This is a genomic window from Mycobacterium sp. GA-1841 (genome assembly GCF_001954135.1).
In the GTDB taxonomy this organism is placed as follows: Bacteria; Actinomycetota; Actinomycetes; order Mycobacteriales; family Mycobacteriaceae; genus Mycobacterium.
Map to the genome: position 1 here is coordinate 114,645 of NZ_MBEQ01000056.1, position 54,958 is coordinate 169,602.

50 protein-coding genes (1 of these 50 running past the window's edge) are annotated in these 54,958 nt (G+C 67.4%); 37 read left to right on the forward strand and 13 right to left on the reverse strand.

The features are described 5' to 3' along the window. Positions 1–1,128, forward strand: partial view of a MinD/ParA family protein gene (locus A5740_RS13080; RefSeq protein WP_076194622.1) — the 3' portion only. It extends 126 nt beyond the left edge of the window; the window shows 1,128 of its 1,254 coding nt (coding positions 127–1,254); its start codon lies off the left edge, out of view; it ends in the stop codon at positions 1,126–1,128. Here the strand turns inward: A5740_RS13080 and A5740_RS13085 are convergent. Next, positions 1,121–1,594 (reverse strand): polyketide cyclase, encoded by a 474-nt coding sequence (locus A5740_RS13085; RefSeq protein WP_076194624.1) that lies wholly within the window; start codon positions 1,592–1,594, stop codon positions 1,121–1,123. The two genes, A5740_RS13080 and A5740_RS13085, sit on opposite strands and share 8 nt — an antisense overlap. 55 nt (positions 1,595–1,649) lie before the next feature. Beyond that, the gene (locus A5740_RS13090; protein ID WP_076194626.1) at positions 1,650–2,357 is read right to left on the reverse strand and encodes a DUF427 domain-containing protein; all 708 of its coding nucleotides are present in this window, start codon (positions 2,355–2,357) and stop codon (positions 1,650–1,652) included. Between the two features lie 208 nt (positions 2,358–2,565). Between A5740_RS13090 and A5740_RS13095 the strand changes: the two genes are divergently transcribed. Both A5740_RS13095 and A5740_RS13100 read left to right on the forward strand, forming a co-directional pair. Next, positions 2,566–3,189: a hypothetical protein gene (locus tag A5740_RS13095; RefSeq protein WP_139335099.1), complete on the forward strand. Its 624-nt coding sequence runs from the start codon at positions 2,566–2,568 to the stop codon at positions 3,187–3,189. Next, on the forward strand, positions 3,183–4,055 hold the full coding sequence (locus A5740_RS13100; RefSeq protein WP_076194628.1) for an acyl-CoA thioesterase II: 873 nt from the start codon (positions 3,183–3,185) through the stop codon (positions 4,053–4,055). Before A5740_RS13095 ends, A5740_RS13100 begins: the two co-directional genes overlap by 7 nt. Positions 4,056–4,075: 20 nt before the next feature. Here the strand turns inward: A5740_RS13100 and A5740_RS13105 are convergent, their stop codons facing one another. Both A5740_RS13105 and A5740_RS13110 read right to left on the reverse strand, forming a co-directional pair. Further along, positions 4,076–4,330: a DUF2631 domain-containing protein gene (locus tag A5740_RS13105; protein WP_076194629.1), complete on the reverse strand. Its 255-nt coding sequence runs from the start codon at positions 4,328–4,330 to the stop codon at positions 4,076–4,078. Positions 4,331–4,417: 87 nt separating this feature from the next. Then, positions 4,418–5,740 (reverse strand): deoxyribodipyrimidine photo-lyase, encoded by a 1,323-nt coding sequence (locus A5740_RS13110; protein ID WP_076194631.1) that lies wholly within the window; start codon positions 5,738–5,740, stop codon positions 4,418–4,420. 61 nt (positions 5,741–5,801) lie between these two features. Here A5740_RS13110 and A5740_RS13115 point away from each other — a divergent pair, with 61 nt between their 5' ends. Together A5740_RS13115 and A5740_RS13120 are read left to right on the forward strand one after the other, a co-directional pair. Next, complete coding sequence (locus A5740_RS13115) at positions 5,802–6,671, forward strand: TIGR03619 family F420-dependent LLM class oxidoreductase (RefSeq protein WP_076194633.1); 870 nt, start codon at positions 5,802–5,804, stop codon at positions 6,669–6,671. 58 nt (positions 6,672–6,729) lie between these two features. After that, complete coding sequence (locus tag A5740_RS13120) at positions 6,730–8,220, forward strand: hypothetical protein (protein ID WP_175616233.1); 1,491 nt, start codon at positions 6,730–6,732, stop codon at positions 8,218–8,220. A 4-nt stretch (positions 8,221–8,224) separates the two neighbouring features. On the opposite strand, the gene A5740_RS13125 is transcribed toward A5740_RS13120, so the two are convergent. Next, positions 8,225–9,139 (reverse strand): hypothetical protein, encoded by a 915-nt coding sequence (locus tag A5740_RS13125; RefSeq protein ID WP_175616238.1) that lies wholly within the window; start codon positions 9,137–9,139, stop codon positions 8,225–8,227. 305 nt (positions 9,140–9,444) lie between these two features. On the opposite strand from A5740_RS13125, the gene dxr reads away from it, so the two are divergent. The 6 genes from dxr (at position 9,445) to A5740_RS13155 (ending at position 16,549) form a co-directional block, all read left to right on the forward strand. Next, positions 9,445–10,629 carry a 1-deoxy-D-xylulose-5-phosphate reductoisomerase gene (gene dxr / locus A5740_RS13130; protein ID WP_076194637.1) on the forward strand — a complete coding sequence of 395 codons (1,185 nt, stop codon included), beginning with the start codon at positions 9,445–9,447 and terminating at the stop codon, positions 10,627–10,629. After that, on the forward strand, positions 10,626–11,846 hold the full coding sequence (locus A5740_RS13135) for an RIP metalloprotease (RefSeq protein ID WP_076194639.1): 1,221 nt from the start codon (positions 10,626–10,628) through the stop codon (positions 11,844–11,846). The genes dxr and A5740_RS13135 overlap by 4 nt, the downstream gene beginning before the upstream one ends. Before the next feature lie 29 nt (positions 11,847–11,875). Further along, positions 11,876–13,009, forward strand: a complete 1,134-nt coding sequence (gene ispG / locus A5740_RS13140; protein WP_076194640.1) for a flavodoxin-dependent (E)-4-hydroxy-3-methylbut-2-enyl-diphosphate synthase — start codon at positions 11,876–11,878, stop codon at positions 13,007–13,009. A 55-nt stretch (positions 13,010–13,064) separates the two neighbouring features. Further along, entirely contained in the window at positions 13,065–13,919 is an 855-nt protein-coding gene (locus A5740_RS13145; RefSeq protein ID WP_076194642.1) for a GNAT family N-acetyltransferase, read from the forward strand. 187 nt (positions 13,920–14,106) lie between these two features. Beyond that, the gene (locus A5740_RS13150; protein ID WP_076194644.1) at positions 14,107–15,930 is read left to right on the forward strand and encodes a penicillin-binding transpeptidase domain-containing protein; all 1,824 of its coding nucleotides are present in this window, start codon (positions 14,107–14,109) and stop codon (positions 15,928–15,930) included. A 22-nt stretch (positions 15,931–15,952) separates the two neighbouring features. Beyond that, the gene (locus A5740_RS13155; RefSeq protein WP_076194646.1) at positions 15,953–16,549 is read left to right on the forward strand and encodes a DUF1707 domain-containing protein; all 597 of its coding nucleotides are present in this window, start codon (positions 15,953–15,955) and stop codon (positions 16,547–16,549) included. 3 nt (positions 16,550–16,552) lie between these two features. On the opposite strand, the gene A5740_RS13160 is transcribed toward A5740_RS13155, so the two are convergent. Then, complete coding sequence (locus A5740_RS13160; protein ID WP_076194715.1) at positions 16,553–16,942, reverse strand: PaaI family thioesterase; 390 nt, start codon at positions 16,940–16,942, stop codon at positions 16,553–16,555. A gap of 85 nt (positions 16,943–17,027) precedes the next feature. On the opposite strand from A5740_RS13160, the gene map reads away from it, so the two are divergent. From map to A5740_RS13180, 4 genes are all read left to right on the forward strand, one after another. Then, the gene (map, locus tag A5740_RS13165; protein ID WP_076194648.1) at positions 17,028–17,885 is read left to right on the forward strand and encodes a type I methionyl aminopeptidase; all 858 of its coding nucleotides are present in this window, start codon (positions 17,028–17,030) and stop codon (positions 17,883–17,885) included. A 79-nt stretch (positions 17,886–17,964) separates the two neighbouring features. Further along, entirely contained in the window at positions 17,965–19,464 is a 1,500-nt protein-coding gene (locus A5740_RS13170) for a cobyric acid synthase (protein WP_076194649.1), read from the forward strand. A gap of 9 nt (positions 19,465–19,473) precedes the next feature. Continuing rightward, positions 19,474–20,157, forward strand: a complete 684-nt coding sequence (locus A5740_RS13175) for a hypothetical protein (RefSeq protein ID WP_076194651.1) — start codon at positions 19,474–19,476, stop codon at positions 20,155–20,157. Between the two features lie 63 nt (positions 20,158–20,220). Next, positions 20,221–20,784 carry an alpha/beta fold hydrolase gene (locus tag A5740_RS13180; protein WP_076194652.1) on the forward strand — a complete coding sequence of 188 codons (564 nt, stop codon included), beginning with the start codon at positions 20,221–20,223 and terminating at the stop codon, positions 20,782–20,784. 113 nt (positions 20,785–20,897) lie between these two features. Here the strand turns inward: A5740_RS13180 and ngg are convergent, their stop codons facing one another. Beyond that, on the reverse strand, positions 20,898–22,685 hold the full coding sequence (gene ngg / locus A5740_RS13185; RefSeq protein ID WP_076194654.1) for an N-acetylglutaminylglutamine synthetase: 1,788 nt from the start codon (positions 22,683–22,685) through the stop codon (positions 20,898–20,900). Continuing rightward, positions 22,682–24,487: an N-acetylglutaminylglutamine amidotransferase gene (locus tag A5740_RS13190; RefSeq protein ID WP_076194655.1), complete on the reverse strand. Its 1,806-nt coding sequence runs from the start codon at positions 24,485–24,487 to the stop codon at positions 22,682–22,684. Before A5740_RS13190 ends, ngg begins: the two co-directional genes overlap by 4 nt. A gap of 107 nt (positions 24,488–24,594) precedes the next feature. On the opposite strand from A5740_RS13190, the gene A5740_RS13195 reads away from it, so the two are divergent. Next, positions 24,595–27,921: a DEAD/DEAH box helicase gene (locus A5740_RS13195; protein ID WP_076194657.1), complete on the forward strand. Its 3,327-nt coding sequence runs from the start codon at positions 24,595–24,597 to the stop codon at positions 27,919–27,921. On the opposite strand, the gene A5740_RS13200 is transcribed toward A5740_RS13195, so the two are convergent. Next, the gene (locus tag A5740_RS13200; RefSeq protein ID WP_076194659.1) at positions 27,922–29,487 is read right to left on the reverse strand and encodes an amino acid permease; all 1,566 of its coding nucleotides are present in this window, start codon (positions 29,485–29,487) and stop codon (positions 27,922–27,924) included. A 202-nt stretch (positions 29,488–29,689) separates the two neighbouring features. Between A5740_RS13200 and A5740_RS13205 the strand changes: the two genes are divergently transcribed. Genes A5740_RS13205 through A5740_RS13235 form a run of 7 tightly spaced genes read left to right on the forward strand, consistent with a single transcriptional unit; the run spans position 29,690 to position 36,236 of the window. Then, positions 29,690–31,057: a glutamine synthetase family protein gene (locus A5740_RS13205; RefSeq protein ID WP_076194661.1), complete on the forward strand. Its 1,368-nt coding sequence runs from the start codon at positions 29,690–29,692 to the stop codon at positions 31,055–31,057. Between the two features lie 46 nt (positions 31,058–31,103). Next, positions 31,104–31,811, forward strand: a complete 708-nt coding sequence (locus A5740_RS13210) for a gamma-glutamyl-gamma-aminobutyrate hydrolase family protein (RefSeq protein ID WP_076194717.1) — start codon at positions 31,104–31,106, stop codon at positions 31,809–31,811. Then, a complete protein-coding gene (locus tag A5740_RS13215) occupies positions 31,808–33,172 on the forward strand; it encodes an aldehyde dehydrogenase (RefSeq protein WP_076194662.1) in 1,365 nt (454 codons plus the stop codon). Before A5740_RS13210 ends, A5740_RS13215 begins: the two co-directional genes overlap by 4 nt. After that, entirely contained in the window at positions 33,173–33,946 is a 774-nt protein-coding gene (locus tag A5740_RS13220; RefSeq protein WP_076194664.1) for a 3-oxoacyl-ACP reductase, read from the forward strand. It begins immediately after the preceding gene. 6 nt (positions 33,947–33,952) lie between these two features. After that, positions 33,953–34,732 (forward strand): FadR/GntR family transcriptional regulator, encoded by a 780-nt coding sequence (locus tag A5740_RS13225; RefSeq protein ID WP_254849175.1) that lies wholly within the window; start codon positions 33,953–33,955, stop codon positions 34,730–34,732. A gap of 9 nt (positions 34,733–34,741) precedes the next feature. After that, positions 34,742–35,071 (forward strand): helix-turn-helix transcriptional regulator, encoded by a 330-nt coding sequence (locus A5740_RS13230; RefSeq protein ID WP_175616234.1) that lies wholly within the window; start codon positions 34,742–34,744, stop codon positions 35,069–35,071. A gap of 58 nt (positions 35,072–35,129) precedes the next feature. Further along, positions 35,130–36,236 carry a HoxN/HupN/NixA family nickel/cobalt transporter gene (locus tag A5740_RS13235; RefSeq protein ID WP_076194667.1) on the forward strand — a complete coding sequence of 369 codons (1,107 nt, stop codon included), beginning with the start codon at positions 35,130–35,132 and terminating at the stop codon, positions 36,234–36,236. 3 nt (positions 36,237–36,239) lie between these two features. Here A5740_RS13235 and mtr read toward each other — a convergent pair whose 3' ends face one another. After that, a complete protein-coding gene (gene mtr, locus A5740_RS13240; RefSeq protein ID WP_076194669.1) occupies positions 36,240–37,625 on the reverse strand; it encodes a mycothione reductase in 1,386 nt (461 codons plus the stop codon). Positions 37,626–37,633: 8 nt separating this feature from the next. Further along, positions 37,634–38,710, reverse strand: a complete 1,077-nt coding sequence (locus tag A5740_RS13245) for an alpha/beta hydrolase (protein ID WP_076194670.1) — start codon at positions 38,708–38,710, stop codon at positions 37,634–37,636. A 211-nt stretch (positions 38,711–38,921) separates the two neighbouring features. Here A5740_RS13245 and mqo point away from each other — a divergent pair, with 211 nt between their 5' ends. The 10 genes from mqo (at position 38,922) to A5740_RS13295 (ending at position 51,185) form a co-directional block, all read left to right on the forward strand. Beyond that, positions 38,922–40,361 carry a malate dehydrogenase (quinone) gene (mqo, locus tag A5740_RS13250; RefSeq protein WP_371454750.1) on the forward strand — a complete coding sequence of 480 codons (1,440 nt, stop codon included), beginning with the start codon at positions 38,922–38,924 and terminating at the stop codon, positions 40,359–40,361. A 13-nt stretch (positions 40,362–40,374) separates the two neighbouring features. Continuing rightward, positions 40,375–40,860, forward strand: a complete 486-nt coding sequence (locus A5740_RS13255) for a GNAT family N-acetyltransferase (protein WP_076194674.1) — start codon at positions 40,375–40,377, stop codon at positions 40,858–40,860. Then, positions 40,857–42,722, forward strand: coding sequence for a magnesium chelatase subunit D family protein (locus tag A5740_RS13260; protein ID WP_076194675.1), 1,866 nt, complete (start codon positions 40,857–40,859; stop codon positions 42,720–42,722). Before A5740_RS13255 ends, A5740_RS13260 begins: the two co-directional genes overlap by 4 nt. Before the next feature lie 26 nt (positions 42,723–42,748). Then, a complete protein-coding gene (gene cobO / locus A5740_RS13265; protein WP_076194677.1) occupies positions 42,749–43,363 on the forward strand; it encodes a cob(I)yrinic acid a,c-diamide adenosyltransferase in 615 nt (204 codons plus the stop codon). A 37-nt stretch (positions 43,364–43,400) separates the two neighbouring features. Beyond that, positions 43,401–44,768, forward strand: coding sequence for a cobyrinate a,c-diamide synthase (locus A5740_RS13270; protein WP_076194679.1), 1,368 nt, complete (start codon positions 43,401–43,403; stop codon positions 44,766–44,768). Then, positions 44,765–45,982: a uroporphyrinogen-III C-methyltransferase gene (gene cobA, locus A5740_RS13275; RefSeq protein ID WP_076194681.1), complete on the forward strand. Its 1,218-nt coding sequence runs from the start codon at positions 44,765–44,767 to the stop codon at positions 45,980–45,982. The genes A5740_RS13270 and cobA overlap by 4 nt, the downstream gene beginning before the upstream one ends. Before the next feature lie 33 nt (positions 45,983–46,015). Beyond that, positions 46,016–47,536, forward strand: a complete 1,521-nt coding sequence (locus A5740_RS13280) for an MFS transporter (RefSeq protein ID WP_076194682.1) — start codon at positions 46,016–46,018, stop codon at positions 47,534–47,536. 148 nt (positions 47,537–47,684) lie between these two features. Continuing rightward, on the forward strand, positions 47,685–48,713 hold the full coding sequence (locus A5740_RS13285; protein ID WP_217696695.1) for an L-dopachrome tautomerase-related protein: 1,029 nt from the start codon (positions 47,685–47,687) through the stop codon (positions 48,711–48,713). Positions 48,714–48,741: 28 nt separating this feature from the next. Next, positions 48,742–49,413 carry a VOC family protein gene (locus A5740_RS13290; RefSeq protein ID WP_076194686.1) on the forward strand — a complete coding sequence of 224 codons (672 nt, stop codon included), beginning with the start codon at positions 48,742–48,744 and terminating at the stop codon, positions 49,411–49,413. Positions 49,414–49,424: 11 nt separating this feature from the next. Further along, positions 49,425–51,185, forward strand: a complete 1,761-nt coding sequence (locus A5740_RS13295; protein WP_076194687.1) for a proline--tRNA ligase — start codon at positions 49,425–49,427, stop codon at positions 51,183–51,185. A 143-nt stretch (positions 51,186–51,328) separates the two neighbouring features. Here A5740_RS13295 and A5740_RS13300 read toward each other — a convergent pair whose 3' ends face one another. Together A5740_RS13300 and A5740_RS13305 are read right to left on the reverse strand one after the other, a co-directional pair. Further along, complete coding sequence (locus tag A5740_RS13300; RefSeq protein ID WP_076194689.1) at positions 51,329–51,808, reverse strand: ferritin-like domain-containing protein; 480 nt, start codon at positions 51,806–51,808, stop codon at positions 51,329–51,331. Further along, positions 51,805–52,305, reverse strand: a complete 501-nt coding sequence (locus tag A5740_RS13305; RefSeq protein WP_076194690.1) for a hypothetical protein — start codon at positions 52,303–52,305, stop codon at positions 51,805–51,807. Before A5740_RS13305 ends, A5740_RS13300 begins: the two co-directional genes overlap by 4 nt. A 175-nt stretch (positions 52,306–52,480) precedes the next feature. Between A5740_RS13305 and rimP the strand changes: the two genes are divergently transcribed. The 4 genes from rimP to A5740_RS13325 all read left to right on the forward strand — a co-directional run. Then, the gene (gene rimP, locus A5740_RS13310) at positions 52,481–53,026 is read left to right on the forward strand and encodes a ribosome maturation factor RimP (RefSeq protein WP_076194720.1); all 546 of its coding nucleotides are present in this window, start codon (positions 52,481–52,483) and stop codon (positions 53,024–53,026) included. After that, positions 53,023–54,051, forward strand: a complete 1,029-nt coding sequence (gene nusA, locus A5740_RS13315) for a transcription termination factor NusA (RefSeq protein ID WP_076194692.1) — start codon at positions 53,023–53,025, stop codon at positions 54,049–54,051. Before rimP ends, nusA begins: the two co-directional genes overlap by 4 nt. Before the next feature lie 177 nt (positions 54,052–54,228). After that, positions 54,229–54,453 (forward strand): YlxR family protein, encoded by a 225-nt coding sequence (locus A5740_RS29100; RefSeq protein ID WP_254849178.1) that lies wholly within the window; start codon positions 54,229–54,231, stop codon positions 54,451–54,453. Positions 54,454–54,555: 102 nt separating this feature from the next. Next, positions 54,556–54,958: translation initiation factor IF-2 N-terminal domain-containing protein (locus A5740_RS13325; protein WP_175616235.1), on the forward strand; the 403-nt coding region annotated here is incomplete at its 3' end.

The following is a 54,958-nucleotide window of genomic DNA, read 5'->3' on the forward strand; positions in this document are numbered from 1 at the left end:
CGGCCCGACGACGCCCGGGTCTCGACCCCGCCGATCGTTCTCACCTCGAATTTCGCCGTCCCCGGTGAATCCGAGATCACCGCCAAGCTGCCGCCGGTGAGCCCGCGTCGTCCCATCGCCCCGCCGGCCAACGCCTCGCCGACTGCCGGTAACTGGATTCTGGAGCAGCCGGTCCCCGCGGCCGCGGCCGACGAGCTGCGCGCGATCGACAACCTGGCCCGCGTCGGCGTGCGTTCGGCCGTCAAGATGCAACCCCGTCGCGGCTGGCGCCGCGCGGTCTACGTCACCACGCGTCTCAACCTCGGGCTCTCCCGCGACGAACTCTACGAGCTCGATCTGTACGCCCGGGTGCGTCGCACGGCGCGAGAGTCCTACCAGATCGGCGTCTTCGGGTTGAAGGGCGGCGTGGGAAAGACCGCGGTCACCGTGGCCCTCGGATCGGTGCTCAGCGCGGTGCGCGGCGATCGCATCCTGGCGTTGGACGCCGACCCGGCCAGCGGCAATCTCGCTGATCGGGTCGGGCGGCAGTCCGCGGCGACCGTGAGCGACCTGCTGGCGGCCAAGGACCTGTCGCGCTACAACGATGTCCGCGCCTACACCAGCATGAACGAGTCCAAGCTGGAAGTGCTGGCCGGTGACGAATACAGCCGGGCCGGCCGGGCATTCAACGATGCGGACTGGAACTCTGCCACCGCCGCGGTCTCCAAGCACTACAACCTGGTTCTCGCCGACTGCGCCGCCGACATGTTCGCCCCGGCGGCCCGCGGCGTGCTGGCGACGGTGTCCGGTGCGGTGATCGTGGCCAGCGCCTCCATCGACGGAGCCCGCCAAGCGGCGGTGACCATGGACTGGCTGCGGCAGAACGGCCATCAGAATCTGCTGAACCGCTCCTGCATCGTCATCAATCACGTGGGGCCGCGCAAACCCAACGTGAACACCGGTGACCTGGTGCACCAATTCCAGAAGCACGTGGCCCCGGGCCGGGTGGTGGTGCTGCCGTGGGACAAGCACATCGCCGCAGGCACCGACATCCAGTTCGACCTGCTGCGACCGGCCTTCCGGCGCCGCATCCTGGAGCTGGCCGCCGCCCTTTCCGACGATTTCGAGGGCGGCGTTCCACTCATCTGAGCGCGAGTTCTCGCGCCACCGCGGCGTGATACTTGTCGATGTTCGCCGGGTTGACCACCCGGAACAGCGCATCCGGCAGCGGACTGTCCTTGTATGCCTCGATGGTCATCGTGCGGCTGAAGAGCGTGACATCGTTGCCCGGCCGGGTGAACTGGTACTGCACGGTGATCCGGCCGTCCATGCCGCCCTTGCCATCCCGGTCATGCCCCAGCCGGCCCACCGAGTTGAACACCCACAGGCGTGGCCGCATCGCCATCGCCAGGTGCCACGTGTAGATCTGGCCTCCGTCGGGACCGGCCTCGGTCCAGGTGTCACCGACCTGCAGCGGCAATCGTTCGGGCAGGCCGCCGATGTGGGCGCTGCCCGGATAGGTCTTGACCCAGTTCGCCGGGTTGGTGACGAAATCGTAGATCTCCTCGGCGGATTGGGTGAACGCCGTCTCGGAGCTGGTGGTCACGATTCCCAATGGTGTTCGCTCTCTTCGGTATTGGAGGTTGTGGGGGTATTGCAGATTGTGCCGTTCACAGGTCGCATCCGCACGCCGCCGCGTTCCCCGGGGCGGGAAGCTCGGCGAGCACGTCCACCCGTGCGGCATCGAAGCTGAAGAATCCCTGGATCGGCAAGGATTCCGGCGGGGTGTCGGGGTAACTCCATGCCACGTCGGCGATGACGGAGTCGCCGATCACCGCCGACCAGTAGCTGGCCGTGCCCTTGTAGTTGCAGTACGACGTGGTCCGGCTGGGCTGCAGCAGGTCGGTGCGGACGCGGGCCGGGTCGACGTAGAGACGGGGCTCCAACGCGGTCTCGAAGACGATCACCGTGTCGTCGGTGTCGACCAGGATCGTGTCGTTGGCGGTCACCCGCAGGCTGCGCCGCGTCGGTCGGCAATCGATCCGGTGATACGGGTTGGGCGGATAGTGCACGAGCTTCCGGCCTTCTTCGAACCAGGCGTCGACGGCGTTCCAGGGCACCGACACGTATCCCGGAGCCTCGGGTACCGGCTCGTGCGGGAGATCGCCGACCTCGTCGCCGGGGAACGCATAGCTGAGCGGATGGCCGGCCCGGTGCACCATCAGGGCGTGCTCGGTGTCGAGTTCGACAGTCTCGGCGCGGAAGGCTTGGATACGGCGTGGGTGGGGCTCGATGTACACGGAGGCCTCGGCCAGCGGGGGAGTGAACCAACCGGCCGGTTGGGCACTCAAGGGCCCGCGTCCGGCAACGAGACTCATTGCGGCACCTCCACTTTGGTCGATCCGCTGGACGCGGGCGTGCGGGCGGGGACGCCCTGACCACCTCCGGTTCGGTAATCGGCGCGTCAAGATAGAAGCTTTACAGATTATCTTGAGAATGTCACGCTGTTAGGTGAGGCGGACGACACCGCAACAACCCTCGAGACGTAACGGCCGATCAGGCCTCTGGACCCGGAATGGATGCCTTATGTCCCCACAGCCAGAAATGTCCGTGCCGTTGTCCGAGGCGCCCGCGGCCGGCAAGCCAGCCCCCGTCGGTTCGCTCATCGTGCCGATCACGCGGCGGCGGGTATGGCCGGAGCGGGCCGTGCGCTACGAGCTCACCGTGGTGGCCGCAGAGTTGGCCCCGATGGTGAGCGGCATCGGTGGATGGTTGTTCGACCGGGCCATGGCAGGATGGCGGGTCGGCGTGGCGACCGGGCCCGGTGACGGCGCGGATGCCGAAGATGCCGCCGGCCGGCGGGCGCTGGGCATCCTCGGTGTGAAAGCGATTGATCCCGAGTCGCTCTCACGATCGGCAGCGGGCGACGACGAGGCGGTCGCGATGACCGCGATCAGCGTCGACCGCCTCGAATCCGATGACCTGGTGCGCGACCTCGCCGACGCGGTGATCTTCGGGTGCCGGGCCCCTGATGGCCTCACCGGGCAGCTGCACCAGGTGCACTATCGGCCGAGCGCTGCCGCGTTGGCGTTCAAGGCGCACGCCGCCGCGGTGCTCGGATACCCCCGGCCGATCGGCACGGTCGAGACCATGTTTCGGTACGGACGCCCCGCGGGCCTACTGGATTCCGATCTGGTCCCGGTGTGTTGACGACCGGGCAGGCGTCGGTCGCCGGTCTGCTCGACGTCTTCGACGTGAACCCGGCCGGGCCCGATCGATTCGTCGGCATCACCGGACCCGCAGGCGCCGACGGCAGGCAGGTGGCCAAAGGGGCACAAGCGCTGGGGCAGGCAATCGTGGCCACTGCAAAGCGGTTCCCGGACAAGGTGATTCGTTCGGCACACGCGGTCTTCACCAGGCCGGTGGTGATCGACTCCACCGTCGAACTGTCGGTCGACGTCGTGCACGAGGGCCGCTCGACCGCCACCGCCGTGGTCGCCGTGTGCCAGGATTCGCGGCGGTGCGCCACGGTGACGGTGTTGGCTGATGTACCCGGCGGTGAGGTGATCAACCACCACGCGATACGGCCCGATGTCGAGACCCCCGCCGACGCCTATCCGGGCGTTCCGGCCATGGACGGCCAAGAGTTGCGCCTCGTCGACATCGTCGACGTCAACAGCCCCGACGAAGTCGGGCCGCCCGAACTCCATGCCTGGCTGCGCTACGACCCGATCCCGCAGCGCGACGATCTCGCCAAGGCGCTGTTGGCGCATTTCACCGGGCAACTCGGCATCTCGACCACGATGCGGCCGCATTACGGGGTGGGTACCGCCCAGGCGCATGCGACGCTGTCGACGGCGCTGATGTCTGCAACGGTCACCTTCCACGACAGGGTGACGTGGGACGATTGGTTGCTCTACAGCCACGAGAGCACTGCGGCCGGCCAGGGCATGTCGTATGTCCGCGGACAGGTGCACACCGAGGACGGTGACCTGTTGGCCTCATTCACGCAGGAAGGGTTGATCCGCCCGATGCGCCCAGCCGATACGGCCATCGACGGCTCGGCCCGGTTGTAGGGCCGAGGGACGGGATGGGGCTAGCGAATCCAGCCGCGGCGGCGCAGCCACCAGTCGCGGCCGACGGCCACGACGATGAGGACTGCGAACGAGATGAGGAACCAGTCCTCGACATGCCCGACGTGGTTTCCACGCAGCATCACCAGCAGGAAGGCTGCCGACAGCAGGCCGCCGATGTGGATCACCCTGATGTTCAGGTGGGACCAGCCCCATGCTGCGGACGGCACGTCCTCGACGTCGACGCCGTTGTGTCGCTCCACCTCGGTGCTGGCCACGGGTTGCTCCTCAGGATCGAACTGGCTTCAGGCTGGCTTGCCGCCATTCTGGCATACGACGCTGTGTCGTATGCCGACCCCTGGCGCTCAGTTCAGACTGCGGTACCTCCGCAACGCCTCCAGGCGCTCCTCGGCGTGATCGACGATCGGCTCCGGATAGTCGGCCGGACGATCACGAGCGAGCTTGTGCACATTGGCCGTCGTGGCCAGTTCGGGTATCCAGCGCCGGACATACTCCCCGTCGGGATCGAACTTCTCGCCCTGCACAGTCGGATTGAACACCCGGAAGTACGGTGCGGCGTCCGTGCCACAGCCCGCTGCCCACTGCCAACCATGCTGGTTGCTGGCCAGATCTCCGTCCACCAGCTGATCGAGGAACCAGCGCGCCCCCCACTGCCACGGCAGGTGCAGGTCTTTGACCAGAAACGAGGCCACGATCATGCGCAGCCGGTTGTGCATGAACCCGGTCGTGGCGAGTTGGCGCATCCCGGCATCGACGATGGGAAAACCGGTCCGGCCGGTTTTCCAGGCCTCGAATACCTCTCGCGCCGAGACGTCGTCATCCACTTCGATGGCATCGAAGTCGCGGTTCCAGTTCTGCCATGCGCTCTCGGGCCAGTGGTAGAGCACCGCGGCATAGAAATCACGGAACGCCAGCTCCCGGAGATAGGCGTCATCACCGGAGCCGAGCTGCACAGCCATCGTCCGAGGATGGATGGTGCCGAATTTGAGGTGTGCCGACATACCGCTGGTGGCGTCGAGGTCGGGACGGTTACGGCCGGCGGGGTAGTCGGCCAGGCCGTCCGCCACGAACTGCGACCACTGCGACCGGGCCGCCTGCTCACCCGCACCGAACGGCAGATCGTCTCCGGCAGAAGGAATTTCAACGCAACCGAACAGCCCGGCCGGATCGATCCAGCGGGCCGAGTCGGGACCGGAATCCGCCGGGCGACGCCAACCGTGGCCGCGCCAGGCGCGAAAGAACGGGGTGAAGACCCGATACGGCGAGCCGTCGGATTTGGTGATGCGGCCCGGCGACACCAGATACGGCGATCCGGTGGCGTGCAGCGCGACGGTGCCGAGAGCCGCCCGTACGGCCTCATCGCGGCGTCGTCCGAACGGCGTGAAGTCCTCGGTGACATGCACCGCAGCCGCCCCGACCGCCCGGGCGAGATCGGGAATTCGTCGCTCGGGCCGGCCACGGGTCACCAGAAGTTTTCCGTCGAGATGCCCGGACAACGCGCCCAGCGCCCGGTACAGGTACTGCAGTCGCCGCGGACCGGCCGAAGCCTCCAGGCGCGGATCGAGCACGTAGCACGCCAGTACCTGACCATCGTGGCGCGCCGCCTCCAGCAGAGCGGGATGGTCGTGGCAACGCAGGTCGCGCCGAAACCACAGCAGTGTGGGCATATGTCCATGTTGCCCCGGTACGAACAGGTGCCCCGGTACCCATACAGAGAAGGGCTGGTAGATGCAGTTCTGGAGTGGCACGGCGTTCATGGACACCGCCGACGCGCTGGTGGTGGCACCGTTGCTCGACGAGGCCGGTTACCACGGCATGGTCTGTTCGGATCACATGATCTATCCACGCGAACTGTCTTCGCCCTACCCGGACTCGCCGACCGGCAGGCCGCCGTGGGCGCCGGAGACCGCCTGGCCCGACTCTTGGGTCCTGATCGGCGCGATGGCCGCGCTCACGCAGCGACTACGGTTCTCCAACGCCGTGTATGTGGCGCCGGCACGTCCACTGCTCGAGGTCGCCAAGCTGGTCGCCACGGCGGCGGTGATCTCGAACGGCCGGGTGGCCCTCGGAGTCGGCGTGGGGTGGATGCGCGAAGAGTTCGAGCTGATGGGCCAGGACTTCGACACCCGCGGGCGGCGGCTCGACGAGATGATCCCGGCGCTGCGTGAGCTGTGGCGCGGCGGTTGGGTGTCGTTCGAGGGGCGCTACTACCAGGTTCCCGAGATGACGATCGAACCTCATCCGCCGGCACCGGTGCCGATCCTGTGCGGCGGCGAATCCGAGGCGGCGTTGCGGCGGGCGGCGCGCGCCTGCGACGGTTGGATCGGCTACGCCTACACCTTGGAGCAGGCCACCCGCTACACGGACCGGCTGGCCGAGCTGCGCCGCGAGTTCGGGCGTGAGCACGAGCCGTTCGAGATCATCCTGGCCCTGCTGGATCCGCCGTCGCCGGATCTGTACAAGCGGGCCGAGGATCTCGGCGTCACCGCGGTGATGTGCGCGCCGTGGCTGGCGATGCCCAGCGGCGCCGCGGGAGCCGACCGCTTCCGCGGTCCCATCGAACAGTTCGCCGAGACGGTCATCGCGAAGATGCGGTAGAGCAACTTGCGCCGGATCAATATGATTTTGAAAACGCAAACAGAACAGGGGAGCGACGGTGAAGCGGACGGTGCGGGTCGGCCAGTCCGGTGCGGCCGGGCTGCTCATCGCCCTCGGTATCGGACTCGGCGCCTATAACGCCTGGTGGGTCGCTCTGCTGCTGTCGCTTCCAGTGATCGTCGGGGGAGTAGCGCTGATGCCCTGGCCATCACGCGTCTCCGAACTCGATCCGTTCGTCGAGCAGACGCTCGGTGAAATGGTGCCGGTGCGGGTCGACGCACTGACCCGCAGTAGCCTCGCCGAGGATGATCTGCAGCCGACGTTGGTGACTGCGACGATCAGCCCACCGCACGACACCGCCTATCAGGCGCGGTGGATCACCTCGATGTCGCGCGGTGACTTCCGGTCACTGACCGACAGTCCGAACACCGCGTTGCCACCCAAGTGGCTGCCGCCCCGCGAGCCGGCCCGCCCACCCGAGTTTCACGATCAACCTGGCAAATGGGTGGTCATCTATCCGGCGGTCACCATCGTGGTGGCGCTCACGGTGCTCTTCGGCGTCGGCGACGCCTGGCATATCTCATTCGACCGGCCCGCACCGCAGGCGCCTCGAGCTGACACCGCCCCGACGTCGAAGAGCATGAACCTCAATGCCCGCCGCGACGGCATGATCCGGGCGATCACCGAACAGTTCGGGCCTGCGGCGGCCAACAACCTGCTCAGCCTCCGGTTCACCGGCAGCGGGTCCGACTACGGCACGGTGCTCGACCCGACCAACGGCGACACCACGATCGTCTACGTCAACAACGGCGGGGATGCGTTCACCACGCCGTCGGCGCAGGTGCTGCGTAAGGACAGCACCTTCTCCGCGTCGGACGTCACCGCCACCGACCTCACCGCGATCGTCGAGAAGATGGGCCGCCAGCTCGATTCCGCCAGGCGGAACCTGGATTCCCTGGAGATCAAACGGTCGGCGCCCGGCGCGCCGGTGGTCCTCAGCGGCACGTTCGGCGGCAAGACGATCAATGCGCTTCCGGACGGCACCGTCGGTGAGATCTTCGACCCGGCAGATTTCGCCGTGTCGTTCCAGAAAGCTCGGGATGCGCTGGCGCTGGCCGGGATAGCGCCGTCAGACCGGGTGCTGACGAACTTCGAGATCCGCGGCACCCACCGGGCCACCCCGATCGCCCATGCCGGTGAACTGCAGACCCGCGGCGGAGTGCTGCTCGACTTCCAGACCGGGGACCGGTCCGGGCAGATCATCATCGTGCCGGGGGAGTTGCCGGAGGTCACCGACGAGTCGTATCACTCGGGCAGGCAGACCTTCGCTTTCGATGACATTTCCCGGGATGTCTTCGAATCCGTTCGCGCACAGGCGATGCAGCGTGGCGCACTCGAACCTTATGAACGTGAGGCCGTCGAGATCTGGATGACGGACCGGGAGATCGATCCGGCCCGGTTGGCGATCCGGATCGAACTCGCGGGCGTGGACGCCGCGACCGGCACGTACTCGATCTCCGGTGAGTTCCTCGCACCGGGCGCCACCTGAGCGATCAGCTGGAGCGGGCCGCCTCGATCGCCCGGCGGGTGACGCCTTCCAGTTGTGCCAGTTGGCCTTTCGGTGGGTGCAGAATGCCACGATCGACGAGTTTCGTGACGATTTCGCGAACCCGGCCGTAGTAGGTGGCCTGCTCGGCCGGTGTGGTGCTCGAGGCGGCGTGGTTGTAAAGCTTCAGTGCGGTGTCCATTTCGGTCCGGTCGGCCGGTTCGAGATAGGACGTGCCCACTTTCTTGCCGTGCGATTCGCACGCGATCCAGGCGCGGCGCAGTGTCACCACCGCTTGCTGGTAGGCGTCGGCCAGGCCCCGGTTTCCCGGATAGGCATCGGTGCGCAAAGCCTGCGCCTCATCGAGCGCGACGTGGAAGCTCTGAGTGGCCTCGACGGTCACATCGGTGACGGCGGGGTAGCGCAACAGCATCGCCGGGTCGAGTTCGTACGTGCCGTAGGCACCGAGAATGTCGTCGTGTCGCCGGGCAGCTTCGTCCCACAACCGCTTCGCCGCCTCGTCGGTGCCGGCGTCGGCGATCCGCGCGCCCGAGACCGGCGGCGGTGCGGGCGTCTGCGTGGCGGGAAGGGCGGCTTCCATCCGGTCCACGATCTCGCTCACCGCCGGATCTGATCCGACGACGGCGACCCGCCACTCGTCGTGACGGCCGTCGCCCCCCGCGAAGGTCAGCGTCAGGTAGTGCTGACCACGAATCGTCAGGCGCCGACCGTCGGTTGCCGTGTGCTCGGCCGGACCGGCCCGTTCTACCGACACCAGCGATGACAGCGGGTAGCTGACGATCTCGTGGTTTTCGTCGCCGAGATAGACGGTGTCGCCGTCGACGGTCACCAGTACCGCTTCAGGCGCACACATCCGTCGGTAGGCCACTGCGCCCAGTCCGAGGGTGACGAGCGCCGCCACGACGACGGCGGTGACGAGTCCGGAGACTCCGGTGTAGTTGAGGCCCACCAGCGCGATCAAGCCGGTCCCCAGCATCGCGCCGGCGGCGACGGCGGACATCCGATGCCGGCCGGTCAGATACTCGGTCCGAGCAGTTACGGGAACCACTTGTGCATTTTCGGCAGCAGTCATTCGCGAATCTGGTCCCTCGGTGTGGAGTTGTGGGAGTCGTCCCAGCATACGGTTGGGCGGCACACCCAACCGTCGCTGCAAGCAGCCCCGTGGCGCATTGGGTACGCCACGCGCGTGCGCGGCACAATGTAACGGTGAGCGACAAAAAGCGCGTGCTGATACTCGGCAGTACCGGATCCATCGGCACCCAGGCGCTCGAGGTCATCGCGGCCAACCCCGACCGGTTCGAGGTCGTCGGCCTGGCCGCCGGCGGCGGCAACCCCGAACTGCTCGCCGCCCAGCGCGCCGCCACCGGCGTCACCAATGTCGCCGTGGCCGACCTGGCCGCCGCCGACAAGGTCGGCGACGTGACCTATGCCGGCCCCGAGGCAGTCACCCGGCTGGTCGAGAACACCGAGGCCGATGTGGTGCTCAACGCGCTGGTTGGGGCATTGGGGCTGACGCCGACGCTGGCCGCCCTGGCCACCGGAGCCCGCCTGGCCCTGGCCAACAAGGAGTCGCTGGTGGCCGGCGGTCCGCTGGTGCTCAAGGCGGCCGCTCCCGGACAGATCGTCCCGGTGGACTCCGAGCACTCGGCGATGGCCCAGTGCCTGCGCGGCGGGGCGCCCGACGAGGTCGCGAAGATCGTGTTGACCGCCTCGGGCGGACCGTTCCTGGGCTGGTCGGCCACGGATCTGGAGTCGGTGACCCCGGAGCAGGCCGGCAAGCACCCGACCTGGTCGATGGGTCCGATGAACACCCTGAACTCGGCGACCTTGGTCAACAAGGGCCTGGAGCTGATCGAGACGCATCTGCTGTTCGGCATCGAGTACGACCGCATCGAGGTGGTGGTGCACCCGCAGTCCATCGTGCACTCGATGGCGACTTTCACCGACGGGTCGACGCTGGCCCAGGCCAGCCCGCCGGATATGAAGCTGCCGATCGCGTTGGCGCTGGGGTGGCCTGACCGGGTCCCCGGCGCGGCCCTGGCGTGCGACTTCACCACCGCCTCCACCTGGGAGTTCCTGCCGCTGGACAACGAGGTGTTCCCCGCGGTGCGCCTGGCGGCCGCGGCCGGAACCCGAGGCGGTTGTCTGACCGCGGTGTACAACGCGGCCAATGAGGAATCGGCAGAAGCGTTCCTTTCGGGCCGCATCCCGTTCCCGGCCATCGTCGACACCGTGGGTGAGGTGTTACACGCTGCCGACCAGTGGGCCGCCGAACCCGCTACCGTGGAAGACGTACTCGACGCGCAGCGCTGGGCCAGGGAAAAAGCACGGCACGCCATCGTTACGCGGTTCGAGAAGACATCCGTCAGAAAAGGGCTCGTCAGCAAATGATGTTCGCAATCGGTATCGCGCTGTTCGCGCTCGCCATCCTGATCTCGGTGGCGTTGCACGAATGCGGGCACATGTGGGTGGCGCGCGCCACCGGCATGAAGGTGCGCCGCTACTTCGTGGGCTTCGGTCCGACGTTGTGGTCGACCCGGCGCCCCAACCGGCTGGGTGAGACCGAGTACGGCATCAAGGCCGTCCCGTTGGGCGGGTTCTGCGATATCGCCGGTATGACCTCCGTCGACGAGATCGCGCCCGAGGACCGGCCCTACGCCATGTACAAGCAGAAGGTCTGGAAGCGCGTGGCGGTGCTGTTCGCCGGACCCGCGATGAACTTCGTCATCGGCCTGGTGCTGCTCTACGGCATCGCGATCACCTGGGGCCTGCCCAACATCACCCAGCCCACCACTGCCATCGTCGGCGAAACAGGTTGTGTGGCGCCGCAATTGAGCCTGGAGAAGATGGGTGAGTGCCAGGGTGCGGGCCCCGCGGCACAGGCCGGGATCCAGGCCGGTGACGAAATCGTCAAGGTGGGCGACACCGAGGTGTCCGACTTCGCCTCGATGGCGGCGGCGATCCGCAAACTCGACGGCCCGACGAACATCGAACTCAAGCGCGACGGCCAGACCATCAACACCGTCGTCGACGTCACTCAGACGCAGCGGTTCACCAGTGCCGACGCCGCGGAGCCGGCCACCGTCGGCGCGATCGGCGTCAGTGCGGTCGCGGCCCAGCCGCCCACCAAGTACAACGCGCTCACCGCGATCCCCGGGACCGTCTCGTTCACCGGCGACCTGGCTGTCGAGCTCGGTAAGTCCCTGGCCAAGATCCCCACCAAGATCGGTGCGCTGGTCGAGGCGATCGGCGGGGGAGAACGTGACAAGGAGACCCCGATCAGCGTGGTCGGCGCCAGCATCATCGGCGGCGAGACGGTCGAGGCCGGACTGTGGGTCGCGTTCTGGTTCTTCCTGGCGCAGCTGAACTTCGTGCTCGGTGCGATCAACCTCGTGCCCCTGCTGCCCTTCGACGGCGGCCACATCGCGGTGGCCACATACGAGAAGATCCGCAACATGTTCCGCGCCGCCCGCGGAAAGGTGGCCGGCGCACCGGTCAACTACCTCAAACTCATGCCGGCCACATACGTGGTCCTGTTGGTCGTTGTCAGCTACATGCTGCTGACCGTCACCGCAGACCTGGTCAACCCACTCAGCATCTTCCAATAGGAGAACCCGTGACTTCCATCGGTTTGGGTATGCCGGCGGCTCCGGCGCCCACCCTGGCGCCGCGGCGCAAGACCCGTCAACTCATGGTGGGCGATGTCGGCATCGGCAGCGAGCATCCGATCGCCGTGCAGTCCATGTGCACCACCAAGACTCATGACGTCAACGCGACATTGCAGCAGATCGCCGAGCTGACCGCGTCGGGCTGCGACATCGTGCGGGTGGCCTGCCCCCGGCAGGAGGACGCCGACGCACTGGCCGAGATCGCCCGGCACAGCCAGATCCCGGTGATCGCCGACATCCATTTCCAGCCCAAGTACATCTTCGCCGCGATCGACGCCGGTTGCGCGGCGGTGCGCGTGAACCCCGGCAACATCAAGGAGTTCGACGGCCGGGTCAAGGAGGTGGCCAAGGCCGCCGGCGACGCGGGCATCCCGATCCGCATCGGGGTCAACGCCGGCTCGCTGGATCCACGGTTGATGAAGAAGTACGGCAAGGCCACGCCCGAGGCGCTGGTCGAGTCGGCGCTGTGGGAGGCCTCCTTGTTCGAGGAGCACGGCTTCGGCGACATCAAGATCAGTGTCAAGCACAACGATCCGGTGATCATGGTCGAGGCCTACACGCAGCTGGCCGCCCAGTGCGACTATCCGCTGCACCTCGGGGTCACCGAGGCCGGACCGGCGTTCCAGGGCACCATCAAGTCGGCGGTGGCCTTCGGTGCGTTGCTGTCCAAGGGCATCGGCGACACCATCCGGGTGTCGCTGTCGGCGCCGCCGGCCGAAGAGGTCAAGGTCGGCAATCAGATCCTGGAATCGCTGAACCTGCGTCCGCGCGGCCTGGAGATCGTGTCCTGTCCGTCGTGTGGGCGGGCTCAGGTCGACGTCTACACGCTGGCCAATGCCGTCAGCGCGGGGCTGGACGGGCTCGACGTTCCGCTGCGCGTGGCGGTGATGGGCTGCGTGGTGAACGGTCCGGGCGAGGCTCGTGAGGCCGACCTCGGGGTGGCCTCCGGCAACGGCAAGGGCCAGATCTTCGTCAAGGGTGAGGTCATCAAGACCGTCCCGGAGGCACAGATCGTCGAAACCCTGATCGAAGAGGCCATGCGGTTGGCCGAACAGTCGGGTTCAGATGATGCAAGCGGTTCGCCGGTGGTGACCGTAAGCTGATAGCGACCCTGTGAGCGGGGTCACCCAGCCTCGGCTTGAGCAGAGAGAATTGTCCATGTCGGCTCCGCCACTGTTCCGCCTCGTCGACGAGCGTCGAGTTTCCGTGGTGCGAGACGCCACTCCCTGTCTGCAGGTGTTCGACGAGGACCCGGTGGGCTCGTGCATGGTCGCCGCGCGGGTGGCCGAGTTCGGAGTCGAGCACGGCGCGATCGGCGGGGAATTGTGGACGCGACGCGGGGTCACCGAGTCACTGTGTTACGCCGGGCCCAACCTGATTCCGCTGCGCGGTGACACCGAGGATCTCAAGGCTTTCGCGGACAAGGCGATGAGCACCGCACGCCGATGTTCGTCGTTGGTGGGCCGGGCCGAACTCGTGATGCCCATGTGGCGTCGGCTGGAATCGGTGTGGGGCGCTGCGCGCGACGTCCGAGAGCAACAGCCGCTGATGGCGCTGCACTCGATTCCGAACTGCGCGATCGATCCCGCGGTCCGGCCGGTGCGGATGGAGGAACTCGACGCGTACCTGGTGGCCGCGGTCGACATGTTCATCGGCGAGGTCGGCGTCGACCCGAGGTTGGGAGACGGCGGCCGTGGTTACCGTCGCCGCATCGCCGGCCTGATCGCCGCCGGGCGGGCGTGGGCCCGGTTCGAGCGCGGCCAGGTGGTGTTCAAGGCCGAGGTCGGATCGCAGTCGCCGGCGGTCGGTCAGATCCAGGGGGTGTGGGTGCACCCCGAGTGGCGCGGCCACGGACTGGGTACCGCGGGCACGGCAGCGTTGTCGGCTGCGGTCGTGGCCTCGGGCCGGATCGCAAGCCTGTACGTCAACGACTACAACACGATCGCCCGCGCGACCTACGACCGCATCGGGTTCGAACAGATCGGCACCTTCGCCACGGTGTTGCTGGACTGACTCCCCACGTTGACATTGAATCTACGCAGACGCCTACTCGATCTTTTACAGCCTCAGTTCAAAGTCAACGCCCGCGCCCGGGCCCGGGGGCCGGCTGGAGGATTTAACGAGGGTCGCAACACCGTCTCGGTTCGGTCTCGGTGCGCCTCCGACGAAACCGGCGTTCTCGTTCCTAACATCAGCCTCAATGGCAACTCAAACATCATCAGTCACACGAGCCGCAGGGATGCTGACGGTCGTCGCGGTGATCGGTGCGACGGCGCTCAGCGCCTGCACCCCCCGACCCGACGGGCCCGAACCCGCTGCCGAACGGTTCTTCGCCGAACTGGCCACTGGTGACACCGAGGCCGCCGCGGCATTGTCCGACCGGCCCGAGGATGCCAAAACCGCTCTCGACGAGGCGTGGAACGGCCTGCAGGCCACCCGGCTCGACGCACAGATCCTGGGCTCCAAGTACGCCGGGGACACCGGCAGCATCACCTACCGCTACACCTGGCACCTGCCCAAGGACCGCACCTGGACCTACGACGGCCAGCTCAACATGGTCCGTGACGAGGGGCAGTGGGAGGTGCGCTGGAGTGCCACCGGGCTGCACCCGAGGCTGGGGGAGCACCAGACGTTCGCTCTGCGCGCCGACGCTCCCCGGCGGGCCCGGGTCAACGAGCGTGGCGGCACCGACGTGCTGGTCCCCGGCTACGTGTACCACTACGGCCTGGACGCCAGAGCGGCCGGCGCCGCACTGATGCCAACCGCCCGCGCGGTGGCCGACGCGCTACGGCCCTTCGATCCGGCACTGGGCAATCCGCAGTTACTCGCTGAACAAGCCAGCGCGTCGGCTCAGCCCATGAGCCTGATCACGCTGAAAGAGGCGGACAACGACCGGATCGCTGCCGCCATCGGCAAGCTCTACGGTGTCGTCATCACCCCGCAACCCGAAATGTTGCCCACCGACCCGGATTTCGCGCCGGCCATCGTCAACGAGGTCAAGAGATCGGTGGCTGATCAACTCGATGGACAGCCGGGCTGGCGGGTGGTCACCGTCAACCAGAACGGTGTCGACGTCGACGTGCTCAACGAGGTGCCGGGCGATCCTGCACCGTCGATCACCATCAGCCTGGACCGCGCCGTACAGGACGCCGCGCAGAACGCCGTCAACACCACCGGCAAACAGGCGATGATCGTGGCGATCAAACCGTCCACCGGTGAGATCCTCGCGGTGGCGCAGAACGCGGCCGCCGACGCCGTCGGACCGCTGGCCACCATGGGCCAGTTCCCGCCGGGGTCCACGTTCAAGATGATCACTGCCGGCGCCGCCATCGAACGCGGGATGGCAACGCCCAACACGCTTTTGGGCTGCCCGGGCACACTCGACATCGGCCATCGGACCGTCACCAACTACGACGCCTTCGACCTGGGCACGGTCCCGATGTCCCGCGCATTCGCCAACTCGTGCAACACCACCTTCGGTGAACTCGCCAGCCGGATGCCGCCGCGCGGACTGACCCAGGCCGCCGCGCGGTACGGCATCGGCACCGACTACGACGTCGCAGGCATCACCACGCTGACCGGCTCGGTGCCACCGACCGTGGACCTGGCCGAGCGCACCGAGGACGGGTTCGGTCAGGGCAAGGTGTTGGTGAGCCCGTTCGGCATGGCACTGGCCTCGGCGACCGTGGCCGCCGGCCACACGCCGGTGCCCCAGCTCATCGAGGGACGCCAGACCATGGTCGACGGGGCAGGGGCCCCGATCAGCCCGAAGATGGTCGACGGACTGCGGCCGATGATGCGGTTGGTGGTCACCAACGGCACCGCCAAGGATCTCGGCGGACTCGGCGACGTGCGCGGCAAGACCGGTGAGGCCGAGTTCATGGGCGGCTCACACTCCTGGTTCGCCGGATACCGCGGGGACATGGCGTTCGCCGCGCTGATCGTCGGCGGCGGTAGTTCCGAGTACGCGGTACGGATGTGCAAGACCATGCTCGACGGCCTGCCCCACGATTACCTCGCCTGAACGGCGGTACCGTGGGTACGTCATGACTGGCACCAATGAACGATCGGTGGATCTGCGCGTCTCCGACGCCGACCGCAACGGCACGTTGCGGCGGTTGCACAGCGCCGTGGCGCTGGGGCTGATCGACATCGCCGAGTTCGAAGAGCGTTCGGCGAGGGTGTCGCAGGCTCGCCTGCATTCCGACCTCGACGAGTTGGTGGGGGACCTGCCCGGGCCCGGAGCGATTGTCACGACGGCCACCGACCGGGTCGAGTTGCGGGGCGTGCTCGGCTCGTTGAAACGCCAGGGGGAATGGACAGTCCCGACCCGGCTGGCGCTGGTGCGCCGGATGGGTTCGGTCGATCTGGATCTGACCCGGGCCCGGTTCGCCGGGCCGATGGTGGTCATCGAGCTGGACCTGAAGTTCGGGTCGCTGGAGCTGCGACTGCCCGAGGGGGCCAGTGCATCGATCGACGACGTCGAGGTGATCGTGGGCAGCGCCGACGATCACCGCCGTGACGCCCCCGGCGAGGGCACCCCGCACGTCATCCTGACCGGCCGGGTGGTGTGCGGTTCGGTGGACATCCGTGGACCGCGTAAAGCCTGGTTCGGCCGGTTTCCACGGTCTGACCGGGCCTGAGGTCTATCGCGGGTCGAGCACGGCGAAGCTCAGCGTGGCCCGCGCGGCCAGCCGGTGCTCCCGGCCCACATCGGTGACATCGACCGAGGTGACGATCAAGCGTCGTCCCGCGCGCACCAGGGTGGCCACCGCCCGCGCCGGCCCTTCGACGATCGGCGCCAGGTAATGAATGTTCATGTCGGCGGTGGTCACGTCCTGTCCGGGCCCGACGTTGCGGCCCGCCAATCGGCCGGCCGCGATGTCGATCAGGGTCGCCACCAATCCGCCCTGCAAGGCTCCGCGGATATTGGTCAGGTCAGGCCGGTTGTCCATCTCGACGATGAGCGTCTCGTCGTTCTCCAGGACATCGCGGAACCCCATCTGGCCGAGTAGATGACCGGGCGTGGTCCGCATCGGGGTCGACTCACTGAGCATGGCTGAAAAGTTAGCATCATTCTCGCTGTGAGAGATTGCCGTTCTCCTGGCTATCCTTGCTGTCATGCCTGTTCGTACCGCCCTGCGCCCCGGCGTGCTCTCGCCGACCCTGCCGGTTCCGAAGTCGATTCCCCGGCCGGAATACGCGTGGAAGTCCACCGTGCAGGAGGGCAGCGAACCCTGGGTGCAGACGCCCGAGGTGATCGAGAAGATGCGTGTCGCCGGTCAGATCGCCGCCGCTGCGCTGGCCGAGGCCGGCAAGGCGGTGGCGCCCGGTGTCACCACCGACGAACTCGACCGCATCGCCCACGACTACATGGTCGACCATGGTGCCTATCCGTCGACGCTGGGCTACAAGAGCTTTCCGAAATCCTGCTGCACCTCACTGAACGAGGTGATCTGCCACGGCATTCCGGATTCGACGGTGATCGAGGACGGCGACATCGTCAACATCGACGTCACCGCCTATATCGACGGGGTCCACGGCGACACCAACGCCACGTTTCTGGCCGGAGACGTCTCCGAGGAACACCGCCTGCTCGTCGAACGCACGCACGAGGCGACGATGCGCGCCATCAAGGCCGTCAAACCCGGCCGCGCGCTGTCGATCGTCGGCCGGGTCATCGAGGCCTACGCAAACCGCTTCGGCTACAACGTGGTTCGTGATTTCACCGGGCACGGCATCGGCACCACGTTCCACAACGGACTGGTGGTTCTGCACTACGACCAGCCCGCCGTGGAGACCGTTCTGGAGCCGGGCATGACCTTTACCATCGAACCGATGATCAACCTCGGCACGCTCGACTACGAGATCTGGGACGACGACTGGACCGTGGTGACCAAGGACCGCAAATGGACCGCGCAGTTCGAGCACACCCTGGTGGTCACCGAGGACGGCGCCGAGATCCTCACCCTGCCGTGACCGTTCTCCCGCGAGCAGACATAAAACTGCCCATTTTCGCTGTGAAAAGGGCAGTTTTATGTCTGCTCGCGCGAGGAAAATGAGCGGGGCGCTCCTGGTCGCCGGCACCACCTCCGATGCCGGTAAATCGATGGTTGTCGCCGGGCTGGGCCGGTTGTTGGCCCGCAAGGGCCTGTCCGTCGCGCCCTTCAAGGCGCAGAACATGTCGAACAACTCGGCGGTCACCGTCGACGGCGGCGAGATCGGCCGGGCTCAGGCCATGCAGGCCCGCGCGGCCGGCCTGGCGCCTCACACCAGGTTCAACCCGATCCTGCTCAAGCCGGGCGGGGACCGCACCTCTCAGCTGGTGATCCGCGGACAGGTGGCCGGGACGGTGGCCGCCGGCGACTACTTCACCCACCGCGACCGGCTCGCCGCGGTGGTGGCCGACGAATTGGCTTCACTGAGATCAGAATTCGACGTCGTCATCTGCGAGGGGGCCGGTTCGCCGGCCGAGATCAACCTCCGCGCCACCGACCTGGCCAACATGGGGTTGGCCCGGGCGGCGCACCTACCCGTCGTCGTGGTCGGCGACATCGACCGGGGTGGGCTGCTGGCCCACCTGCACGGCACCGTGGCGGTGTTGGAACCCGCCGATCAGGCGCTCATCGCCGGATTCATCGTCAACAAGTTCCGCGGCGACCCCGCACTGCTCGCACCCGGGCTGCTCCAGCTGCAGGAACTCACCGGCCGACCCACCTACGGGGTCATCCCCTTCGACGACGGAATCTGGCTCGACACCGAAGATTCCGTGTCAGTGCGGCCGGGTGGACTCGTCGGCGTCCCGCAACCGCCGCGCGGCACGCAAACTCTCACCGTCGCCGCCATCCGGCTGCCACGGATCTCCAACTCCACCGACATCGAGGCGCTGGCCTGCGAGCCCGGTGTGGTCGTGCGCTGGGTCGCCGATGCCGCCGATCTGACGGGTTTCGACGCAGTGGTGATACCCGGCAGCAAGGCCACCGTGCACGATCTGGACTGGCTGCGCCGTCGCGGCCTGGCCGACGCGATCTGTGCCCACGCTGCTCAGGGACGACCGGTGCTCGGTGTGTGCGGTGGATTCCAGATGCTGTGCCGGCGAATCGACGACACGGTCGAAAGCCGCGGAGCGCAACCCGTCGAGGGGTTGGGCCTGCTCGACGCCGACATCGAGTTCGCCCCACAGAAAACCCTGCGGCATTGGGAAAAACCCTTGTGGGGCTATGAGATTCACCATGGCCAGGTGACCCGTGCGGCGGAGGCAGACTGGCTCGGCGTCGGCCTGCGTCACGGCGCGATCTACGGCACGCACTGGCACGGCCTGCTCGACAACGACGAGCTGCGCCGAACCTGGCTGGACGAGATCGCCGCCGCCGCCGGACGCAGCGGATTCGTCGTCGCCGACGACACCGACGTGCGCGGCCGCCGCGACGCACAACTGGATCTGATGGCCGATCTGCTGGCTGCCCACCTGGATCTGGAGGCCGTGATGGGCCTGTTGCGGAGCGGCCCGCCACCACGGCCCACCATGAACACTGCACTAACCGGCCCAGCCCGATAGCCTGGGCAGATGAATCGGTGCCATCGAGGGGTGGCAGCGTTGGTCGGGCCGATCGCCACGTTGCTGGTGGTGTCCGGCTGCGCGTCCGTCGTCGCCGGCAGCCCCACCTGGCCCGGCGCCAGCCTGGAAAGGGTGCTGCTGAGTGCCGCGGACCTCCCGTCCGGCGTGCAATTCGACCGGGTGGCCGGCGACGGCGGGCCCGGTGGACCGGGAGAACCCAGCGGACCGCCCGCGATGCTGTCCGAACCGGCAGGGTGCAGTGACGGGTTGACCCGGGTGATCGCCGAGTCCGCCGAGCGGGGGCCGGGCAGCGCCGCGCAGATCATCGCGGCCTATGACGGGGCGCGCATGGTGCTGACCGTGCTGACCTCGCCGCTGCCGATGGAGCGGCTCGAAGCCACCGCCGCGCGGTGCGCCCGGTTCTCCACCTACTTCGACCCCACCGACGCGGGCATCCCGATGACCACCACCCGGATGGACGGGACGCGGGCCTCGGTCTTGGTCTACCAACAGACGATGCGGCTGGGCAGCGACGAACAGAGCATCTACTTTGCCTTCGAAAATGTGGGCACCTGGGCGGTTTTCGGTATCGCGTTTCCTACGCCCGATCCGTCGATCGCCACCAAAGGTGAATTGCCACAAACGTTTCTGGAGATTTTCGACAACCAGGCGCAGCGCCTGGCGCAGCGCTGACGTCGACGTCAGGACAATGTGGATTTCGGCCCGTACGTCGAATCCGGACGGTAGTTTGTCCGAATGCTTACCACCGTCATGACGATCGACGGGTTCAGCACGCCCGTCGACGTCTCGGGACCCGACAAGGGTTCCACCGTGGTGGTGCTGAGCGCCGGCCACCACGGCCCGACCGCATACGAGCCGATCTGCCAGCGCCTCCACACCGCGTCACTGCGCACGGTGATCATCGGTCCAGATCCACGGCTCACCGCCAAGTCCGTGGTCGGCATTCTCGATTCACTCGACATCAAATGGGCTCTGCTGGTCGGAGACCGCCTCGGTGGCGAGCTGGCCTGGGAGCTCGCCGCCACCCGGCTGGACAAGTTCATCGGCCTGGTCGTGGTGGACCGGGGGCACCCCCGCGTCGCCGATGCCACCGGGACGATCCGCGACGACGAATGTCCGCCTGTCGAGATGAACACCACCGTGCTGGTCAGCACCCCGGCCGCCCGCGCCGTGGCCAAGGCCAGCCAGCGATACGTCTACGGCGACTTCCGACTCGTGGAGATGCCGGGCCGACGCAGCGCCAGCGACTCGACGGCCCAACTTGCGGCCGAGATCGTGCTGCGCACCAGTAGTTGGTGACGGACGCTCAGTCAGCCGCCTCGGTGTTGTCGGGTCGGCGGCCTGCCTTCGCGCAAGCGCTCAGTCAGCCGCCTCGGTGTTGTCGGGTCGGCGGCCTGCCTTCGCGCAAGCGCTCAGTCAGCCGCCTCCGAAGGCTTCCAGGCTTGCGGCAAACCCGGCTGCTGCGGGAACAAGAAATCCACGAACGCCGCCGCTGTCGGTTGCGGCTCGTGATTGGCCAGGCCGGGGCGTTCGTTGGCCTCGATGAAGACGTACTCCCGGCCCGTGACGTCGGGCACCAGCAGGTCGATGCCCGTCACCGGTATGCCGATCGCCTCGGCAGCAGCGACCCCGACCCGGCACAGCTCGGGATTCACTTGTGCGGTGACGTCGTGAATCGTCCCGCCCTGATGCAGATTTGCCGTCCGCCGCACCCGCAGCCGGACCCCCTCGGGCAGGACGTCGTCGAACGACCAGCCGGCCTCGGCAACGGTTCCCTTGGTGACGTCGTCGATCGGGATGCGTGACTCCCCACCGGTGGCGGCCGACCGGCGCCGCGACTGCGTCTCGATGAGCTCACCCACCGTGTGCTTCCCGGTGCCGACCACCTCGGCGGGTTTGCGGATCGCGGCGGCCACCACCTTGCCGTCGATGACCACCAGCCGAAGGTCGTCACCGGCCGCGCGCTGCTCGATGAGCACCTCGGGATACTGCTCGCGGGCCCGGTGCAGTGCCGCATCCAGTTCTTCACTGCCGTCCACGCCGACGGTGATGCCCTTGCCCTGTTCGCCGCGGGTCGGTTTGACCACCACGTCGCCGACCTCGGACAGGAACTCGTGGTCCTCGCCGTCGAAGGTGACCAAGCGGCCTTTGGGCACGGTGATCCCGGCGTCGGACACGATGCGCCGGGTCTGGCGTTTGTCGTCGCAGCGGGCCATGGCCACCGCGGAGGTGAACTCCGAGAGGGATTCCCGGGTGATGACGCTGCGGCCGCCGTGTGACAACCGCATCTCACCGGCGCCGGCATCGAGCACCTCGACCCGGATACCGCGACGCATCGCCTCGTCGGCGATGATCCGCGCGTAGGGGTTCAGATCGTCGACGGTTTCCGGCGGGTGGGTGAACAGCGGCTCGTTGATCGCGTTCTTCCGCTTGACGGCCAGCACCGGCACCCGGTGGAAACCCAGCTTCTCGTACAGCGCGATCGCGGCCGAATTGTCATGGGCCACCGAGAGATCCAGATAGGCCCGACCACGCTCCCGGAAGATCCCGGCCAGTGTGCGGGTCAGGGCGTCGCCGACACCGGGCAACCCGGCGGCCGGGTCCACCGCCAGGCTCCACAGGCTCGCCCCGTCCTCCGGGTCGGCGAACAACCGTTTGTGGTCGACACCGGTGACCGTGCCGACCACCGAGCCGTCGTCGTCGCGCACCGCCACCAGGTAGACCACCGCGGGAGTCAAGGTGTGGTTGTGCCAGATGACGTCCACCGGTGCCGGCACCATCCCGCAGCGGACGTACACGCGGTTCATGTCGTCAGCGTCGGCCGGGGTGTGCAGCGTGCGCACGCTGAATCCGACCGGCTTGGGCCCGGCGAGCTCATCGGTGAACCGCAGCCGGTAGGTGTGGCTGGGATCGATGAACAACTCGGCGGGGGAGCGGGCGACCAGAACATGCGATTCGCGGGCGTAGATGCAGATGTCCCGCCGGCCGGGCCCCTCTCGCTGCAGCACCTCGGCGAGCTGTTCGGGGTCGGCGAAGGTTTGGCCGAAAATCAGGCGGCCCCAACCTAATTCGAGGACGACATCGTCGGCCATGGCATCGACGAGGTGCTGCGGTGAGGCATCGTGCAGGCCGAGCGTGATCGCCTCGGTGTGATCGGCCCCCAGGGGGGAAGCCGAGGCGTCGGGCTCGGTGGCGGTCACGCCGCGGCCCCCGTGACGCCGTGGCGTTGCAGCCACAGCTCAAGTAGCGCGATCTGCCACAACTCGTTGCCCCGGAGGGGAGTCAGCCTGCCGTTCGGGTCTGCCAACAGCCGGTCGACAGCCTCGGGTCGAAACAAGCCGCGCTCCTTGGCTTCCGGCGCGTACAGCGCATTGCGGACCAGGTCGAGGTACGGACCTTCGAGGTGGGTCAGTGCCGGGACCGGGAAGTATCCCTTGGGGCGATCGATCACCGCGGCCGGGATCACCCGGCGCGCAGCCTGTTTGAGCACGCCCTTGCCTCCGTGTGCGGTCTTGAGCGCCGGCGGACAGGTGGCGGCCAACTCGACGAGTTCGTGGTCCAGGAACGGCACCCGGCCTTCCAGACCCCAGGCCATCGTCATGTTGTCGACTCGTTTGACCGGGTCGTCGACCAGCATCACCGTGGTGTCCAGTCGCAACGCCCGATCCACACCGGTCTGTGCCCCGGCAGCGGCGAAATGGTCGGTGACGAAGGCCCCGCTGGGATCACTCTCGGCGCGGTACGCGTCGCTGATCAACGCGCCCACCCCGGCGCTGTCGCGATCGAAGAACGCGCCCCGGTAGCTGGCCACCGCGCCGGCGAGGTCGGCGGCGGCCGGCTCGGCCATGGGTGGATACCAGTGGTACCCGGCGAACACCTCATCGGCGCCCTGGCCGGACTGCACCACCTTGACATGCTTGGCCACTTCCTGGCTGAGCAGGTAGAACGCCACGCAATCATGGCTGACCATCGGCTCGCTCATCGCGCCGATCGCCCCGTCGAGGGCGGGCAGCATGCGCTCGGTGCCGATCCGGATCTGGTGGTGGTCGGTCGCGAAGTGCTCGGCGATGATGTCGGAGTACTTGAACTCGTCACCGGCCACCCCGCCGACCGACTCGAAACCGATCGAGAACGTGGACAGGCCGTGCTGTCCGGCCTCGGCGAGCAGACCGACGATCAGGCTGGAATCGACGCCGCCGGACAACAGACATCCGACCGGCACGTCGGCCACCAGGCGGCGCTCCACCGCACGCCGCAGCGACTCCAGGACGGCGTCCTCCCAATCCTTTTCCGACCAGTCGGCCCGGTCGTCACGTCGGGTGAAGTCCGGTGACCAGTAGACGGTGGTGTGCCGGCTGCCGTCGGGTTCGATCGCGACCACCGAGGCGGGCGGCACCTTCTTGATGCCCTGCAGGATGGTCAACGGCGGGGGCACCACCGAGTGGAACGTGAGGTAGTGGTGCAGCGCGATCGGGTCGATCCTGGTGTCGACGCCGCCACCGGCCAGCAGCGCCGGCAGTGACGAGGCGAACCGGATCCGGTGCGCATCCTCGGTGATGTAGAGCGGCTTGATGCCCAGCCGGTCGCGACCCAGCAGCACCCGGCCGGTGTCGCGCTCGACGATCGCGAACGCAAACATTCCCATCAGGTGCTCGACGAACCGGTCACCCCAGTGGTGATAGGCCTTGATCAACACCTCGGTGTCGCTGTGAGAGAAGAAGCGGTAGCCATGCCCGGACAGTTCCCGACGCAGCTCTTGGTAGTTGTAGATGCAGCCGTTCCAGCAAACGGTCAATCCCAGTTCGGGATCGATCATCGGCTGGGCGCCGGCTTCGGTCAGGTCAATGATTTTCAGGCGACGATGACCCAGCGCGACCCGGCCTTGCGACCACACACCGGCCGCATCCGGACCCCTGGGCGTCATCGCGTCTGCCATGGCCGACACTGCGGAAATATCCGGTGTCCGGCCATCGAGACGCACTTCCCCGGCGGCTCCACACATCAGTTCGACCCTACAAGCATCTGGCCGCTGTGTCGCATCCCCGGGGTGGCCGGGTTTTCTCCGGCGCCGCGGCCGAACCTGTCGGACAGTGGCTTTATCCTCCTCCCATGGGGCCTGGATTCGGCTTCGGCATAGCCCGCGACGAGCTGATTCGCGACTTCGGCGCGCAGTCGACGATGCGCGGTGAGCGCTACGCGGCCGAAGGCCGGATCCGTGACGTCGAGTTCGACGATGGCGGGCGGCTGCTGCGCGGACGGTGTGTGGGATCGCATGGTCAGTGGTATGTCCTTGAGGTCGGCTTGTCGCACGGGAATCCGGCGGTCGTCGAATGGGCGCTGTGTTCATGCCCCGTGGGTTCGTTCTGCAAACATGCGGTCGCCCTGGTGCTGACGGCGGTGCCCGGGGCCGCCTCGCAGCCACCCGTGGAGCGATGGCGCTATCTGCTCGATCGCGTGCTCGACGAGGTGGCCGTGCCCGAGGGCGGCGGCAAACCGATCGCCCTGGAGTTCTCCATCGGTGCTCCCACCCGGTTCCGGCCGGGGACATTGCTGATGCTGCGGCCGCTGTCCCTCGGGAAGCGGGGCACCTGGATCACCCGGGCGTTGACGTGGCGGCGCCTGATCGAGCACCCCGATCCCGGCGAGTTCGATCGCGACCAGTATCGGGCGGTGCGGGCGTTGGTCTCCGAGATCGAGTGGTACACCTCGCCGCGCGGTGTCGAGGCCATGATGCTCAACGGGATGTCCGCGACCCTGTGGCCGCGGTTGGACGAGGTGTTGGACGCCGGAGTGACGGTCCTGGCGGACAGCACGAGTGGGATCCGGGCCGTCGAACTGACCAAGAACGTGCACCTGCGATTGGACTTCGCCGCCGAAAATACCGGGGGTGCGGTGATGTCGGTGGCGATGATCGTCGACGGACAGGAACACGATTCCGAGGGCGTCGGGTTGATCGGGATGCCGGCTCCGCACGGGATGTTTCAGGTCGTCGATTCGGTGCTGCGGTTGGGCGCATTCGATCCGGTGCCCGGGCGCACCATGGCCGAATTGCTCGGCCGGCGCGAGCAGGTCCAGATCCCGGCCGCAATGGCCCGCGAACTCGCCGTCGACATCCTGCCGCGGCTGGCCCACAGCGTGGAGTTGGAGGTGGCCGACGGACTGTTCGTGCCGCCCACCATCACGGGCCCGGTGCCGGTACTCACGGTGCACATCCTCGACGGTGGGGCCCGCGCCTTCTGGAGCACGCGCTACCACGTCAACGATCAGCATCATGACTTCGATCCGACCTCGGCGGCCGGCGTGAGCGGGTACCGGGACGCCACCGAAGAAGACGAGCTCTGGGAGCGGATGACGCCGGCATTGCAGGCGGTCGCGGCGGCCGCGCAGGACTGGAAACGGCAAGCCACCCAACATGTCAACCGGCGCATCTCGGCCACTTTGGAAGCCGGTTCGGTCCATGAGTTGCGCGCCATCGTCAACGCCAGAGGCGCGCTGGAGGCGGCTGCATTGGCGTCGCGGCGGACGCTGCTGGGTGCGGTGAACCTGACACCCGTCGAGGCCGCGGTGCTGTGTGACGAGACCTTGCCCCAGCTCGAGTGCTTCACGGAGTTGGTCGTCGATTCCGAGGTGCAGTACCGGGCGTCCGCTGTCGACCCGCTGCTGTCGTTCTCCGGTGACACCTCGCTTCCCGGGGACTGGTTCAGCCTGAACGTCACGGTGCGGGTGGACGGTGAGACGGTGGCATTGGCCGACGTGATCCGCGAATTGAACGCCGGCGCAACGCATATGCTTCTGCCATCCGGTATATATTTCCGGCTGGACACCCCCGAGCTGCTCCGGTTGCGGGCGCTGCTCGACGAGGCGCAGGCACTCGGCGAGATCGACGGAGAGCGGGCCAACGCCGCCACGCTGAACATCACGCTGTGGGACGAACTGCTTGAGCTCGGTGTCGTCGACGAGCAGCTCTCCCGGTGGCGGGCCAACCTGGCCCGGTTGGCCCTGGCCCGGCCGCCGGTGCCGATCGGACCACCGGCGGGGCTTGAGGCCGAACTGCGGGATTACCAGCGCGACGGGCTGGACTGGCTGTCGTTCCTGTGGGACAACGGCATCGGCGGCGTACTGGCCGACGACATGGGGTTGGGAAAGACTGTGCAGACCCTGGCGCTCATCGCCTGGGCGGTGGCCGACGGGGCGGGCAAGTTCCTGGTGGTGGCACCGACCAGCGTGGCCCGCAACTGGGTGGCCGAATGCCATAAGTTCACCCCGGGGTTGACCGCGGTGGCGGTGACCGCCACCGACGCGCGCGGCGCCGTACGACTGGCCGAGCAGGTGGCCGACGCCGACATTGTCGTCACCTCTTACACGCTGTTGCGCATGGATGTGGCCGCCTACTCTCAAATCCAATGGGCCGGAATGGTTCTGGATGAAGCCCAATTCGTCAAGAACCACCACAGCAAGACCCATCAGAGCGCGCGGCTGCTCGACGTGCCGTTCAAGTTGGCCATCACCGGCACGCCGATGGAGAACAATCTGATGGAGTTGTGGTCGCTGCTGTCGATCACGGTGCCCGGCTTGTTCCCGTCACCGAAGATCTTCGAGATGTACTTCCGCAAGCCGATCGAATCAGGCGCCGCCGATGATCGGTTGCCGGTGTTGCGCCGGCGGATCAAGCCGGTGTTGCTACGCCGCACGAAGTCCCAAGTGGTCACTGAGCTGCCCCCGAAGAGCGAGCAGGTGCTCACCATCGCCCTGAGCGCCAGGCACCGCAAGATCTATGACACCCGGTTGGCCCGGGAACGCCAGAAAGTGCTCGGACTGCTGGGGGATTGGGAGAAGAACCGGTTCCAGATCTTCCGGTCACTGACCCTGCTGCGACAACTGAGCCTGCATCCCGGGCTGATCGACGACTCCGCGCGCTCGGTGGGATCGGCCAAGATCGACTTCCTGGTCGAACAGCTCGACCAGCTGGTCGCCGAGGGGCACAGCGCCTTGGTGTTCAGCCAGTTCACCGGGTTCCTGGGCATCGTGCGGGCACACCTGGATTCGGCGGGCATCGCCTACAGCTACCTCGACGGCTCGGTTGATTCCGACGGAAGGGCCGCCGCCATCAAGGAATTCGGGACCGGCACCACACAGGTGTTCCTGATCAGCCTGAAAGCCGGCGGCTTCGGGCTGAACCTCACCACCGCCGACTATTGCTTCCTGTGCGACCCGTGGTGGAGTCCGGCCGCCGAGGCCCAAGCCGTCGACCGGGCCCACCGCATCGGGCAGACCCGGCCCGTCACCGTCTACCGACTGGTCGCCCAGGACACCATCGAGGAGAAGGTGGTCGCTTTGCAGGAGCGCAAGCGGGCCCTGTTCGCCGCGGTGGTCGATGACGGGGACCTGTTCGGCTCGACGATCACCGCCTCCGACATCCGCGAACTGCTGGGGTGATCAGCCGGGCAGTTGCACGGCCGGTTCGTCGTTCACCTGCTTGATCGGTCCGGTGAACCAGTGCTTCACCGACACGTGCCAGTAGATGAACAGCAGCACCAGGACGCCACCCACCAGAAGCGGCGTGTAGTTGACGAACTTCCAGGCGAAGCCCGGATCCCACGGCATGCCGCCCAGCGACGTCGGGAACATCGCGATGATCGAGGTGACGATGATCTCGATGATCGCCACCGGGGCCATCCACTTGTACTTGTTGCCGAGGTTCCACTGGCCCTGCTCGAACGCGTCACCGGCCTTGAGCCGGTAATAGATCGGCACCGCGAAGCAGAGGTACAGCCCCACCACGCCGATGGACACCACCGCGAAGAATGCGACGGGCACCGGGGCGCCGTTGATCTCGACGGGCACCAGCGCGGGCAGCGTGATGAGCGCGGCGACGGTGGCGGTGACGATCACTCCGTTGGCCGGCACCCGCTTGGCGTTGACCTTCGACCACAGCTGATGGCCCGGCACCGCGCGGTCACGGCTGAACGCGAACAGCATGCGCGAGGCGCTGGTCTGGCAGGCCGTGGTGCAGAAGAACTGTCCGGCTGTCGAGATCAACAGCACGATGGCGACCCATTTCGAACTCATCGCCTGGGCGAAGATCACTGCGACCGCCCCGCCGCCCTTGGACACCGCGTCGGCGTCCTGCACCGCGAACAGGAAGGACAGCAGCAGAATCCAGCCACCGATCGCCGAATAGAAGATTGACTGCCAGATACCGCGGGCGGCTGCGTTGGCCGCGCTCTTGGTCTCCTCTGACAGATGCGCCGAGGCGTCGTACCCGGTGATCGTGTACTGCGTCAGGATGGCCGAGATAGGCAACACGAACAGCAGGAAGCCCCAACCTTTCTCGCCGCCGAAGATGCCACTGTTGTTGATGGTCTGGGCGAACACGTCAGAGAAGCTGGCGTGTTGTTTCGGGACGAAGAACAAGATGAGGATCACCGTGGCGGCACCGGCCACGTGCCACCACACCGAGACGTTGTTGATCACTGCCAGCAGATGGCTGGAGAAGATGTTGATCACCGCCGAGACGCCCAGGATGATCAGGAACATGACAAAGACCCGGGTCAGGCTGTAACCGGCGAGCCAGGACTCGCTGAAGGTGCCGAGGGTGAGATCCAGGAACGTCGCGCAGCCGTAGGACACCGAGGCCAGGATCGCGACCAGCCCGATCAGGTTGAGCCAGCCGGTGTAGAAGCCGGCTTTCGGGCCGCCGAGTTTGCTAGCCCACCAATAGATTCCACCCGATGTGGGGTAGGCCGACACCAGTTCGGCCAGACACAGCCCGATGATCAGGATGAACACTGCGACGATCGGCCAGCCCCAGGCGGTGGCCGCCGGGCCACCGTTGTTCCAGCCCAGACCGAACGAGGTGAAGCAGCCGGCCAGGATCGAGATGATCGAGAACGAGATGGCGAAGTTGGAGAATCCGGACCATGAGCGCTGGAGTTCCTGGCTGTAACCCAGTTTGGCCAGATGCCGTTCGTCGTCGGTGAGCTCTTCATGGCCTTCGGGCACAAACGCCTCCTCGGTTATGGGCGGGCCGGGCGGAACGAACCCGCACTGCACACGGACAATAGAGGGTTATTGGTCGGCTGTCCTACCTTTTGCGCGTGACAATCGTGCTGATTCGGGGCACGATCGTGACGTCATCGGCGAGGCAATGGTCGGCTGGAGTTCGGGTTGGCCAGTGAATCCGACACGGGTAGGAGAGTGTGCAATGAGCCACCACCCCGGCATCCTGGCACGAGCCGAGCTCGAGCAAATGGTGGCCGCAGGCGAGATCGACACGGTGATCGTCGCCTTCTGCGACATGCAGGGCCGTTTGACGGGCAAGCGGGTTTCCGGCCGGTTGTTCGTCGAGGAGGTCGCCGCCCACGGGGCGGAGTGCTGCAACTACCTGCTCGCCGTCGATGTCGACATGAACACCGTTGAGGGCTATGCGATGTCGAGTTGGGACACCGGATACGGCGACATGGTGATGACCGCCGACTTCAGCACGTTGCGCGTGATCCCCTGGCTGCCCGGCACCGCGCTGGTGATGGCGGATCTGTCGTGGACAGACGGGAACCCGGTTCAGCAGGCGCCGCGCAGCATCCTCAACCGTCAGATCGACCGGCTGGCGGAGCGGAACCTGGTGCCCTACGTCGGTACCGAACTGGAATTCATGGTGTTCGACAACACGTTTCGCGAGGCGTGGGCGGCCGGATACAAGGACCTCACCCCGGCGTCGGACTACAACGTCGACTACGCCATGCACGCCTCGACCCGAATGGAACCGCTGCTGCGTGACATCCGCCTCGGGATGGAGGGGGCAGGTCTGTACTGCGAGGGCGTCAAGGGGGAATGCAACCTCGGCCAGCAGGAGATCGCCTTTCGTTACGACCATGCCCGCGTCACGTGTGACAACCACACCATCTACCGCAACGGCGCCAAGGAGATCGCCGACCAGCACGGCAAGAGCCTGACCTTCATGGCAAAGTTCGACGAGCGCGAGGGCAACAGCTGCCACATCCACATCTCGTTGCGCGATGACCAGGGATCGGCTGTCTTCGCCGATGAGTCCGACCCGCAAGGCATGTCCCCGATGTTCCGCAGTTTCGTCGCGGGCCAGCTGGCCACGTTGCGAGAGCTGACGCTGTTCTATGCACCGAACATCAACTCCTACAAGAGGTTTGCTGATGGAAGTTTTGCGCCCACGGCCGTGGCCTGGGGTATGGACAACCGCACCTGCGCCCTGCGGGTGGTCGGGCACGGGCACGGGATGCGGGTGGAATGTCGGGCGCCCGGAGGCGATGTCAACCAATACCTGGCGGTCTCGGCACTGATCGCCGGCGGCCTGCACGGCATCGACCACGAACTCGAGCTGCCGGGCCCGATGTCGGGGAATGCCTACGCCAGTGGGGCGCCACGGCTACCCACCACGTTGGGGGAGGCAGTCGAACTGTTGGAGAAGTCCGAGGTGGCGCGTGCCGCGTTCGGGGACGAGGTCGTCGAGCACTACCTGAACAACGCACGGGTGGAGTTGGCGGCGTTCAACTCTGCGGTGACGGATTGGGAAAGGGTGCGTGGATTTGAACGCCTCTGAAACTGCCGTTGAAACCGGGCCGGCGAAGGCGCGGCCGGTGATCGGGATGACGACCTATTTGCAGCAGGCACAGACCGGGGTGTGGGATGTGCGGGCGAGTTTCCTGCCGCAGATCTACTTCGAAGGTGTCACTCGAGCCGGGGGTATCGCGCTGCTGTTGCCCCCGCAGCCGGCCGAGGGTGACATCGTCGACCGCGTACTCGACCGCATCGACGGTATGGTCATCACCGGTGGCCCGGACGTCGATCCGGCACGGTATGGGCAGGTGCCGCATCCGGCCACCAATGAGCCGGACACCGGGCGGGACGCCTGGGAATTCGCGCTGCTGGAAGGTGCGCTGCGGCGGGGTATTCCGGTGCTCGGCGTGTGCCGCGGGGCCCAGGTGCTCAACGTCGTTCTGGGCGGCACACTGCACCAACACCTGCCCGACGTCATCGGCAACACTCACCATCAGCAGGGCAATGCGGTGTTCGGCACCTCTGCGGTGCACACCGTGCCGAACACCGCGCTGGCCGCCCTGATCGGCGACACCTCCGATGCGCAGTGCTACCACCACCAGGCCATCGACCTGCTGGGTGACGGGCTGGTGGTCAGCGCCCGCGACGCCGACGGGGTGATCGAGGCCGTCGAGTTCCCCGGCGACGCCTTCGTGGTCGGGGTGCAATGGCACCCCGAGGAAACCCTCGACGATCTGCGCTTGTTCGCCGCCGTGGTCGATGCGGCCAGAACGTATGCAAAAGAAAGGGTCTCATGACATCAGGTCAGGTGATCAATCCGGCCACCGAGGAGGTGTTGACCACCGTCGAGCACCTCGATGTGACGGCTGTCGACGACGCGGTGGCCCGTGCCGCGGTGGCGCAGCGGGCTTGGGCCCGGCTGGCACCGGCTGAACGCGCCGCAGCGCTACGCGCGTTCGCCGCCGTCGTCGACACCCACATCGATGAACTGGCCGGCCTGGAGGTGGCCAACTCGGGTCATCCGATCGGGCAGGCCGAATGGGAGGCCGGGCACGTCCGCGACGTGTTGCAGTTCTATTCGGCCACCCCGGAACGGTTGAGCGGCAAACAGATTCCGGTGGCCGGCGGTCTGGACGTCACCTTCAACGAACCGTTGGGCGTGGTCGGGGTGATCACCCCGTGGAACTTTCCGATGACGATTGCCGCCTGGGGATTCGCCCCCGCACTGGCCGCCGGCAATGCCGTCGTACTCAAACCGGCGGAGTGGACGCCGCTGACCACGATCCGACTCGGGGAACTGGCCGTCGAGGCCGGCCTGCCCGCGGACCTGTTCCAGGTGCTGCCCGGCAAGGGCTCGGTGGTGGGCGAGCGGTTCGTCACCCACCCGGGCGTGCGCAAGGTGGTGTTCACCGGCTCGACCGAGGTGGGCATGCGGGTGATGGCCGGAGCGGCCGCCCAGGTCAAGCGCGTCACCCTGGAGCTGGGCGGCAAGAGCGCCAACATCGTGTTCGACGACTGCGATCTGGAGAAGGCCGCGGCCACCGCACCGTACGGCGTGTTCGACAACGCCGGGCAGGATTGCTGTGCGCGCAGCCGGATCCTGGTGCAGCGCAGTGTCTACGACCGGTTCATGGAGCTGCTGGAGCCGGCGGTCAAGGGGGTGGCGGTCGGGGATCCCACCGTGCGCGACACCGAGATGGGGCCGTTGGTGTCGCGGCCGCACTGGGAGTCGGTGGCCGGTTATGTGCCCGACGATGCGCCGGTGGCCTTTCGGGGTTCTGCGCCTGAGGGGCCCGGATTCTGGTTCCCGCCAACGGTATTGACCCCAAGCCGAACCGATCGCACCGTCACCGACGAGATCTTCGGGCCCGTCGTGACCGTGCTGCCGTTCGAGGACGAGGCCGACGCGATCGCGCTCGCCAATGACACACCCTACGGATTGTCCGGATCGATCTGGACCGACAACCTGTCGCGCGCGCTGCGGGTGTCGCGGGCGGTGGAAGCAGGCAATCTCAGCGTCAATTCACATTCGTCGGTGCGGTACAACACCCCGTTCGGCGGCTTCAAGCAGTCCGGGCTCGGTCGGGAGCTCGGGCCTGATGCGCCGTTGTCGTTCACCGAGACCAAGAACGTCTTTTTCGCAGTAGAGGAGATGTAGATGGATCTGACCCAACGCCTGGCCGGGAAGGTCGCGGTCATCACCGGCGGCGCCGGCGGCATCGGCCTGGCCGCCGGCAAGCGGCTGCACGCCGAAGGCGCCACCATCGTGGTCGGCGACATCGACCCGACCACGGGCGAGGCTGCCGCCGAGGAGCTCGACGGCTTGTTCGTCCCGGTCGACGTGTCCGACCAGGATGCCGTCGACGAGCTCTTCGACACCGCGGCCGCCACGTTCGGCTCCGTCGACATCGCGTTCAACAACGCCGGGATCTCCCCGCCGGAAGACGATCTGATCGAGACCACCGAACTGCCGGCCTGGCAGCGGGTGCAGGACGTCAACCTCAAATCCGTGTACCTGTCGTGCCGCGCGGCGCTGCGACACATGGTCCCGGCCGGTCGCGGCTCGATCATCAACACCGCCTCCTTCGTGGCGGTGATGGGCTCGGCGACATCGCAGATCTCCTACACCGCCTCCAAAGGCGGGGTGCTGGCGATGTCGCGTGAACTCGGCGTGCAGTACGCCCGCCAGGGCATCCGGGTCAACGCGTTGTGCCCCGGCCCGGTCAACACACCGCTGTTGCAGGAGTTGTTCGCCAAGGACCCCGAGCGGGCGGCCCGGCGGCTGGTGCACATCCCGCTGGGCCGGTTCGCCGAGCCCGAGGAACTGGCCGCAGCGGTCGCGTTCCTGGCCAGTGACGACGCATCTTTCATCACCGGGTCGACGTTTTTGGTCGACGGCGGGATCAGCTCCGCTTACGTCACCCCGCTGTGATGCACCATGACTGTCGAACCTGATCCGCAGCCCGCCGCGGCAGTTGATTCGCGGCCCGCCGCGGCAGTCGATTCGCGGCCCGCCGCGGAAACAGCCGACGCGCTGCTGCGGCCCGTTCGACTCGGCAACGCCTTCGAGGACACCGTCGGCCGACTGCTGGAGACGATCCGGCTCGGCGTTTTGGGTCCGGGGGAGTCCTTGCCGCCCGAGCGCGAGTTGGCGGCGCGTCTCGGCGTCAGCCGCGACACCGTACGGGAGGCGATCAAATCGCTGGCCGACGCCGGGTACCTGGTGTCCAAGCGCGGGCGGTACGGCGGCACTTTCCTGGCCGAGGAGTTGCCCCGGCACACCGCCGACGCGCCAAGGCCGACTCGCGAGCAGATCGATGATGCCTTGCGACTACGCGAGATCCTGGAGGTCGGGGCGGCCAGGATGGCGGCCGGCCGCACCCTCAGTGCCGCCGAGCGCGACGGGTTGTGGTCACGACTGGCCGATGTCCGCGCCGCCGCACCCGATGACTACCGTCGCCTGGATTCCCGATTGCACCTGGCCATCGCCGAGGCCGCGGGGTCACCATCGTTGGTGCCGCTGGTGGCCGAGAACCGGATGCGGGTCAACGCGCTGCTGGATCAAATCCCGTTGCTGTCCCGCAACATCGCCCATTCCGACGAACAACACGAGGCCATCGTGATCGCGATTCTGGCCGGCGACGGCGAGGGTGCGGCCGCGGCGATGCTGGCGCATGTCGGCGGATCGTCGACCTTGCTCCACGGCTTCCTGGATTAGATTCGAACCGTGGTCCATCCCGGTAACGACGAACAGGTCGCGCGTGCGTCGTCGGCCCTGGCCGACGTCGACACATCCGGGTGGGCGCGGCGATTCGACCTGTTGTCCGACCCCCACCGGCTGGAGATCCTGCTGGGGCTGCACCGTGCACCCGGCATCTGCGTCGGCGATCTGGCTGCCGCACTCCGACGCTCGGAGAATGCGGTGTCCCAGGCATTGCGGGTGCTGCGGGAGCAGGGCTGGGTCAACGCGACGCGAACCGGTCGCACGGTCAACTACCGCTTGGAGGACGAGACGGTGCACGACCTGCTGCACTGGATCGGGGCCCGGCACGGCTGAAGCCGATCATCATCTGTTCACCTGGACAGATATCGGGGCCTCGCCTTACGCTCGGTCGATGACCATCGGTGCTTCGCAGGCAGCTGCCCGATCAGCCCGAGTGGCAACCCGTTTCGACCGAGCCGATTGGATCTCGATCGGGGCGGTCGGTGCGGTGGTCCTGCTGCTGCACGTGCTGGGGTGGGGTGTGCTGGTCTTCGGTGTGGCGCCGCAGCACATCACCCTGGGGTCGACCGGCGTGTTCGGCGTCGGCCTGGGAGTCACCGCCTACTTGCTCGGTGTCCGGCACGCCTTCGATGCCGACCACATCGCCGTCATCGACAACACCACCCGGAAGATGGTCGGGGAGGGCACCCGATCGGTGTCGGCGGGGTTCTGGTTCTCGCTGGGTCACTCCAGCGTGGTGTTCGGGCTGGCGCTGCTGCTGGCGCTGGGCGTGCGCACGCTCGCCGGTCCGGTGCAGGACGAACAGTCCGCGATGCTGCAGACGCTCGGGCTGATCGGGTCGCTGGTGGCCGGAACATTCCTGATCCTGATCGGTCTGACGAACCTGGCCGCCGCGGTCGGTATCGCCAAGGTCTTCCGCGCCATGCGCAGCGGCGACTACGACGAGGCCGAACTCGAACGTCAACTCGACAGCCGGGGTTTCCTGGCCCGCCTGCTGGCCCGGGTCATGCGGCGGGTGAGCAAGCCCTGGCACCTGTACCCGGTCGGCTTCCTGATGGGGCTGGGCTTCGACACCGCCAGTCAGGTCGCCCTGTTGGTGCTGGCCGCCGGGACCGCGGCCTTCACCTTGCCCTGGTACGCGATGCTGGTGCTGCCGGTGCTGTTCGCGGCGGGAATGAGCCTGTTCGACAGCCTCGACGGCATTTTCATGGCCCGGGCCTACGGGTGGGCCTTCCTGCAGCCGGTGCGCAAGGTCTACTACAACCTGACCGTCACGGTGCTCTCGGTGATCGTGGCCCTGGTCGTCGGCGTCATCGTGCTGGTCGGGCTGCTCGTCGAACGCCTCGGCATCACCACCGGACCCCTGGCCTTCGTCGGCTCGGCCGATCTGGAGTTCGTCGGCTTCGCGATCGTCGGGCTGTTCGTGCTCAGCTGGGCTGTGGCCCTCGGGATCTGGCGGTTCGGGCGCATCGAGCAGCGCTGGGCTGCCCGCGCCTGACGGTCAGTCCGTCAGCCCCAACAACGCATTCTCGATCACCTCGGGCAGCGCCGGGTGGATCCAGTACTGGCCACGGGCAATCTCTTTGGCGGTCTGGCCGAAACTCATCGCCTGAATCAGCGGCTGGATGATCGAGGACGCCTGATGTCCCATGATGTGGGCGCCCAGGATCTTGCCGGTGGCTCGGTCGCCGATCAGCTTGGCAATACCGGTGGTGTCCTCCATGGCCCAGCCGTAGGCCGTGTCGCCGTAAGCCTGGACTTTGGTGACGATGTCGTAGCCTTCCGCCCGGGCCTGGGCTTCGGTGAGGCCGACGGTGGCGATCTGCGGTTCGGTGAACACCGCCGACGGCACGAACCGGTGATCGCTGGCCACCAGCGCCGCGGTGTCATCCCAATCGCGCAGCAGGTTCTCTCTGACGACGCGCGCCTCGTGGTTGGCCACGTGCTTGAGCTGATAGTCCGACGACACGTCGCCGAGGGCGAAAACTCCGGGGGCCGTGGTGCGTTGGTATTCGTCGACGATCACCCGGCCGTCTTCGTCGACCTCAACCCCGGCCAGTTCGGCGTCGAGCTGATCTCCGTTCGGTATCCGGCCGGTGGCCACCAACAGCATGTCGGCGGTCAGGGTTTTTCCGTCGTCGAGTTCCAGCACGATCTTCTCACCGTCGTGGTGGGAGCCGATCACGTTCTCGTGGGTGCGCAAATCCCATTTCTCGGCGGCCAATTCGCTGAACCGGTGGCAGATCGTCTCGTCACAGTGGGTGAGTAGCCCCGATCCGCGCACCACGATGGTGACCCGCACCCCCAGGGCGGAGAAGACATGGGCGAACTCGGCCGAGACGAAGCCGCCGCCGACGATCACCAGGTGCTCGGGTAGTTCGGGGATCCGCATGATGTCGTCGCTGGTGTAGTACGTCACGCCGCAATCCACAATGGCCGGCGGGATGAACGTGCGGGACCCGGCAGCGATCACCACCTGGTCGCTGCTGAACTGATCACCGGCCTCGGTGCGCAACGTATACCGGCCATCGGCGGTCGTGGGCCCGAACCGGGTATGGCTGGTGTACACCGTGATCTGGGGGTCGTTGCGCCGGTAATCCTCACCACCGGCCGCGATCGGGTCGATGCGGCCGAACACCCGTGACACGATGTCGGGCCAGCGCACCTTGTCGATGTGGGCGTCCACGCCGAAGCGGGTGCTGTCGGCGACCGTATGTGCCACCTCGGCGGCGTAGACGAACATCTTGGTGGGGATGCACCCGACGTTGAGGCAGGTGCCACCGAACGTGCCCTGCTCGCAGATCGCGATCTTCTTGCCGGCATACCGCTCGTCGATGATGCTGTTGCCCGAGCCGGTGCCGATGATCGTCAGGTCGTAGTGCTCCATCTAAGCCCCTATCCGGAAGATGTTGTGCTCGGCCGGGTTTGCGTGTTCAGGTAGTGGTCGAGCCAGTGATCGAGCTCCCGATAGGCCGTCGCCCGGGCCTCGGGCACCGACAGGAACACGTCGTGCTTGGCGTCGGTGATCGGCACCACGGTGGAACGGTTTCCCACACAACCCGACCAACGTGCGATCTGGCGGACATCGAGCACCGCATCACCGCGCTGCATCGCCGCCGGATCGGAGGTCTCGCGGACACTGTGATCCGACCGAAGGATCAGATTGGGCACGCCGACATCCAGGCCGCGGTGCAGCCGGGCCTGCGCCCGGCGGACGGCATTGATCCAGCCGAGGGTGATGGGGAAGCCGCCCAACGGTTTCCAGGCCAGGTTGTAGTCGAACTCGCCGTCGTAGTCCCGATGCAGGGTGGTGCCGTAACCGCCTTCGGTGGGCTTGCGGATCACCGAGAGCTTCCGCCACCGGGCCAAGGCGATCAGCGCGGCCGACGTCGGTGCCATCCGCAAGACCGCCGGTCCGTGCAGATCGAAGAACGGGCTGTTGAGGATCAGGCCACCCACGAGGTGGTCGGTCAGCCGGCCGCTGCGGCGCATACGGTCGGCGAACAGCGTGAGGATCAGCCCACCGGCCGAATGCCCGTACAGGCACACCGTCGCGTTGCCGGTGTCGGCGGCGATGACGGTCAGGGCCCGCTGCAGATCGGCGTCATAGCGCGCCAGGTCGGTGGTGAAGTGCGGGGTCTGGCCGTCCCGGCGGGACCGCCCGCACTTGGGCAGATCGAGCGCGTAGAACGCAAACCCGCGGTCGGCGAACCGCTCGGCCAGCTCGGTGTGAAAGAAATAGTCGGTATAGCCGTGCAGTGCCAGCACCGCGTGGCCGGGCCGCGCACCTCCGGCGCCGTGCCCGGATTTGGCGCCTCCGGCGCCGGTGCTGGATTTGGCGCCTCCGGCGCCGTGCCGCACCAGTGTGGCGACCAGGTCACCTTCCCCGTCCGGATCTGGTCCACCATCGATGGTGTGCTGCCAGAACCCCGGCAATACATCCGGCTCCCACAGGGGCTCGGGCGACGTCACGGCTCCACCCTAACCACGGCACCACAGGTAGCGGGTGACGGATAGCACTACCATGCCTGGCCAACCGGGATTCGTCGCGCGATAACCTGGGCATAACAAAAGCCGTCGATGATGACGGGCCGCGCAATACGAAGGACGAGCGATCAGGGTGTCTGAGGCAAACGTGGGTACGACCGTGAAGACCGACGTCGTGCTGGTTGGGGCCGGCATCATGAGCGCAACCCTCGGCGCTCTGATCCGCCTGTTGGAGCCGGACTGGTCGATCACCATGATCGAGCGGCTCGACGGCGCCGCCGCCGAGAGCAGTGACCCGTGGAACAACGCAGGCACCGGACATTCGGCGTTGTGTGAGCTGAACTACACGCCGGAGCTGTCCGATGGTTCCATCGACACCGCCAAGGCGATCAACGTCAACGAGCAGTTCCAGGTGTCGCGGCAGTTCTGGGCCTACGCGGCCGAGAACGGCGTGCTGCCCGACGTGCGCGGCTTCCTCAACCCGATCCCGCACGTCAGCTTCGTGCACGGCGCCGCCAACGTCGATTACCTCAAGCGCCGCCACGCGGCACTTGTCACCAATCCGCTGTTCTCGTCGATGGAGTTCATCGACGACAAGGACGAGTTCGCCCGCCGGCTGCCGTTCATGGCCGCCAAGCGTGACTTCTCCGACCCGGTCGGCCTGAACTGGTCGCAACACGGCACCGACGTCGACTTCGGCGCGCTGTCGCGTCAGCTGATCGGTTTCACCGCGCAGCGCGGGATGGACACGCTGTTCGGCCATGAGGTACGCGACCTGCGCAAGGAATCCGACGGAACCTGGACGCTCAAGGTCAGGAACCGCCGCACGGGTCTCAAGCGCAAGGTCAACGCCAAGTTCGTGTTCGTCGGCGCGGGCGGCGGCGCGTTGTCGTTGCTGCAGAAATCGGGCATTTCCGAGGCCAAGGGCTTCGGCGGCTTCCCGGTCGGCGGCGCCTTCCTGCGGACCGACAATCAGGTGCTGACCGCCGGGCATCAGGCCAAGGTGTACGGGCTGCCGCCGCTGGGCGCCCCGCCGATGTCGGTGCCGCACCTCGACACCCGGGTGATCAACGGCAAGTCGTGGCTGCTGTTCGGGCCGTTCGCCGGTTGGTCGCCGAAGTTCCTCAAGCAGGGCAAGGTCACCGACCTGCCGTTCTCGGTCAAGCCCAACAACCTGGCCTCGATGCTGGGTGTCGGTCTGACCGAGGTCGGACTGCTCAAGTACCTGATCGGTCAGTTGCTGCTCAGCGAGGCCGACCGGGTGGAAACCTTGCGGGAATTCGCGCCCAGCGCAGTCGATTCCGATTGGGAGCTGGACATCGCCGGGCAGCGGGTGCAGGTGATCCGGCGCAAGGGCGCCGGTGGCGTACTCGAGTTCGGCACCACGGTGCTCACCGCCGCCGACGGCAGTATCGCCGGACTGCTGGGCGCCTCGCCCGGTGCGTCCACCGCGGTGCCGGCCATGCTCGACGTGTTGGAGCGCTGCTTCGCCGATCGCTACCAGAGCTGGGTGCCCAAGCTCAAGGAGATGGTGCCCTCGCTGGGTACCAAGCTGTCCAACGAACCGGGCCTGTTCCAAGAGGTCTGGGCGTGGGGCACCAAGGCACTCTCACTGGACGTTCCAGCGACCGTGTGACGGGGTCGGTCGGATGACGGTCGCTTTACGCCGCAGCTGGGCCAAAGACCTCGACGTGCCAACCCTTTACGAGCTCCTCAAGCTGCGTGTCGAGGTGTTCGTGGTGGAGCAGGCCACGCCGTATCCGGAGCTCGACGGGCGTGACCTACTGGCCGAGACGCGGCACTTCTGGCTCGAAGACCGTGATGGAGAAGTGATTTCGACCCTGCGGCTGATGGAGGAGCACCCCGGCGGGGAGAAGTCCTTCCGGATCGGCCGGGTGTGCACCAAACGCAGCGACCGCGGTCACGGACACACCACTCGGCTGCTGCAGGCGGCATTGGCCGAAGTCGGTGACTATCCATGCCACATCAACGCACAGACCTACCTGGTCGACATGTACGGCCGGCACGGATTCGTCCGTGACGGCGACGAGTTCCTCGATGACGGAATCCCGCATGTACCGATGGTGCGGCCCGGGGTCAGAGGCGCAGATGTGACGGAGACGGACCTTTCATGACCGAGCACACCTACCCCTTCAGCGCACTGGTGGGGCAGGACCGGCTGCGGCTGGCCCTGCTGTTGTGTGCGGTCCACCCCGAGATCGGCGGCGTGCTGATCCGCGGTGAGAAGGGCACGGCCAAGTCCACCGCGGTGCGTGGGCTGGCCGCGGTGTTGTCCGCGGTCGACGACGATGCCCGGTTGGTGGAACTGCCGATCGGCGCCACCGAGGACCGGGTGGTGGGCTCGCTGGACCTGCAGAAGGTGTTGCGCGACGGCGAGCACGCCTTCTCGCCCGGTCTGCTGGCCCGCGCCCACGGTGGTGTGCTCTACGTCGACGAGGTCAACCTGCTGCACGACCATCTGGTGGACGTCTTGTTGGACGCCGCCGCAATGGGCCGGGTTCACGTTGAGCGGGAGGGTATCTCGCATTCCCACGAGTCCCGGTTCGTCCTGATCGGCACCATGAACCCCGAAGAAGGTGAGCTGCGTCCGCAGCTACTGGACCGGTTCGGGCTGACCGTCGATGTGGCCGCCTCGCGTGACGTCGACGTCCGCGTCGAGGTGATCCGGGCCCGGATGGCATATGAAGCCGACCCGACGTCCTTCACCGAGCGCTACGCGCAAGCCGATGCCGAACTGGCCGCGCGGATCGCGGCGGCTCGGGCGACGATCGGCTCGGTGGTGCTGCCCGACACCGAACTTCGCCGCATCGCCGCGCTGTGCGCGGCCTTCGACGTCGACGGCATGCGCGCGGATCTGGTGGTGGCGCGCACCGCCGTCGCACATGCGGCCTGGCGCGGCGCGACCACGGTGACCGAAGAGGACATCCGGGTGGCCGCGGAGCTGGCTCTGCCACACCGTCGTCGTCGCGACCCGTTCGACGATCCCGGCCTGGACCCCGAGCGCCTCGACGAGGCCATGCAGCAGGCGGGGGAGTCCGCCGAGCCACCGCAGTCGGAGGCGGATCCCGATCCAGATTTCGACCCGGATTTCGATCCGCCCGGCGGGGGCGCCGATGCCGGCTCGGAAGGGCCGTTGGCGCAGGGTAATTCGGCGAAGTCGGGGACACGCCCGAGCGCTCCGCCGTCGGCGGTGTTCCGGACCAAAGCCCTCGTGGTGCCCGGTGTCGGCGAGGGAGCACCCGGTCGTCGTTCGAGGGCCCGCAACCGTACCGGCACACCCATCGCGGCCACCGCGGAACCGGGCAGCGGCCACGGCCTGCATATGTTCGCCACCCTGCTGGCGACGGCCGGGCGGCAGCAGGGCTCCGGACTGCCACGCCCGCGCCCAGAGGATGTGCGGCGTGCGGTACGCGAAGGCCGCGAGGGCAACCTGGTGATCTTCGTCGTCGACGCGTCGGGTTCGATGGCCGCCCGGGACCGGATGTCCGCGGTCACCGGGGCCACCCTGTCGCTGCTGCGTGACGCCTATCAGCGACGGGACAAAGTCGCGGTGATCACGTTCCGTCAGGCCGATGCCCGCATGCTTCTCCCGCCCACCACCTCGGTGCACATTGCCGGCCGCAGGCTGGCCCGCTTCGACACCGGCGGCAAGACGCCGTTGGCCCAGGGCCTGTTGGCGGCGCGCGATCTCGTCATCCGGGAGAAAGCCCGCGACCGCGCCCGGCGCAGCCTGGTGGTTGTGCTCACCGACGGCCGGGCCACCGGTGGCCCCGATCCGCTGGGCCGCACCGGGCAGGCTGCGGCCGCGCTCGCGGCCGAGGGTGCTGCCGCCGTGGTGGTCGATTGTGAAACTTCGTTCGTGCGATTGGGGTTGGCGCCGAAACTGGCCGAACAGCTGGGGTCGCCGGTGGTGCGGCTTGAGCAGTTACGCGCAGCCGAACTGACCCGGTTGGTGCAACACCAGACCGCCGCCTAAAGCCGACTCTGCAGGAAGGACCACCCATGCCACAGGGCCAGCCGCTGACCGTCCCCGACGACGGATTGACCACCAAGGCCCGGCGTAATGCGCCCCTGCTCGCGGTGCACACCGGACCGGGGAAGGGCAAGTCGACCGCGGCCTTCGGCATGGCGTTACGCGCGTGGAACCAGGGCTTTTCGGTGGCGGTGTTCCAATTCGTGAAGAGCGCGAAATGGAAGGTCGGCGAGGAAGCCGTGTTCGGTCAGCTCGGCCGGCTCCATGACGAGTCCGGCGCCGGTGGCCCGGTCGAGTGGCACAAGATGGGCTCAGGTTGGTCGTGGACCCGGAAACACGGCAGCGACGTCGATCATGCGGTGGCGGCGGCCGACGGCTGGGCCGAGATCAAACGCCGGCTGACCGAAGAACGTCACGATTTCTACGTGCTCGACGAGTTCACCTATCCGCTCAAGTGGGGCTGGATTCCGGTGGATGAGGTGGTCGAGGTGCTGAATGACCGCCCGGGAACCCAGCATGTGGTGATCACCGGCCGCGACGCCCCGCAAGCTCTGATGGATGCCGCCGACCTGGTGACGGAGATGACCAAGATCAAGCATCCGATGGATGCCGGCCGTAAAGGACAGAAGGGCATCGAGTGGTAGGCGGAGTGAGCATGGCGCGCCATTCTCGCCGGAAGATATGAGCGCAACGACCCCGGCGGTGGTGATCGCCGCCCCCGCGTCCGGCAGTGGGAAGACCACGGTGGCAACGGGTTTGGTCGGCGCGCTACGCCAGGCCGGCCATGCCGTGGCCCCGTTCAAGGTGGGCCCGGACTTCATCGACCCCGGCTATCACGCCCTGGCGGCCGGCCGGCCCGGTCGCAACCTGGACCCGGTGCTGGTCGGCGACGAGTTGATCGGCCCGTTGTATCGGCACGGCTGTACCGGCGCCGACATCGCGGTCGTCGAAGGCGTGATGGGACTGTTCGACGGTCGCATCGAAGGACAGATGACCGGTATCCCGCGGGGGTCGGCAGCGCAGGTGGCGAACCTGCTCGGGGCGCCGGTGGTATTGGTGGTCGATGCCCGCGGGCAGAGCCACAGCATCGCCGCCCTGATCCACGGCTTCGTCACGTTCGACCCCTCGGTGCGGCTCGCCGGCGTGATCCTCAACCGGGTGGGCTCGCCGCGGCACGAGGAGGTGTTGCGCCAGGCCTGCGAGCATGCCGGGGTGGCGGTGCTCGGCGCGATTCCCCGGGCTGACGAATTGACCGTCCCCTCAAGGCACCTCGGACTGATCACCGCGGTCGAACACGGCCGGCAGGCTCGTGAGGCAGTGGCTGCGATGACGGCTCTGGTGGCCCGGCACGTAGATCTCGAAGCCCTGGTCTCGGCATCCGCCGCCCACGTCGCGGCGGCACCCTGGAGTCCGGTGGCCGAATCGGTGACCAACGTCACCGTGGCCCTGGCCGCCGGCAAGGCGTTCAGCTTCGGCTATGCCGAACACGCCGAACTGCTGCGTGGCGCCGGGGCGCAGGTCGCCGAGTTCGACCCGTTGTCCGACCCGCTACCGGCCGAAGCGGAGGCGTTGGTGCTGCCCGGCGGATTCCCCGAACAGTTCACCGCCGAACTGTCGGCCAACGCCCTTGTCCGCCAGCAGATCAGGGACCTGGCCGCCCGCGGAGCCCCGATCCATGCCGAGTGTGCCGGCCTGACCTACCTGGTCGACGATCTCGACGGGGTACCGATGTGTGGCGTGCTGGCCGGGTCGGCACGGTTTACCGAGCGTCTCGCCCTTGGCTATCGCGACGCGGTCGCGGTCGTGGACTCGTGCATGCACGCCGCGGGTGATCGGGTCACCGGCCACGAATTCCACCGGACGACAGTGGAATTCGCCGAAGAACAGCCGCCGGCGTGGGCCTTCACCGGTCCCGGGCAGGTGGCGCGGCGTGACGGCGTGGTACGGGCCGGCGTGCACGCCGGGTACCTGCACACCCACCCGGCGGCACACCCGGAGGCCATCACCCGGTTCGCGACCACTGCGGCAACCACTAAGCTCGGCGAGTGACTTCGGAGAACGCCTACCTCGTCGGCTTACGCCTGGCGGGCAAAAAGGTCGTCGTTGTCGGCGGTGGAACCGTCGCGCAGCGTCGGCTGCCCTCGCTGATCGCCCACGGCGCCGACGTACACGTGATCGCCAGGGCGGCCAGCCCCGCGGTGGAGGCGCTGTCGCACGACGAGCCAGGTATCACCCTGCAGCTACGCGACTTCCGGGCCGGTGATCTCGAGGGCGCCTGGTATGTCATCGCGGCCACCGACGACACCGCGGTCAACGCGGCCATCGCTGCCGAGGCCGAGGAGCGTCGCATCTTCTGTGTGCGGGCCGACATCGCCCGCGACGGTTCCGCGGTGACCCCGGCGACCTTCGACTACGACGGCCTGTCGATCGGTGTCCTGGCCGGCGGCGAACACCGCCGCTCGGCCGCGATCCGCACTGCGATCCACGAAGCGCTGCAGCGCGGCGTGCTGACCGCCGAAGCCGACGATTCCGGTGAGGCGGCCAAGGGGGTGGCCCTGATCGGCGGCGGACCGGGCGACCCCGAACTGATCACCGTGCGTGGACGCCGTCTGCTGGCCCGTGCCGACGTCGTGGTCGCCGACCGGCTGGCACCCCAGGAATTGCTGGCCGAACTCGGACCTCATGTCGAGGTGATCGACGCCGCCAAGATTCCCTACGGCCGGGCGATGGCGCAGGAGGCGATCAACCAGCTACTGGTGGAGCGTGCCCGCGAAGGGAAGTTCGTCGTGCGGCTCAAAGGCGGTGATCCGTTCGTTTTCGCCCGCGGCTATGAAGAGGTTCTGGCGTGCACCGAGGCCGGCATCCCGGTCACCGTCGTCCCCGGTGTGACAAGCGCCATATCGGTGCCCGCATTGGCCGGTGTTCCGGTCACCCACCGCGGCATGACCCATGAGTTCGTGGTGGTCAGCGGCCATCTTCCGCCCGGCCACCCGGAATCGTTAGTGAATTGGAATGCGCTGGCGGCGATGAGCGGCACGATTGTGTTGCTGATGGCCGTCGAGCGCATCGAGCAGTTCACCAAAGTGCTGCTCGATGGCGGACGACCTGCGGATACGCCGGTCCTGGTGGTCCAGCACGGCACCACCGTCGCGCAACGCACCCTGCGGGCCACGCTGGCCGACGCGCCGGAGCGGATTCGGGCCGACGGCATTCGACCCCCGGCGATCATCGTGATCGGGTCCGTCGCGGCGTTCGCCGGTTAAAGGATTCTTAAGATTCCGGTAAGGTGGCCCGGTATGACGGCACTCAATGACGCCGAGCGCCAGGGCCTTGCCGCCCGCCTCCCGTCCTGGTTCCCGTCCTGGGGCTTCCTGTCGGCGGTGATCGCAATCGGCGGCATGCAGCTGCTGGCCACCATGGACAGCACGGTCGCCATCGTCGCGCTGCCTAGGATCCAGGACGAGCTCGGCCTGTCCGACGCCGGGCGCAGCTGGGTGATCACGGCGTACGTCCTCACCTTCGGTGGGCTGATGCTGCTCGGCGGCCGGCTCGGCGACACCATCGGGCGCAAGCGCACCTTCATCGTCGGTGTCGCGTTGTTCACCATCGCCTCGATCCTGTGCGGCATCGCCTGGAACGAAGCGACGCTGGTGATCGCCCGGTTGTTGCAGGGCATCGGCGCGGCGATCGCCTCACCCACCGGGCTGGCGCTGGTGGCCACCACGTTCCCGAAGGGCCCGGCGCGCAACCTCGCCACCGCGGTGTTCGGTGCGATGACCGCCATCGGTTCGGTGATGGGCCTCGTGGTCGGCGGCGCGCTGACCGAGGTCTCCTGGCGATTGGCGTTCCTGGTCAACGTGCCGATCGGCCTGGTGATGCTCTACCTGGCCCGTACCGCACTGCGCGAGACCAACCGCGAACGGATGAAGCTCGACGCCGCGGGCGCCCTACTGGCCACCCTGGCCTGCACCGCCGCGGTGTTCGCCTTCACACAGGGCCCCGAGAGCGGCTGGCTGGCGCCGGTCACCTTGACCTCCGGGGCGGTGGCCGCCGTGGCCGGCATCGCGTTCTTGATCGCCGAACGCAGCGCCGCGAACCCCGTGGTGCCGTTCGACCTGTTCCACGAGCGCAACCGGGTCGCCACGTTCGCGGCGATCTTCCTGGCCGGCGGTGTGCTGTTCACCTTGACCGTGCTGATCGGGCTCTACGTGCAGGACATCCTGGGCTACAGCGCCCTGCATGCCGGCATCGGCTTCATCCCGTTCGTCGTCGGCATGGGTATCGGTCTGGGCGCCTCGTCACAGATCGTCCGGTTTTTCCAGCCGCGGTTCGTGGTGATCGGCGGCGGCATCCTGGTGCTGGGCGCGATGATCTACGGCTCGACGCTGCATGCCGGTATCCCGTACTTCCCGAACCTGGTGTTGCCGATCACGATCGGCGGTATCGGCATCGGCATGATCGTCGTGCCGCTGACCCTGTCGGCGATCGCCGGTGTCGGCTTCGACCGCATCGGCCCGGCCTCGGCCATCGCCTTGATGCTGCAGAACCTCGGCGGTCCGCTGGTGCTGGCCATCATCCAGGCCGTGATCACCTCGCGCACCCTCTACCTGGGCGGCATCACCGGGCCGGTCAAGGACATGAACGGTCCGCAGTTGGCAGCGCTCGACGCCGGCTACACCTACGGATTGTTGTGGGTGGCCGCAGTCGCGGTGCTGGTCGGCGGAGCGGCGCTGTTCATCGGTTACACGTCCGAACAGGTCGCCCATGCCCAAGAGGTCAAGGACGCGATCGATTCCGGAGAGCTCGAGCTCGACTGACCTGATACCTGAGTCCACGACATTGCAGACAAGCCGACGCGGATTTCTGGCATTGGCGTGCGCAGCCGCTGCGTCGAGTGCGGTGCGTCCGGCCCGTGCCCTTGCTCAGCCGCCGTTGCGACTGGACGTCGCCGTCAGATCGCCATGGATGGCGAACCAGGTGGCGCTGACCAGTGACAACATCATGTTTCTGGGTTTGCCGCGCTACGCACGGCAAACGCCGACTCCTTCGATGGCACGGCGCGAACCGGGCGGCACGCTCGTCCCATTTCCAGGTGACTCGTGGAACGACTGGAAGCCAGGCGATGACGGCAGGGACGCATTCGTCTACCTGAACTCGGTGCACATCTTCGCCGACGACATGGTGTGGTGCGTGGATCAGGGGTCGCTCAGCGAAGGCATTTTTCCGTCTGTCAACGCCACCCTGGCTTCGGACGCGCAGAAGCTCATTCAACTCGATCCCCGTTCCGGGCGGGTGCTGACCGTTCTGCGTTTCGACGAGACGATCCTGCCTCCGGGCGCGCAGATGAACGACCTCCGGATGCACGGCTCGCTGCTGTACGTCACCGACTCCGGGCTCGGCGGACTGATAGTGCACGACCTCGCGACTGGCAAGACGATGCGCAGGCTCTCAGGGGACAAGGTGGTCAGGGCCTCGCTCGCCGATGTGCCCGAGATCTTGGCTCATGTCAAAGGAGGCGAGACCTTCCGCCCGCCAAACAGCGACATGATCGAGATCACCGCCGACGGAAAATGGCTCTACTGGGCTGCCCCTACGGGGCCGCTGTATCGGGTTGAGACCCGGTATCTCAAGGACGAGGCAGTATCCGATGCGGAATTGGCCGCCCATGTCGAGCATGTCTTCGACAACAACTTTTCCGGTGGCTGCGCGATGGATTCGCTCGGCAACGTGTACTTCTCCGAAACGGTCACCCGCAACATCACCGTCCTGTCACCCTCGGGTAAAACCGCTGTGTTGGTATCGGACCCGACGTTGGTCCGCCCCGACGGGTCGTTCATCAGTCGTGAACGTCGGCTCTACATACCGATAAAGCAACCCGTCGAATCGGGAATCGAGGGGCCTACCGCCGATGAAGCGCCGTTTGTCACCTACGCGGTCTCCCTGCCCGAAAGCCTCGACGGAATCCCGCTCGGCGGTCCGGTGACAGGTTCCTGATCGGCCGCTTCCCCGATAGTCTGTCGGCGTGGACAGGCCGAGCCGCCAAAAGATTTCCGAGGCCGTCGGGCCGCTGGGCTGGCGCCTGGTGCTGGGTGCCATCTACACCGAGGTCCTGGTGCCGTCGATGGCCGCCGCGGCCGGGGCGGCGTCCCATGCGGTGGCCGCGGCCGGTACCGATGCCCCCGGCCATCTTTCGATCGACATCCGCAGTGACCGGGCCGTCCTGCGCCTACGGACGCGCGATGCCGGTGCGGTGACGGCGCGGGACCTGGAGCTGGCCCGTGACGTGTCACAGGCGTTGGCGGCCCACGGTTTCGAGCTGTCGACCGGGGGCGGATCCGTCCAGGCCTTCGAGATCGCCATCGACGCGCTCGACATCGCCGCGGTGCGCCCGTTCTGGAAAGCCGTCACCGGATACGAGGACGAGCCAGGTCTGTCCGGTGTCAACGACGGACTCGTCGATCCGTTCGGCCGGGGCCCGGTGATCTGGTTCCAGCAGATGGATTCCCCACGCTCACAACGTAATCGGATACACATCGACATCGACGTCCCGCATGAGGTGGCGCAGGCGCGGGTCGATGCGGCGCTGGCCGCAGGTGGTCGGTTGCTCAGTGACCGTCGGGCACCGGCCTTCTGGGTCCTGGCCGACGCCGAGGGCAACGAGGCCTGCATCTGCACGTGGCAGGGTCGCGACTAGGCTGGCCCGCTGTGATCACCCGTATGTCCGAGCTGTTCCTGCGAACCCTGCGTGACGACCCCGCCGATGCCGAGGTGCCCAGCCACAAGCTGTTGATCCGGGCCGGCTATGTCCGCCCGGTCGGTCCCGGCATCTACAGCTGGCTGCCGCTGGGCCTGCGGGTGCTGCGCAGGATCGAGAAGATCGTGCGGGAAGAGATGGACGCTATCGGCGGCCAGGAGATCCTGCTGCCCGCACTGCTGCCGCGTGCACCGTACGAGACCACCAACCGGTGGACCGAGTACGGCGACACCCTGTTCCGGTTGCAGGATCGGCGCGGTAACGACTACCTGCTCGGGCCGACGCACGAGGAGATCTTCACCCTGACCGTCAAGGGGGAGTACTCCTCCTACAAGGACTTCCCGGTGATCCTCTACCAGGTCCAGACCAAGTATCGCGACGAGGCGCGTCCCCGGGCCGGCATCCTGCGTGGCCGCGAGTTCGTGATGAAGGACTCGTACTCGTTCGACGTCGACGACGACGGCCTCAAGAACGCCTACCACGCCCACCGTGAGGCGTACCAGAAGATCTTCGGCCGACTGGGTGTGCGCTATGTGATCGTCTCGGCGGTCTCGGGCGCGATGGGCGGCAGTGCCTCCGAGGAGTTCCTGGCCGAGAGCGAGGTCGGTGAGGACACCTTCGTGCGCTGCCTGGATTCCGGCTACGCCGCCAACGTCGAAGCCGTGATCACCCGGGCCCCCGCGCCGCTGCCGATCGAGGGCCAGCCAGCGGCGCAGGTGCACGACACCCCCGACACGCCTACCATCGCCACCTTGGTCGACTGGGCCAATTCGGCTGGGCTGGAACAGTTCACGGGCCAGGAGGTGACCGCAGGCGACACCCTCAAGAACGTTCTGCTCAAGGTCCGCGAGCCCGGCGGCGAGTGGGAGCTGCTCGCGATCGGCGTGCCCGGCGACCGTGAGGTCGACGAGAAGCGCCTCGGCGCGGCACTTGAGCCTGCCGAGTTCGCACTGCTCGACGACGCCGACTTCGCCAAGAACCCGTTTCTGGTCAAGGGTTATGTCGGACCTAAGGCATTGTTGGACAACGACGTTCGCTATCTCGTCGATCCGCGCGTGGTGGACGGCACGGCTTGGATCACCGGTGCCGACGCCCCCAACAAGCACGTGGTCGGCCTGGTCGCCGGCCGTGACTTCACCCCCGACGGCACGATCGAGGCCGCCGACGTTCGCGACGGCGACCCGTCCCCGGACGGCGCCGGTGTGCTGACCTCGGCGCGGGGCATCGAGATCGGCCACATCTTCCAGCTGGGCCGCAAGTACGCCGATGCCTTCACCGCCGACGTGCTCGGCGAGGACGGCAAGCCGGTGCGGTTGACGATGGGGTCCTACGGCATCGGGGTGTCTCGCATGGTCGCGGTGATCGCCGAACAGCAGCACGATGAGCTCGGCCTGCGCTGGCCGAGCGCCGTCGCGCCCTTTGACGTGCACGTGGTGGTGGCGAACAAGGATGCGGCCGCCCGCACCGGTGCGGCCGAACTGGTCGCTGATCTGGACCGGCTCGGCCACGAGGTGCTGTTCGACGACCGCACGGCCTCGCCCGGCGTGAAGTTCAAGGATGCCGAACTGCTCGGTATGCCGTGGATCGTGGTGGTGGGCCGCGGCTGGGCCGACGGCGTGGTGGAACTGCGCAATCGGCTCACCGGCGAGAAGCGCGAGGTGGCCGTCGATGCGGCCGCCAGCGAGATCTCGAACGCGATCTCCGGCTGCTGACTCAGCGCGAGGGCTGGCGGCGTCGGCGTTCAATGTCGGCGCGGTTTCGACCTCTGGGCTGCTGTGAGCGATCGGCGGCAGCCCTGGGGTAGAAACCCGTGAAACGCCGAGCGAGCAACGCGCGTGAAACCCGACCGAGGCCGTTACTCGGAGCCGCCGGGGAAGGCGACCGTGACCGGCGAGGTGCCGATGATGGCCCGCCACTTGGCGGCGGTGAGCGCGGTCTCGGTCAGGGCGGTCACCGCGAAGGTGCGGTCATCGGCATTGGAAGCCTGTTCGAGCACCGCTCGCCAGGCCACCGAGGCATCTTCTTCCATCCGGATCGCGAGGTTGGCGGCCTCGGTCGGGTTGGTCACCGGCGCGGGTAGCTGATAGCCGGCCGCAGGCAGCGGCGGGGTGACCGAGCGGGCCTCGAGCCGAGCCATGGCATCTTCGCGACGGGCTCGATGCTCGGACATCGCGGCGGCCACCAAGGCGTTCTCCTCGACGGTCGAATGCGACGACACCAGCCCATAGCCGTAGATCGTCGCGTGCTCGACGGCCACTGCGTCGAACAGTGCGGCATCGGCCGACGTGCTCGGCCGGGTCGGAGCGGTCGTCGACCGTGGGTTCGGTGAGGTCACTGTGCACCTCCCAGCGCGACGGTGTAGGCAGCCGCGCACGAGGCCGCGATGGATCCGAGCAGACCGGCGCGGTAGCCGGTCAGCGTGTGCGCCACCTCGGCCGCTTGCTCTGACGACTCCTTCAGTGCGGTGACGACGTCGCCGACCGTGGAGGTGGCCGCGGCCGGGGCGCCTGGCGCACGGGTCGTGGTCGTGGCGGTGCTGCTGGCGGCGGGCGTCGCACCCATGCGCGTCAATTCGTCGGACAGAGCTTCGGCGTGTGCGGTGCGGTCGGCGGCCACCGCGTTCAACGCCTGGGCCTGTGCGGGCTGCTCGTCCGCGACGGCCGCGGCCAGCTCGGCATCGGCGCGGGCCCGGTCCAACTGCTCGGTGAGGTCGTCGACTTCGGGTTGCGGCGTCGTCGTACCGCAGGCGGCGGCGGTGGCGCCCAACAGGGCGAGGGCCGCGGCCGAGAGCAGTACGCGCCGCCGGCTGATGTCTGCATGGGCGCTCGGCACGTGAACATCCTGCCATTGCCCGACGCCGCCGCCTGACGACGTCCGCCACGCACCCGACGACGATTGGCGGTTGCTACCGCGGCGCTGGCGTATCGTGGATAGGCGATTCCGGGGCCAGCTCACGCGGCTGGCCCGGGCCTTCGTGCCGGAGACAATTCAAGATGAGGAGCTCGCCGTGGCACCGGATCCAAAGTTGCGGTCTGCGGAATTACCGTCGCAGGCGCAGGTGATCGAGCTACTTGACGGCGAATTCGCGCGCGCCGGCTACGAGATCGACGACGTCGTGATCGACGCGTCCGCGCGCCCGCCCCGCATCGTGGTGACCGCCGACGGCGACGAAGGCCTCGATCTGGATTCCCTGGCTGCCTTGTCGCGGACCGCCTCAGAGTTGCTCGACCGGCTCGCCGGAGGCGACACGCCGTATGTGCTCGAAGTCACCTCACCGGGCGTGGACCGGCCGCTGACCGAAGCCAAACACTTCCGGCGCGCCCGCGGCCGCAAGGCCGAACTGACGCTGGCCGACGGCGCGGTGTTCACCGGCCGGATCGGGGAAACCGACGGCGCCGTGGTCAAAGTCGTGGTCCCGGAGGGCCGGGAGCTGGCGATCCGGGAAATCGCTCTGGCCGATATCGCAAAAGCTGTTGTGCAAGTGGAGTTTTCGCCTCCAAACCGACGCGAATTGGAACTGTCCGGACAAACCGGGAAGGGGGCCGGGGAATGAACATCGACATGGCCGCGCTGCATGCCATCGAGGCGGACAAGGGCATCACGGTCGACGTGGTCGTCGACACGATCAAGTCGGCACTGCTCACCGCCTATCGGCACACCGATGGCCATGAGCCTGACGCGCATATCGACATCGATCGCAAGACCGGCGTCGTCAAGGTGATCGCCCGTCAGACCGACGCCGACGGCAACGTCCTGCACGAGTGGGACGACACGCCCGAGGGGTTCGGACGGATCGCGGCGACCACGGCCAGGCAGGTCATCCTGCAGCGGTTGCGCGACGCCGAGAACGAGAAGACCTACGGGGAGTTCTCCGCACACGAGGGCGACATCGTGGCCGGGGTGATCCAACGCGACGCCAGGGCCAACGCCCGGGGGCTCGTGGTGGTCCGCATGGGCAGCGAGACCAAGGGTTCCGAAGGCGTGATCCCCAGCGCTGAGCAGGTGCCGGGGGAGAGCTACGAGCACGGCGACCGGTTGCGCTGCTACGTCGTCGGCGTCACCCGGGGCGCGCGGGAACCCCTGATCACCCTGTCCCGCACGCATCCGAACCTGGTGCGCAAGTTGTTCTCGCTGGAGGTCCCCGAGATCGCCGACGGTTCGGTGGAAATCGTGGCGGTGGCCCGCGAGGCCGGTCACCGGTCGAAGATCGCGGTGGCCTCGCGCGTGCCCGGGCTGAACGCCAAGGGTGCGTGCATCGGCCCGATGGGCCAGCGGGTGCGCAACGTGATGAGCGAACTGTCCGGCGAGAAGATCGACATCATCGACTACGACGAGGACCCGGCGCGGTTCGTCGCCAATGCCCTGTCTCCGGCCAAGGTCGTGTCGGTGTCGGTGATCGACGAGGCCGCTCGAGCGGCGCGCGTGATCGTGCCGGATTTCCAGCTTTCCCTGGCGATCGGCAAAGAAGGGCAGAACGCCAGGTTGGCGGCCCGGCTCACCGGGTGGCGGATCGATATTCGCAGTGATGCCGCGCCCCAACCGGACCACGACGTCCGCCCCGGCGCGGTACACGACTGACAGCAGTGACCGGCGTTTCGGAGCACACCCGGTGGGGCGGTAGACTCAGCCGTGATCCAGCGCGAGACTCCGGCTCTGACGCATCGAAGCACCTCCGACACCCCTGTCGGACCAGTGCGGACCTGCATCGGGTGTCGGAAGCGAGAGTTGGCCGCCGAATTGCTTCGTGTGGTTGCGGTGACCGACGGGAATGGGACGAGTTCCGTGACCGTTGATCCCACGGCCAGCCTGCCCGGGCGGGGTGCATGGCTGCATCCTGACCGCCAGTGCACGCAGTTGGCAGTTCGGCGACGAGCTTTCGTCCGAGCGTTGCGACTCACCGGTTCACCGGATACATCCGCAGTGATCGAGTACGTCGAAGGAATTCGGCCACCCGAGCACTCCGGTCAAGAGAACAGGTAGCGAAGAACATGAGCACACCGTGAAGTCCCGATGACCATGCGTCATAGCTAAACCCGAGGCGCGGCGCCTACCACCGCTGTTGCCTCCAGACGAGGAGATGTAGTGGCAGGTAAGGCCCGTGTACACGAGTTGGCCAAGGAACTCGGTGTCACAAGCAAGGAACTCTTAGCCAAGCTCAAGGAGCAGGGCGAGTTCGTCAAGTCGGCGTCGTCCACGGTGGAACCGCCGGTCGCGCGTCGGTTGCGCGAATCTTTCGGCGCGAAGGCCGAAGCACGCTCGGGCGCGAAGAAGCCCGAGGACAAGCCGCGCCCCCAGGGTGGCGGTGCTCCCACGCCGGCCGCACCCAAGCCCGGCGCCCCCGCACCCAAGCCGGCTCCGGCCAAGCCCGCAGCCCCCGCGGCTCCGGCGGCTGAAGCTCCGGCGCCGGCCGCCCCGGCCCGACCCGCGGCTCCCAAGCCGGCGGCCCCGCAGCCCCCGGCGGCTCCGAGTGCTCCGGCCGCGGCGG

Bases quoted from the DNA above. Each gene is read 5' to 3' on its own strand.
- mqo (WP_371454750.1), top strand. From the start codon at position 38,922: ATGAGCGCAACCCTCGGCGCTCTGATCCGCCTGTTGGAGCCGGACTGG.
- A5740_RS13210 (WP_076194717.1), top strand. From the start codon at position 31,104: ATGACGACCTATTTGCAGCAGGCACAGACCGGGGTGTGGGATGTGCGG.
- A5740_RS13135 (WP_076194639.1), top strand. From the start codon at position 10,626: ATGATGTTCGCAATCGGTATCGCGCTGTTCGCGCTCGCCATCCTGATC.
- A5740_RS13175 (WP_076194651.1), top strand. From the start codon at position 19,474: ATGAATCGGTGCCATCGAGGGGTGGCAGCGTTGGTCGGGCCGATCGCC.
- A5740_RS13195 (WP_076194657.1), top strand. From the start codon at position 24,595: ATGGGGCCTGGATTCGGCTTCGGCATAGCCCGCGACGAGCTGATTCGC.
- A5740_RS13155 (WP_076194646.1), top strand. From the start codon at position 15,953: ATGACTGGCACCAATGAACGATCGGTGGATCTGCGCGTCTCCGACGCC.
- A5740_RS13225 (WP_254849175.1), top strand. From the start codon at position 33,953: ATGACTGTCGAACCTGATCCGCAGCCCGCCGCGGCAGTTGATTCGCGG.
- A5740_RS13110 (WP_076194631.1), bottom strand. From the start codon at position 5,740: ATGCCCACACTGCTGTGGTTTCGGCGCGACCTGCGTTGCCACGACCAT.
- A5740_RS13190 (WP_076194655.1), bottom strand. From the start codon at position 24,487: ATGTGTGGAGCCGCCGGGGAAGTGCGTCTCGATGGCCGGACACCGGAT.
- A5740_RS13220 (WP_076194664.1), top strand. From the start codon at position 33,173: ATGGATCTGACCCAACGCCTGGCCGGGAAGGTCGCGGTCATCACCGGC.
- A5740_RS13235 (WP_076194667.1), top strand. From the start codon at position 35,130: ATGACCATCGGTGCTTCGCAGGCAGCTGCCCGATCAGCCCGAGTGGCA.
- ispG (WP_076194640.1), top strand. From the start codon at position 11,876: ATGCCGGCGGCTCCGGCGCCCACCCTGGCGCCGCGGCGCAAGACCCGT.
- cobO (WP_076194677.1), top strand. From the start codon at position 42,749: ATGCCACAGGGCCAGCCGCTGACCGTCCCCGACGACGGATTGACCACC.
- A5740_RS13115 (WP_076194633.1), top strand. From the start codon at position 5,802: ATGCAGTTCTGGAGTGGCACGGCGTTCATGGACACCGCCGACGCGCTG.
- A5740_RS13170 (WP_076194649.1), top strand. From the start codon at position 17,965: ATGAGCGGGGCGCTCCTGGTCGCCGGCACCACCTCCGATGCCGGTAAA.
- A5740_RS13150 (WP_076194644.1), top strand. From the start codon at position 14,107: ATGGCAACTCAAACATCATCAGTCACACGAGCCGCAGGGATGCTGACG.
- A5740_RS13280 (WP_076194682.1), top strand. From the start codon at position 46,016: ATGACGGCACTCAATGACGCCGAGCGCCAGGGCCTTGCCGCCCGCCTC.
- A5740_RS13260 (WP_076194675.1), top strand. From the start codon at position 40,857: ATGACCGAGCACACCTACCCCTTCAGCGCACTGGTGGGGCAGGACCGG.
- A5740_RS13145 (WP_076194642.1), top strand. From the start codon at position 13,065: ATGTCGGCTCCGCCACTGTTCCGCCTCGTCGACGAGCGTCGAGTTTCC.
- A5740_RS13255 (WP_076194674.1), top strand. From the start codon at position 40,375: ATGACGGTCGCTTTACGCCGCAGCTGGGCCAAAGACCTCGACGTGCCA.
- A5740_RS13285 (WP_217696695.1), top strand. From the start codon at position 47,685: ATGGCGAACCAGGTGGCGCTGACCAGTGACAACATCATGTTTCTGGGT.
- A5740_RS13205 (WP_076194661.1), top strand. From the start codon at position 29,690: ATGAGCCACCACCCCGGCATCCTGGCACGAGCCGAGCTCGAGCAAATG.
- A5740_RS13270 (WP_076194679.1), top strand. From the start codon at position 43,401: ATGAGCGCAACGACCCCGGCGGTGGTGATCGCCGCCCCCGCGTCCGGC.
- A5740_RS13095 (WP_139335099.1), top strand. From the start codon at position 2,566: ATGTCCCCACAGCCAGAAATGTCCGTGCCGTTGTCCGAGGCGCCCGCG.
- A5740_RS13180 (WP_076194652.1), top strand. From the start codon at position 20,221: ATGCTTACCACCGTCATGACGATCGACGGGTTCAGCACGCCCGTCGAC.
- map (WP_076194648.1), top strand. From the start codon at position 17,028: ATGCCTGTTCGTACCGCCCTGCGCCCCGGCGTGCTCTCGCCGACCCTG.
- nusA (WP_076194692.1), top strand. From the start codon at position 53,023: ATGAACATCGACATGGCCGCGCTGCATGCCATCGAGGCGGACAAGGGC.
- A5740_RS13160 (WP_076194715.1), bottom strand. From the start codon at position 16,942: ATGCGGACCACGCCCGGTCATCTACTCGGCCAGATGGGGTTCCGCGAT.
- A5740_RS13215 (WP_076194662.1), top strand. From the start codon at position 31,808: ATGACATCAGGTCAGGTGATCAATCCGGCCACCGAGGAGGTGTTGACC.
- mtr (WP_076194669.1), bottom strand. From the start codon at position 37,625: ATGGAGCACTACGACCTGACGATCATCGGCACCGGCTCGGGCAACAGC.
- A5740_RS13090 (WP_076194626.1), bottom strand. From the start codon at position 2,357: ATGAGTCTCGTTGCCGGACGCGGGCCCTTGAGTGCCCAACCGGCCGGT.